A 57,671-nucleotide genomic window follows, 5' to 3' on the forward strand; every position below is an offset into this window, starting at 1 on the left:
CGGACAAGTCGGGTCACGCCTCGGCGGGTCGCCCGCTTGCCCTCGTGCGCGCGGCATCCGTCGCCGACGTGCAGGCGACGCTGCGCATCGCCACCCGCACCCGCACGCCCGTCGTCACGCGCGGGGCGGGCACCGGCCTCGCCGGCGGCGCCAATGCCGGTCCGGGCGAGATCGCGCTGTCGGTGCGCGACATGGACCGCATCCTCGAGGTGCGACCCGACGACCTGCTCGCGGTCGTCGAACCCGGCATCCTCAACGCCCGGCTCAACGCCGCCCTCGCCCCGCAGGGCCTGTGGTGGGCGCCCGACCCGGCGAGCCGCGAGATCTCCACCGTGGGCGGCAACATCGCCACCGGTGCGGGCGGGCTGCTCTGCGCCAAATACGGCGTCGTCCGCGACGCGGTGCTGGCCCTGGACGTCGTCCTCGCCGACGGCCGACTGCTGCGCCTCGGGCATCGCAGCGTCAAGGGCGTCACCGGACTCGACCTCACCGCCCTCATGATCGGCTCCGAGGGGACGCTCGCGGTCATCGTCGGCGCGACCCTGAAGCTCCGTCGACTCGTGCCCGGCACCGCCCGCACCCTCGCGGCGACCTTTCCCGACGTGCGCGCCGCGGCGGTGGGGTCGGCCGCGGTCACCGCCAGCGGCATCCAGCCGGCGATCATGGAGCTGATGGATGCCACGTCGCTGCGGGCCGCGCACCGACTGCTGAGCCTGCCGGATCCCACCCCGGGCGCCGCACAGCTGACGATCCAGACCGACGGACCGGCCGCGCACACCGAGGCCGAGGCGATCGCAGCCGTGCTGTCCGACGCGGGCGGCGCCGTCGTGCTCGCCGCCGACGCCGCCGAGGGCGAACGCCTTCTCGCGGTGCGTCGGGCGATGCACCCCGCGATGGAGTCGCTGGGGATGACCCTCATCGAAGACGTCTCGGTACCGCGCAGCATGCTGCCGGCGATGTTCGACGAGATCGCGCGCATCGAACGCGACTACGGCATGGTCATCCCCACCGTGGCTCACGCCGGCGACGGCAACCTGCATCCGAACTTCGTCTTCGCCGGCCCCGACGTGCCGCCGGAGGTGTGGGCCGCCGCCGACGAGCTGTTCCGTGCGGCGCTGCGCCTGGGCGGCACCCTCACCGGCGAGCACGGGATCGGCGTGCTCAAGCGCCGGTGGCTGGCCGACGAGTTGGGCGAGGACCAGTGGCGGCTGCAGCGCGACATCGCGCGTGTGTTCGACCCGCTCGGCATCCTGAACCCCGGCAAGGTCTTCACCGCCTGAGCGCCGGCGCCGGCGCGCGGGCCGACAAGCCGCCGCGGCGCGCGCCGTGCGCGCCCGCGGCCACCCCGGGGATCAGACGCGGGTCAGAGCCCCTGCCATGCGGGCTTGTGCGCCCACGCGTAGCGGTAGTAGTCGGCGCGGGTGAGGCGGGATGCCGCGGCCTCGTCGACGATGACGGTCGTGTGCGGGTGCAACTGCACGGCGGAGCCCGGCAGCGATGCGCTCACCGGCCCCTCCACGGCACCGGCGATGGCCTCGGCCTTGCCCTCGCCGAACGCGAGGAGCACGAGGTGACGGGCGGCGAGGATCGTGCCGAGACCCTGCGTGATGCAGTGCACGGGCACCTCGTCGACGGAGTCGAAGAACCGCGCGTTGTCGGCGATGGTCTGCTCGGTGAGCGTCTTCACGCGCGTGCGCGAGGCGAACGACGAGCCGGGCTCGTTGAAGCCGATGTGACCGTCGGTGCCGATGCCGAGGATCTGCAGGTCCACCCCGCCCGCCTCGGCGATGCGGCGCTCGTAGTCGGCGCCCGCATGCTCGATGCCGTCGAGCGACCCGTCCGGCACGTGCACGCGCTCGGGATCCAGCCCGAGCGGCTCCACGACCTCGCGGAAGATGACGTTGCGGTAGCTCTCGGGATGGGCGGGGTCGATGCCGACGTACTCATCCAGCGCGAACCCGCGCACCCGCGACAGGTCGACCTCGCCGCGCCGCGCCCGCAGCGCCTCGTACACCGGCAGCGGGGTGGAGCCGGTGGCAAGACCCAGCACGGCATCGGGCGTGCGCCGCACGAGCGAGAGGATCTCCTCCGCGACGAGGGATCCGGCCTCTGCCGGGGTGGGGACGATGACGATCTCAGCCATGAGTGTGTACCTCCTCGGGCGCGGATGCCGCGCCGACCAATGCCGCGCCCAGAGCTGCGGCGGGGGAACCGGCCGGCAGCAGCGTGACCCTTCCATCCAACCGCAGTGAGCGCAGAAAATCCGATGCGACGGCCCGTGAATTCAGTTCTTTCCGCACGGGTGCCGCGATCCGCTCCCCGAGCCCGGTGAGTCCGCCGCCGAGCACGACGACATCGACGTCGGTGGTGAGCACGAGCACCTGCACCGCCGCGGCGACCGCCCGCACCGCCCCGGCCCGCAGGGCGTCGGCTTCGCTGTCGCCGGCATCCGCCGCGTCGAACAGGTCGCGCACCGGCAGCTCACCCGCCCGCCGCCACCGGTCGGCCAGGGCCGCACCACCGGCGAGCGCCTCGATGCAGCCACGCTGACCGCAGCGGCACGGCGGTCCCGCGGGGTCGATGCAGATGTGCCCGACTTCGCCCGCCGCGCCCCGCGCGCCCCGCCAGAGCCGGCCGTCCGCGACGATGCCGGCGGCGACCCCCGTGCCGAGGTTGAGGTAGGCCAGCGATCCGGGCAGCCCACGCAGGGCGTACGCGCCGAGCGCGGCGGCCTTCACGTCGTTCTCCACCGCGACCGGCGCGCGGACGAGCGGGGCGAGGGCGGCCCACAGATCGAGGTCGTCGATGCCGAGGTTGATCGCGTGGGTGACCCGTCCGTCCTCGATCTGCCCGGGGATGCCCACGCCGACCGAGCGCACCGGGCCGACCTGTTGCTGCAGGGCGGCGACGGCGGCGGCGATGCCCGCCACGACCGCCGCGTCTCCCCACCCGGTGCGCGTGCGCACCTGCGCGACGACGCGGTCGTCATCGTCGATCGCGACGCCGAGGGTCTTGGTGCCGCCGACGTCGAGTCCGACGCGCACCATCAGCCTTTGACCGCCCCGGAGACCATGCCACCGGTCATGCGGCTCTGCACGATGAGGAAGAACACCACGACCGGTACCGCCACGAGCGTGGAGCCGGCCATGAGCTCGGCCCAGTTGATGCCGCCGTTCGGGTCGAGGAACGTGCGCAGCCACACCGGCAGCGTCATCGCCTCGGGCCTCGGGTTCAGCACGAGGGCGAAGACGAACTCGTTCCACGCCTGGATGAACCCGAACACCCCGGTGGCGACCAGTCCCGGCGCCAGGAGGGGGAAGGTGATCTTCCAGAACGCCTGCGAGCGGCTGAGTCCGTCGATCATGGCGGCCTCCTCCAGTTCGATCGGCACACCGTTGACGAAGCCGCGCAGGGTCCAGATGGTGAAAGGCAGCACCGTGGCGATGTACACCAGCGACAGCCCGATGACGGTGTTCAGCAGCTGCCAGCCGTCGATGAGGCGGAACACCGAGATGATCATGGCCTCGGCCGGGATCATCTGGATGACGAGGATCGTGATGATGAACGGCGCCCGGCTGCGGAAGCGGAACCGCGTGACGGCGAGGGCGGCGAGGAACGCGAAGACCAGCGCGACCGCGACGGTCAGCAGCGCCACCATGAGCGAGTTGCCCAGCGCCGGGAGGAACGGCGCGCGGGCCGAGCCCGAGACGACGCCGAGGTAGTTCTCGAGCGTGAAGTTGTCGGGCCAGAAATGCAGCTCGCTGCCGCGCACCTGCCCGTTGGGCTGGAACGAGGTGTTCACCATCCAGTAGACGGGGAACACCGACGCGGCGAAGACGACGAGGGCGGCCGCGACGGTCAGCACGGAGCCGACGCGGCGGCCCACGCGCGACGGGCGACGGACGGACACGGCGACGCTCACAGCGATTCCTCCTTGACACTCCGGCGCACGTAGAACGCCGAGAGCCCGACCAGCAGCAGCACGACGAGCACGGAGATCGCCCCGCCCGCGCCGAAGTCGCCGGAACCCAGCGAGACGCGGTAGATGTACACCCCGAGGGTGTTGGTCTGCTCAGCGAGTCCGCCGATCGACTGCAGCGCGTAGATCTGGGTGAACACCCGCAGATCCCAGATGACCTGCAGGATCGTCACGATCGCGAGGATCGGGCGGATGTAGGGCACGACGACGAGGAAGAAGCGCTTCGCCGCCCCCGCGCCGTCGAGCTGCGCCGCCTCGAGCACCTCGTCGGGCACCTGGGTGAGCCCGGCATAGACCGTGAAGGCGACGAAGGGAACGGCACCCCACACGATGATGATCGTGGCGACGAAGAAGAAGCTGAGCGGCTCGAGGAGCCACGAGTGACCGGCGTACTGCTCCAGCCCGAAGACGTTGACCAGCACGTTGTTGATCACGCCGTACTGGGTGTCGAAGATCCAGCCCCACACGATCGTCGCCGACAGCGGCGGCATCGCCCAGGCCAGCAGCAGGCCGATCGAGACGGTGGTGCGCAGCACCGTGCCGAGCCGCTTCATCAGCAGCGCGACGAGGACGCCGAGGACCATCGTGACCACGACGCACACCGCCGCGAACACGAGGGAACGGCCGAGCACCTGCCAGAACTCGGGGTCGGTGAGGACGTCGACGTAGTTGGCGAGCCCGACGAAATCGGGCGCGGCGCCGAAGACCTGCGCCCGGCCGAACTCCTGCACGCTCATGATGAGCAGCTGCAGCAGCGGCCAGCCCGTGATGAGGGTGAGCACGATGAGTGCGGGGACGAGCAGGGCGTACGGGGTGAAGCGGCCGCTCCGCCGCCCGCGGCGGGGCAGGAGCGGATCGGGGGTGTCGTCGTCGACGACCCCCGTCGGGGGGCCGAGGGTGCTCTGGGTGGTCATGGTGCTCCTCAGGGAAGGGCGGGCCGGCGGCGGTGTCCGCCGCCGGCCCCGACATCACCGGGTGCGGCACGGGGCCGCATCCGGATCAGCCGTTGAGGATGTCCTCGATCTTGGTGTCGACCTCGGTCGCGAGCTCGGCGACGTCGCCACCCTGGGCGATCTTGACGAAGAAGTCCTCCAGCACGCGCGAGGCCTCCACCTCGGCCCAGTTGGGCGAGGCCGGGGTCAGCTTGGCGTTACCGGCCGCTTCGGTGAACGCCATCGCCTCCGGGGTGTCGCCGAGCGTCGAGGCGAGCGACTTCTTGGCGGGGATGAGCCCGTTCTCGCCGTAGATGGTCTGGAATTCATCGCTCATGATGATCTCCAGTGCGCTCTTGGCGAGCTCGGGGTGGGCGGACTTCGCCGAGATGCCGATGTTGGAGCCACCCGCGAACACCTGCGCGGCACCGCCGTCGGCGCCCGGGAGGGCGTAGACGAAGGGCGCGGCGGGAGCCGGGTCGGTCTCGCACTCGCTCGCGAGCCCCAGCGCCCAGTTGGGAGCCGAGAACTGGATCGCGGTGCCCTCGCAGTACGGGGTCCACGGCTCCGCGTTGTCGCCGTCCTTGGGCGCGGTCGATGCGGCGGTCATGAGGTCCTGCACCTGCAGGAGACCCGCGACCGACTCGTCGGAGCTCAACTGCGCGTCCCACTGGTCACCGTCGGCGACGGCGAGCTCGCCGCCGTTCTCCCAGATGAACGGAAGCGCGTTGTACCAGTCCTGACCGGCGAAGTAGATGCCCGAGTCGCCGGGGTTGGCGGCGGCGAGCTCCTTGGCCTGCGCGATGTAGTCCTCGAGCGTCTCGGGGGCGGCGGCGACCAGCGCCGGGTCGGCGAAGACGACGCGGGCACCGGAGTACAGCGGCGGAGCGTAGAACGCCCCGTCGTAGCTGCCGGCTTCCACGAAGCCGGGCAGCAGGTCGTCGCCGCCGAGGTCCTCGTAGATGTCCGAGATGTCCAGGAGAGCCCCGACCGAGGTGAAGGCGGGGGCCTGCGTGTTGCCGAACTCGACGAGGTCGGGGCTGTCGGAGCTGGACAGGCTCGTGGTGAGCTTGTCGACCAGTCCGTCCCAGGACTGCTCCTCGATCACCAGCGTCGACCCGGGGTTCTCCTCGGCGAACGTGTCGGTGAGGTAATCACGGGCATCCTGGGGCGTGTCGGTGCCGACCAGCCAGACACGGATCTCTGCGCCTTCGGCATCGTCGCCGCCGGTGCTGCCGCTGCAGCCGGTGAGCACGAGCGCCGCGGCGCCGAGGAGCGCAGCGGCTCCAAGCGTCTTGTTCATGGTGTTCCTTCGTTCTCGTGGTGGGGTGTGGTTTTCGTGGGTGGTGGGGCCGGGCGGCCCGATGCGGTCAGGACACTCCCAAGCGTCCTGACAGGACCATGACGGCGGCGCCGCGCAGGACGATGTCCGCGCCTTGCTCCGTCATCCGCACCCGCAGACCCTCGTGGAACTCGGCGAGGGTGCGGGTGCGGAGGGTCTCGGCGGCCTGCTCCGCAAGCGGGCCGTCGAGCAGTTCGGGTGGGCCGGAGAGCACGATCTCCGACAGGTCGAGCGCGCCGACCACCGGTGCCAGGGCGATGCCCAGACGCTCCCCGGCATCGCGGAGGATGCCGTCGCGGTCGGCGTCGCCGGCGGTGGCCAGGCGCGCGGTCAGGGCGGGGGCGGACAGCCAGGCCTCCAGGCATCCGTCCTTGCCGCATGCGCACGACGGACCGCCGTCGGTGCCGACGGTGACGTGGCCGATCTCACCTGCGGCGAACCGGCCGCCGCGCATCGGCTGTCCCCCCGCGAGGAGGCCCGAGCCGACACCGCGGTCGACCTTCACCAGCAGCACGTCCTCGCCTGCCCCGCCGAAGGTGTACTCGGCGAGCACCGCGGCGTTGGCGTCGTTGGCGACGAGGATCGGCAGCCCCAGCTCGCCGGCGAGGATCGCCCGCAGCGCGAGGCCCGACCAGCCGAAGGTCGGCGCGGTGAGCACCACCCCGTCGTCGTCGACGATGCCGGGGGTGCCGATGCCCACGCCCAGCACGGGCACCTGCGAGTCGGCGACGAGTTCGCGGATGAGCGCGGACAGGGCGGCGACGACCGCGTCGCCGGCGGGAAGGGGGATGTCGCGGCGCACCACGATCTCGCCGTCGAGGGTGAGGATGGCGCCGAGGATGCGGTCGGTGCCCGACAGGTCGATGCCGACGATGCGGTGCCCCTCGCGATCGAGGTCGACGAGCATCGCGGGCTTGCCGGGGCCGGAGGCTTCGCGCACGCCGCGTTCGGCGATGAAGCCGTCGACCATGAGCTCGGCGACGAGGTCGGAGATCGTCACGCGCGTGAGGCCGGTCTCCCGGGCGAGATCGGCGCGGCTCATCGGGCCGCGCTGGAACAGCGTCTGCAGCACGAGGGAGCGGTTGTGGGCACGGGCGTGCTCCGGGAGCACCTTGCCGCCGGTGCGCAAGGTACGCGCGGTGCCGTATCCGCGCAGGGCGGAGTCGGTGGCGGTCATTCGCAGGGCGTCGGTGCCGGACATGTTTGTTAGTAGAACTTACGAATGAAGCCCCCCGCAATGCCGCGACCTCCGTTTGCAAGGACTGTTTACAAAAACGTTACGTGGCGCCCTCCGGGCGGACCGGATCCTCCCCGCGCGACCGTGACCTACCCGTTGCCCCGCGTGGCCACGACGTCCCTTACCATGGGGAGGACGTATCGGAGCACGCAACCGGGGGGTGGAACGTGACGGACGTAGTCACACGGACTGACATCGACGAATCTGACGCCGTCTCGGCGGACGATTCACCGACCCTGGCGCTCGGCGCCGCCGGCGATGACAACGGCAACGGCGAGGTGCAGTGGGCACCGGCCGAGCCCGCACGCAAGAAGCGCCACCTCGGCCTGTGGATCGGCATCCCCGTGGGCGTGGCGGCACTGGGCGCCGTCGCGGCATCGTTCATGCTGATCGCCCCCGGCACGACCGTCGCAGGCGTGCCGGTCGGACTCCTCACCCCCGGTGCTGCCGGCGAAGCGGTCGCCGAGCGGCTGCAGAACACCGAGATCGTCGTCGGCGACGGCGACGCGGTGTCGGCCGCCGATCTGGGCGCGCAGCTGGATGCCCGTGCGATCGCCGAGACCGCCTTCGAGGCGCGCCCCGCGTGGAACGTGACCCAGTGGTTCGGCGATCCCGTGCCCGCGACGGTCACGATCGACCCCGCGCTCACGGCAGCGGCCCTCCAGACGGCGGCGCCGGCGTTGTACACCGCGCCGACCGACGCTGCGCTCACCTTCGACTCCGCCTCGCAGACCTATGTCGTCACGCCCGCCGTCGACGGCGAAGGCGTCGACCCGGCAGCGGTCGAAGCCGGTCTGCAGCAGGCGCTCAACGACGGCGCGACGACCGTGGTGCTCGATGACCCCGCTCTCGCCCCCGTCACGCCGCTGACCACCACCGCGACTGCCCAGGGCAGCGCCGACGTCCTCAACGCCATGCTCGACTCCGCCGGCTTCTACGTCGGCGAGGAGCGCACGGTCCCGATCGACCGTGCCGTACTGGCATCCTGGATCACCCTCAGCACGGGTGAGGACGGTGCTTTCGACTTCGTCGTCGACCCCGCCGTCATCCAGCCCGTCGTCGACACCCTGCCGGGTCTGGTCGATCGCGCCGCGGTGGATGCCACCATCATCACCAACACGGCCGGCGAGAAGCTCTGGGACATCCAGGCCGGTCAGGCCGGGCGGGCGCTCGAGACCACCGACGGCATCGCCGCCGGCTTCGCCGAGCAGCTGGCCGACGGCAACGCGGTGTACACCCTCCCGGTGGTCGAGACCGAGTTCCAGACCACGGCGCTGGCACGCACCATCGACGTCAACCTGAGCGCGCAGCGCGTGACCCTGTACGAGAACGGCGCCGTCGTGGACTCGTGGGCGGTCTCGACCGGCAAGCAGGGCGCGCGCACGACGCCGGGCAACTTCACGATCCAGAGCATGTACCCGGTGCAGACCCTGTACGGCACGTACCGCGGGCCCAACGGTGAAGACCTCGGTCCGTACGTGCAGCCCAACGTGAAGTGGATGATGTACTTCAACGGCGGGCAGGCCTTCCACGGCGTCTACTGGCACAGCAACTGGGGCACCCCCAGCAGCCACGGGTGCGTCGGCATGGCCGAATGGCGAGCTGCGCAGCTGTACGACTGGGCCGCTCCCGGCGTCGAAGTGTCGGTGCACTACTGACCCTCCCTCACCCCCTATCGTGGCGAGCGTGCCACGATTCGACCTGACCCCGACAGAGCTGACGGCGTACCGCCCGGACGTGCGCGAACCCGACGATTTCGACGACTTCTGGTCGCGGACGATCGCCGAGTCGCGCGCCGCGGGAGGCGAGGTGCGGCGGGTGCTCGTCGACACCCCGTTCACGGTGTTCGACGTCTACGACCTCACCTTCCCCGGCTTCGGCGGCGAGCCGGTCACCGCCTGGCTGACGCTGCCGCGCGGTGCGACGGGGCCGCTGCCGGCGGTCGTCGAGTTCAACGGCTACGGGGGCGGCCGGGGCCTCCCCGGTGAACGCAGCGACTGGGCCGCGGCCGGCTACGCGCACCTGTTCATGGACACCCGCGGGCAGGGTTCCACGTGGGGTTCCGGCGGCGACACCCCCGACCCGCACGGGACGGGCCCGAGCGCCAACGGGTTCCTCACGCGCGGCATCGACCACCCCGACACCTACTACTACCGGCGCGTGTTCACCGACGGCGTGCGCGCGGTCGACGCGATCCGGTCGCTGCCCGAGGTCGACGCCACGCGCGTCGCGATCGCCGGCGGCAGCCAGGGCGGCGGCATCACGCTCGCCGTGGCGGGCCTGAGCGACGGCCTCATCGCCGCGATGCCCGACGTGCCGTTCCTCTGCCACTTCGAGCGCGCGGTGGGACTCACCGACAGTGACCCCTACCAGGAGGTCGTGCGCTACCTGTCGGTGCACCGCGGCGCCGACGAGCGCGTGTTCGACACCCTGTCGTACTTCGACGGCGCGAATTTCGCCAAGCGGGCCACCGCCCCGGCGCTGTTCTCCGTGGCCCTCATGGACCCGGTGTGCCCACCGTCGACGGTGTACGCCGCGTTCAACCACTACCGCGCAGACAAGAGCATCGAGGTCTACACGCACAACCAGCACGAGGGCGGGCAGGCCTTCCAGTGGTACGCGCAGGCGGCGTTCCTCGCCGCACGTGCGACCGCTGTGTGAAATCCCGGTGACGGGTTCACCCCGAACTTCGACAGGACGCGAAACCCCGTTACCCTGTGGGAATGGCTGAGCTGCGTGTAGAAGAACTGTCGGCATCCACGATCGTCGCGGTCAACAACATGTCGCTCAAGCCGGGGCAGGAGCGCTTCCTCGCCCCCGAGAGCTACGCGATCGCGGCCACGGTCGTGAACCCGTCGACGTCGTGGCAGCGCGTCGTGCTCGACGGCGATGAGGTCGTCGGGTTCGTCAGCGCCAACTTCGACCCCGAGGCGCCGCAGGATCACTTCCGCTCGGTGCTGTGGCGCATCAACGTGGATGCCGACGACCAGGGCCGCGGTGTCGGCCGCTTCGCCGTCGAGCAGCTGCTGGACGAGGCGCGCACCCGCGGGATGGACCACGTCAACGTCATCTACGAAGCGGGCGCCGACGGTCCCGACACGTTCTTCCGCCGCGTCGGCTTCACCCCCGTGGGCGAGACGGAGTACGGCGAGGTCGTCGCCGAGATCCGCCTCTAGCCCGCCGCGCGGGCGCCCGTCCGTCCGTCCGACGCTGAAACTACAACTGGCGGCCGAGGCAATGGGAAATAACCATCGTCTCGGCCGCCAGCTGTAGTCTCACGGTCCGGGTGGGGACCGGGGACGGGGTCAGGCGAGCGCGTCGATCACCGTGTTGAAGGTGGTGGACGGGCGCATCACGGCCTCCACGCGGGCGGTGGCGGGGCGGTAGTAGCCGCCGATGTCGACGGGCGAACCCTGTACGGCGTTCAGCTCGTCGACGATCGTCTGCTCCTGGGATGCCAGCGCCTCGGCCACCGGGGCGAAGACGGCGGCGAGCTCGGCATCCGCCGTCTGGTTCGCCAGCTCCTGCGCCCAGTACAGGGCGAGGTAGAAGTGGCTGCCGCGGTTGTCGATCGTGCCGAGCTTGCGCCCGGGCGACCGGTCCTGCTCGAGGAACGTGCCCGTTGCGGCATCCAGCGTGTCGGCCAGCACCTGCGCCTTGGCGTTGCCGGTCGTGGTCGCGAGGTGCTCGAGGGATGCCGCGAGGGCGAAGAACTCCCCCAGCGAGTCCCAGCGCAGGTAGTCCTGCTCCAGCAGCTGCTGCACGTGCTTGGGCGCGGAGCCGCCGGCCCCGGTCTCGAACAGCCCGCCGCCGGCGAGCAGCGGCACGATCGAGAGCATCTTGGCGCTCGTGCCGACCTCGAGGATGGGGAAGAGGTCGGTGAGGTAGTCGCGCAGCACGTTGCCGGTCACCGAGATGGTGTCCTCACCCTTGCGGATGCGGTCCAGCGAATACTGGGTCGCCTCGGCGGGCGCGAGGATCTCGATCGTGAGTCCCGACGTGTCGTGGTCGGCGAGGTAGGTCTTCACCTTCTCGATCAGCTGCGCGTCGTGGGCGCGCGCGGCGTCGAGCCAGAAGACGGCGGGCACGCCGGTGGCGCGGGCACGCGTGACGGCGAGCTTCACCCAGTCGCGCACCGCGATGTCCTTCGTCTGCGTCGCACGCCAGATGTCGCCGGGGGCGACGGTGTGCTCGAGCAGCACGTCGCCGGCCGAGTTCACGACCTGCACGACTCCCTCGGACGCGATCTCGAACGTCTTGTCGTGGCTGCCGTACTCCTCGGCCGCCTGGGCCATGAGGCCGACGTTGGGGACGCTGCCGATGGTCGCCGGGTCCAGCGGACCGTGGGCGATGACGTCGTCGATGACGCTCTGGTACACCCCGGCGTAGGAGGAGTCCGGGATGACGGCGATGGTGTCGTCCTCGCCGCCGTCGGCGCCCCAGAGCTTCCCGCCGTTGCGCACGAGCGCCGGCATCGAGGCATCCACGATGACGTCGGACGGCACGTGGAGGTTGGTGATGCCCTTGTCGGAGTTGACGTAGGACAGGCGCGGGCCGTGGGCCATCGCGTCGGTGAAGGCCGCGATGATCTCCTCGCCGCCTTCGACGGTCGCAAGGCCCGACAGGATGCCGCCGAGGCCGTCGTTCGGGGTGAGACCGGCGGCGGCGATGCGGTCGCCATACCGGGCGAACACGTCGGCGAAGTAGGCGCGCACGACGTGGCCGAAGATGATGGGGTCGCTGACCTTCATCATCGTGGCCTTCAGGTGCACGGAGTACAGCACGTCGTCGGCCTCGGCCGCGCGCAGCGTCTCGGCGAGGAAGGCGTCCAGCGCCGCCGCCGAGAGGAACGTGGCATCCACGATCTCGCCGGGGAGGACCTTCAGCCCGTCCTTGAGGGTCGTGACGGTACCGTCGGATGCCACGTGGCGGATCGTCAGCACGTCATCGGCCGGGATCACGACGGAGGCCTCGTTCGACTTGAAATCGTCGTGGCCGAGCGTCGCGACGCGGGTCTTGGAGCCCTCCGCGAACGGCTTGTTGCGGTGCGGGTGCTTGCGGGCGTAGTTCTTCACCGACAGCGGCGCGCGGCGGTCGCTGTTGCCCTCGCGCAGCACCGGGTTCACCGCGGAGCCCTTGATGCGGTCGTACCGGGCGCGGATGTCCTTCTCCTCGAGCGTGGTGGGCTCGTCGGGGTAGTCCGGGATGTCGTAGCCGGCGGCCTGCAGCTCGGCGATGGCGGCCTTGAGCTGCGGGATGGAGGCGGAGATGTTGGGGAGCTTGATGATGTTCGCCTCGGGCAGCGTGGCGAGCCCACCGAGCTCGGCCAGCGCGTCGCCGACCTGCTGCTGGGGCGTCAGGCGCTGCGGGAAGGCGGCCAGCACGCGGCCGGCGAGCGAGATGTCCCGCGTCTCGACGGTCACCCCGGCCTGACCGGCGTAGGCCTGCACGATCGGCAGGAACGACGCCGCGGCCAGCGCCGGCGCCTCGTCGGTGTAGGTGTAGATGATGGTCGGCTCGGTCATCCGTGTCTCTCCATTCGCGAGCTGCATTTGTCTCGATATCAAGATACCCCGGGCACGTGTGGGCGTCAGCCTCGGGCTCACTCCGCCTGCAGGTGCAGCACGAACGCCTGCGCCGGCCAGAGGGTGGGAAGCTGCAGTCCGATGCCCCTGAGCACGGCACCGGGCAGCACGATCGCGCCCGCGGTGAACCACTCCGGCGCGACCCACCCGTAGGCGGCGTCGCCGATCTCGCGACGCACCCGCACGCGGTAGCGGCGGTCGTCGTCGAGCCCGGGGATGCGCAGCCGCTCGGCGCGGGCATCCTCGAGGCTCGCGACGGTCGCGACGATCACGACGGCCTCCTCGCCGGCGACGTAGGCCGTCGCCCGCCACGCCGGGTCGCGCAGCACCGGGTGATGCACCCGCCCGGTGTGCACGATCGGGCGGAGCTCCTTGTACAGCGCGGCGAAGCGGGCGAGCACGGCGACCTCGTCGGCGTCGCACGAGAGCAGGTCCCACTCGAAGCCCGCCGAGCCCATGAGACTCGTCGCGAGCCGGTACGACAGTGTCGTGCGCCGCCCCGAGCTGTGGGCGTCGGTGGGGCCGACGTGCGCGCCGACGAGTTCGGGCGGCAGCAGCAGCCCGGTCCACCGCTGGATGTCCTGCCGCTCGATGGGATCGTTCGAGTCACTCGCCCACACGCGGTCGCACACCTCGAGCATGCCGAGGTCGGTGCGCGCCCCGCCGCTGGAGCAGGATTCGATCTCGAGCAGCGGATGCCGGTGCTTCAGGTCGCGGATGAGTCGGTACACCGCCGTCATCTGCGCGTACCCTCCGGGGCGGCCCTCGTGGACGCTCTCGACGAGGTCGCGGTTGTGGTCCCACTTGATGAAGTCGATGCCGAGCTCGCCGATGAGCGCATCCATCCGGTCCCGCACGTGCGCGAACGCCCCGGGGTGGGCGAGGTCGAGCACGTACTGCTGCCGCCACGACAGCGCCTCGGGGTGGTCGAGGTGGCCCGGTTCGTGCAGGAGCCAATCGGGGTGCGCGCGGGCGAGGTCCGAATCCAGGCTCACCATCTCGGGCTCGAACCACAGCCCGAACTGCATCCCCCGCGCGTGCACCCGCGCGGCGAGCGGCCCGAGGCCGTCGGGCCACACCGCGGCATCGACCACCCAGTCCCCGAGACTGGTCGAGTCGTCGCGGCGACCCTGGAACCAGCCGTCGTCGAGCACGAACCGCTCCACGCCGATCTCGGCGGCCCGGTCGGCCAGCGCGGCAAGGCGCTCGGGACTCTGGTCGAAGTACACCGCCTCCCACGTGTTGAGCACGAGCGGGCGCGGCGCGCGGGGATGCTGCGGGCGCGCGCGCATCCACGTGTGCACGCGCGCGGCGAATCCGTCGAGTCCGTCTGCGCTGTACACGAAGGCGACGCGCGCCGCCGCGAAGTGCTCGCCGCCGCCCAGCACGATCTCCCCCGGCTGCAGCAGCTCGCCCGCGCCGATCAGCGGGGCGGCGTCGGTGAGCCGGTCGGTGCGCATCGTGACATCCGAAGACCACGCCGCGTGCACGCCCCACACCTCGCCCTCGCCCCACCGCGCGGCACCGCGCGAGACGATCGCGGCGACCGGCGCGTCGTGGCCGGGCCGGCCGCGGCGGGACTGGCGCACCGTCGAGCCGGGCGGAAGGTCCAGGGCCACCGGCCGCTTCTCGCGCGTCCACCGACCGTCGAAGGTCAGCAGCGCGTCGGCACCGGCAGGCACGGGCAGCGTCGCCTCCAGCCAGCCGATCTCCACCGGCTCCGCACCCTCCGGCAGCTCCAGCCGCTGATCGACCCACACGACGCCGCCCGCCTCGATCGCGAGCCCGATCCGCAGCCGCAGCCCGGATGCCGCGTCGTCGGCGACGACGGTGATGTCCCACTCGCCGGAGACGACCTCCCCCACCCGCCAGCGCGGGTGGTGCAGCACGCCGCGGCGGCGCAGCTGCATCCCCGGCCGTCCCGTGAACCCGTCGCCCTCCTGCGGCGACAGCGACACCTGCCACGCCGCATCGAAGGTACCGGGCGGGGTCTGGCGGCTCAGCGCGACCGACAGCGCCTCGAGGTCGTCGGTCGAGAGCGGACCGAGCACCCCGCCCCAATGCAGCACACTCGGCAGCCGGTCCCCGTCGAACTCGAGCACCACCGCGACGCCGTGGGCCTCCAGGTGCAGGTGTCGCCTCGTCGTCATGGCATCCTCTCGTGCGGCGGGCGCTCGCCTGTGCCCCGCTCCAGCACCCACGTGGGCAGCGCGATCTGCTGGGTGAACCCGGCCGGGTCGGCCATGCGCTCGATCGCGAGCTCCGCCGCACGACGACCGAGCTCGAGCGGGTCGTAGCTGATGACGCTGACGCCCAGCACGTCGGCGGTGTCGAAGTCGTCGAAGCCGACGAAAGCGGTACGTCCGTCGTCGCGGCGCTCGCGCAGCACGCGGAGGGCGCTGATCGTGACGCGGTTGTTCCCGGCGATCAGCGCCGTCGGTGCATCCTCACGGTCGAGGAGGTCGGCGACGAGCGGATCGGCGGGCACGGTGAGGTCGTCGCCCAGGCGCTCCCAGCGATGCGAGTCGTGGATGTCGTAGCGGGCGAGCGCGTCGCGGTAGCCGCGCAGGCGCTCGGACTGGGTGTACACCGACGCCGGGTTGCAGACGTATCCGATCCGGCGGTGCCCGCGGGCGAGGAGGCGCGAGGTGGCATCGAACACGCCCCGGTGGTTCTCGAGCACGACGGCGTCGGCGACCAGGTTGCGCGCGGGCCGGTCGATGGCGATGACGGGCGTCCCCAGCTGCCTCTCCCCCTCGAGGTAGGACTGGTCCTCGGCGACCGGGATGAGCAGCAGCGCCCCGATCCGCTGCGCGAGCAGCGCATCGGCCACCCGCTCCTCGCCCTCGGGGGTGTCGTCCGTGGTGGCCACGACCAGCCCGTACCCGCTCGCGGCGAGCTGCTTCTCGATGCCGGAGGCGACCTTGTAGTAGAACGGGTTGCCGAGCTCCCCCATGATGAACCCGACGGTGTTGGTGCCGCCGCCGCGGCGGAGCCCGCGCGCGAGCGTGTTCGGGCGGAAGCGCAGCCGCTTGGCCGCCGCGAGCACGCGCTCCACCGTCTCGGGGGCGACCAGCTCACGGTGGGTGAACACCCGCGACACGGTCTTCGAGCTCACACCCGCCAGGCGCGCGACATCGTCGAGCGTGGCCCGCTGCTGCACCGTCATCGGCTCGTCCCTCCGTCGCGACCCGGCCAGGCTAGCAGGTCTTCGGGCGATGACGACGTGGGACATTACAGCGGACATTTGCCGGACAGGACGTTTCGAAACAGCGAGAACAGCCCAGATCAGGCACGGCTTTTTTCGGGAAATGGATGCAGGGACATCGCGAGACAGCGTTGTCATGCGGCCCTTGCGCAGCCCGTGCGGACGGACCTAATCTGACCCGCGAAACCCCGCGATGATGCGAGGCGCGAAGTTCGAGGGCGAACCGAAGAGGAGACATCACATGGCACGGAAGGCTTTGGCAGGCATCGGCCTGCTCGCCGCCGCCGGCATCGTACTCAGTGGCTGCGCAGGCGGCGGCGGGGGCGGCGACGCCGACAACACCATCGACGGGGAGGTTCAGGGCGAGATCAAGGTCATCACCTGGCGCACCGATCTCGTCGAGGACGGCACGTTCGAGCAGTACGCCGCGGCGTTCAACGAGGAGTACCCCGACGTCACCGTCACCTTCGAGGGCATCACCGACTATGCCGGCGAGATGCTCACCCGCATGAGCACCACCAACTACGGCGATGTCATCGGCATCCCCGCCATCCAGCCCGACCAGTACGAGCAGTTCCTCGAGCCGCTGGGCCAGACCGCCGATTTCGAGGACACCTACCGGTTCCTCCCGGCGGCGAGCTTCGACGGCACGCAGTACGGCATCGCCTTCGGCGGCAACGCCAACGGCGTGGTCTACAACAAGCGCGTCTTCGAAGAGGCCGGCGTCACGACCCTCCCCACGAGCGAGGCGGAGTGGCTCGCCGCGCTGCAGCAGGTCGCGGACAACACCGACGCCATCCCGCTGTACACCAACTACAAGGACGGCTGGCCGCTGACCCAGAGCTTCGGCAACCTGGGGGGCATCACGAACGACCCCGACGCGCCCATCACCATGGCCGAGGACCCGGCGCCGTGGACCGAGGGCACGGACATGTACGCGATCGACTCGCTGCTGTACGAATCGGTCGCGGCGGGGCTGACCGAGCCCGACCCGCTGACGACCAACTGGGAGCAGTCGAAGGTGGACCTCGGCACCGGCAAGATCGCCGCGATGACGCTCGGCTCGTGGGCCATTTCCCAGATGCAGGATGCCGCCGAGACCGGCGGCGCCTCCGCCGACGACATCGGTTTCATGGCCTTCCCCGCCTCCGTCGACGGCGCGCAGTACGCCGTGATCGGCGGCGACTACAACCTCGCCGTCAGCAAGCACTCGACAGCCAAGGCGGCCGCCTGGGCATGGATCCAGTGGGTCGTGGAGCACTCCGGGTACACCGAGGCGCAGGGCATGGTCTCCCCCGTCATCGATGCAGAGCTGCCCTCTACGCTGGCTGGTCTGTCGGACGCCGGGGTGGAACTCATGGAGATCAACCCCGCCCCCGCCGGCAAGGAGGGTCTCATCAACGAGATCGCCGACGACTCGCAGATCGATCTGTACGGCCCCCTCTACCGGCAGAAGCTCGTGGACATCGCCCGGGGAGCCGCCGACGGCGACAAGGCGAGCTACTTCGCCGAGCTCAACGAGCGCTGGGCGGCGTCCGCCGCGAACGTCGCGGACTGATCGGAAGGGACGGCGATATGTCACTGGCCACCCCCGGTTCGGCACCGGCCGACGCACCCGCCGTCCTCTCCGCCCCCGTCCGGGCACGTCGGCGGCGCGGCGCCCGCCGCGCCGCCGACCTGCTCGGCGGGCGGCGGCCCACCGGGCGGCGCACCGCCGCCCGGTTCACGCCGTGGCTCTTCCTGGCCGGCGCCGTGGGCCTCCTGCTGATGTTCACCTACTGGCCGGCGCTGAACCTCTTCTGGTACAGCGTGACCGACTGGGACGGCATCGACCTGACCAAGGAGTTCGTCGGGTTCGACAACTACGTGCAGGTGTTCACCGATCCCCGCATCTTCAACGTGTTCTGGGTGAGCCTGTACTACTTCGCCGCCTCGTTCGCGCAGATGGCGATCGCGCTGTACTTCGCCACCATCCTCAGCTTCTCCACGCGCCTGTCGAGCCTGTTCCGCGGCATCCTGTTCTTCCCGTACCTCATCAATGGCGTCGCGGTCGGGTTCGTCTTCCTCTACCTGTTCCAGCCGGGCGGGACGCTGGACACGGTGCTCGCCTGGTTCGGGCTCGCCGACCCGCCGCAGTGGCTGGGCAACCCCGACATCGTCAACTGGTCACTGGCCGGCACGTCGGTGTGGCGCTACACCGGGCTGAACTTCGTGCTGTTCCTCGGCGCGATCCAGTCGATCCCGCACGAGCTCTACGAGGCGGCCGACCTCGACGGCGCCAGCCGCTGGCAGCAGTTCTGGGCCATCATCTTCCCCGGCATCCGGCGCATCATCGGCCTGAGCTTCATCCTCGCCATCGCCGGGAGCCTGTCGGTGTTCGAGATCCCCTTCATCATGACCGGAGGCGCCAACGGGTCGGCGACGTTCGTGATCCAGACGCTGCAGACGGCCTTCAACTTCCGGCAGGTGGGACTCGCCTCGGCGATGGCCGTCGTGCTGCTGGTGATCGTGCTGGTCGTGACCTGGATCCAGCGAAGACTGTTCCCCGACGAGAAGGTGGACCTGACATGACCGTCACCGCCCTGCCGCGGCGCGTCGCGCGCGGTCGCACCCTCGGCGAGCGCCTGCGCTCCACGAGCGCCACGACCGCCAAGTACGCCAGCCTCGTCATCGCCGCCGTCGTGACGCTGCTCCCCCTGTCGGTGCTGTTGTTCGCGAGCCTCAAGACCGCTCCCGAGTACGCGCAGTCCGGGCCCTTCGACCTGCCACAGAACTGGCTGAACTTCAACAACTTCGTCACGGCGTTCACGAGCGGCAAGATGCTCGAGGGCTTCGTCAACACCGGCATCGTGCTGGCGGTGTCGCTGGTGGGCACCGTCTTCCTCGGGACGATGGCGGCGTATGCGCTGGACCGCTTCGTCTTCCGCGGCAAGAAGCTCGTGATGGGGCTGTTCCTCGTCGCCACCCTCATCCCGGGGGTCACGAGCCAGGTCGCCACCTTCCAGCTCATCAACGGCCTCGGGCTCTACGACACCAAGGCGGCGCTGATCCTGCTGTTCATGGGCACCGACATCATCGCCATCTACCTGTTCATCCAGTTCATGCAGTCCATCCCCATCTCGCTCGACGAGGCCGCCATGATCGACGGAGCGAACCGCTGGACGATCTACTGGCGGGTCGTGCTGCCGCTGCTCAAACCCGCCATCGCGACGGTGGTCATCATCAAGGGAATCGCCATCTACAACGAGTTCTACGCCCCCTTCCTCTACCTCCCCTCGGAGGGATTCATCTCCACATCGCTGTTCCGCTTCAAGGGCCCCTTCGGTGCGCAGTGGGAGGTCATCGCCGCCGGCACGATCGTCGTGATCATCCCGACGCTCGTGGCGTTCCTGCTGCTGCAGCGTTGGATCTACAAGGGCCTCACCTCGGGAGCGGTCAAGTGACCGCGGGCCTGGCACGCCGCGACCTGCACGACGGCTGGTCGGTCACCGCCGCCGGCGGCCCCGCACCCGAGGGACTGTCGGGCGTCGCGATCCCCGCCGCCGTCCCCGGCTGCGTGCACACCGACCTGCGGGCCGCGGGTCTCATCCCCGACCCGTACCGCGGGACCAACGAGGGCCTGCTCGCCTGGATCGGCCTGGTCGACTGGACCTACCGCACCACGTTCACCTGGACGCCCGACGGCCACGACCGCCACGACCTGGTGTTCGACGGTGTCGACACCGTCGCGCAGATCTTGCTCAACGGACGGCTGCTGGGGGACGTCGCCAACCAGCACCGGTCGTACCGCTTCCCCGTCGACGCGGCGCTGCGCGAGGGCGACAACGACCTCGTGGTGCGCTTGCGCGCCCCCGTGCCGTACGCCAACGCGCAGAGCCTCGTGCTCGGCGCGCGGCCACGACCCTACCCGCTCCCCTACGAGGCGATCCGCAAGTCGGCCTGCAACTTCGGCTGGGACTGGGGCATCGCGACCTTCACGAGTGGACTGTGGCGCCCGGTGCGACTGGAGTCGTGGTCGGGCGCGCGCCTGGCCGAGGTGCGGGTGACCGCGACCCCGGCAGGCGACGGCGGCACGGTCGCCGTCGACGTGCGCGTCGAACGGGCTCCGGATGCCGACGAGCGCCTCTCCGCGGTCGTCTCGGTGAACGGCCCCGACATCGGTGCCGACGCCGTGCCCAGCAGCGACGCCGAGGTGATCGGCGACGTCGCGCGGGTGCTGCTGCCGCTCGATGAGGTGCAGCGCTGGTGGCCGGCCGGACACGGCGACCAGCCCCGCTACGTCGTGGACGTGCGGCTCGTCGGCGACGTCACCCGCGATGCGACGCACCGCGTGGTGGGCTTCCGCACCGTGCGCTGGGACACGACCCCGGATGCCGCGGGAACCCCGTTCACCCTCGTCGTCAACGACCGACCGGTGTTCGTGAAGGGCGTCAACTGGATCCCCGACGACGCCCTCCCGGTGCGGGTCGACCGCGCCCGCTACGAACGTCGCCTCCGTCAGGCGGTCGAGGGCAACCTCAACCTCATCCGGGTGTGGGGCGGCGGCATCTACGAGTCCGACGACTTCTTCGACCTCTGCGACGAGCTGGGGCTGCTCACCTGGCAGGACTTCCTGTTCGCGTGCGCCGCGTACCCCGAGGAGGAGCCGCTGCGCTCCGAGATCGAGGCGGAGGCGCGGGAGAACATCGTGCGACTGGCATCCCACCCCTGTCTCGTGCTGCTCACCGGAAACAACGAGAACCTGTGGGGCTTCGAGGACTGGGGCTGGCGGCGCCGGCTCGACGGGGCGACCTGGGGCGCGCACTACTACTACGAGATGTTCCCCGCCCTCATCGACGAGCTCGCCCCACACGTGCCGTACGCCCCGGGGAGCCCGTTCAGCCCGGGCGGCGGGTGGGACGGCACGGCGCAGACCGGCCCGCACCCCAACGACGAGGCCCACGGCACGATGCACCTGTGGGAGCAGTGGAACCGCCGCGACTGGCCGACCTACCGGGACCACCGACCGCGGTTCGTCGCGGAGTTCGGCTGGCAGGGTCCGCCCACCTGGACGACGCTGACCGATGCGCTGGACGACGACCCGCTCACCCCGGAGTCGCCGGGCATGATCGTGCACCAGAAGGCGATGGAGGGCAACGTCAAGCTCACCGACGGACTGCTCGCGCACTTCCGGGTGCCCGGCGACATGGAGACGTGGCACTGGGCGATGCAGCTGAACCAGGCCCTCGCGGTGCGCACGGCACTCGAGCACTTCCGCTCGTGGGCGCCGCACACGATGGGCGCCGTCGTCTGGCAGCTCAACGACTGCTGGCCTGTGACCTCCTGGGCGGCGATCGACGGGGAGGGGCGGGCCAAGCCCCTCTTCCACGCCCTGCGGGCCGCCTTCGCCCCCCGGGTCGTGACGATCCAACCGCGGGACGGCGCCCTGGCCGCGGTGCTCGGAAACGACACCGACCGGGAATGGGCGGGGACGCTGCGCCTGCGACGGCTGCACGTCGACGGCACGACGCAGGATGAGGTCGAGCAGCCCTTCCGCGTCGGCGCGCGGGGCACGGCCACCGTGGCGGTGCCCGCGTCCCTCGCCGCGCCCGCCGACGCCGCCGCCGAGCTGCTCATGGCGGAGACCGGCGCCGAGCGCGGGTTCTGGTTCTTCGCCGAGCCGCGCGACAGTGCGCTGCCCGCTCCCGCGCTGCGGCTGACGGCGGCTGCCGTCGACGACGGCACGCTCGTGACGGTCACCGCCGACGCGCTCGCCCGCGACGTCACGCTGCTCGTGGACAAGGTGGACCCGGGCGCCGACGCCGCAGACGGGCTCGTGACCCTCCTCCCCGGCGAATCGGTCGAGATCCTCGTCACCGGCGCGGGCACGCTGGATGCCACGGCGCTGGCCGACCCGCGGGTGCTGCGCAGCGCCAACCAGCTGGTGGTCCGGTGAGCGCCGGCGACATGTTCGGCGGATTCGTCTGCGGCATGACGTGGGGGTGGACGGGCGTCCGCGGCACCTGGACCACCGACGCCGCCGAGCGGTCGATACGCGCGATGGCCGACCACGGTGTCACCTGGACGGCGCTGTCGTACGCCGCCGTGCAGGCCACCGCCTTCGCCACCGACATCCCGTTCCAGGACGAGCCCACGGTCACCGATGACGAGATCGTCGCCGCCATCCGCCGCGCGCACGGGCTCGGGCTGCGGGTGTGCCTGAAGCCGGTGGTCAATGTCGCCGACGGCACGTGGCGCGCGCACATCGGCTTCTTCGACTGGGATGTGCCCGGCGAACCCAGCTGGACCCAGTGGTTCGCCTCGTACACGCGCTTCATCGTGCACGCCGCGCGCATCGCGGAGGCCGAGGGCTGCGCGATGCTGTCCATCGGCTGCGAGATGGTGCGCGCGGACGGTCAGGAGCAGCACTGGCGGCGACTCATCCAGGAGGTGCGGGCGGAGTACTCCGGGCCGATCACCTACAACTGCGACAAGTACCAGGAGGACCGCATCACCTGGTGGGATGCCGTGGACGTCGTCTCCTCCAGCGGGTACTACGCGATCGACCAGTGGCATGCCCAGCTCGACCGCATCGCCCCCGTGGTCGCCGCATCCGGCAAGCCCTTCCTCTTCCTCGAGGCGGGATGCCCGAGCCGTAGCGGCTCGGCCCAGCGCCCCAACGACTGGTCGCTGCCGGGCGGACCCGACGGGCAGGAGCAGCTGCGCTACTACCGCACCATGTTCGCCGCGATCGCGCAGCGACCCTGGGTGTCGGGGGTCGTACTGTGGGACTGGCCCGCGCAGCTGTACGACGTCTCCGACGCCGCCGCGAACGACGACTACTGCCCCTATGGCAAGCCGGCGGGCGACTACCTGCGCGAGACCTACCGCGCCCTGCAACGGAAGGACCCGGCGTGATGGCCGACCAGGCGGTACTCGCGATCGACGCGGGACAGACCGGGATCAAGACCCGGCTCAGCGGCACCGACACCGCACAGGAGATCCTCTTCCCCGGCATCCGCACCCATGCCCCGCTGCTGCCGCAGCTGGCGCAGGTGGCGCGCGCCGTGATCGAACAGACCCCTGTTCCCGTCACCGCCGTGGCGGCCGGGGTGTCGGGCCTCACATCGGCCGAGGCGGATGCCGGCGCGCTGCGGGCCCTGCTGGCGGGCACGCCGGTGGTGCGCACGATGCTCGCGCACGACTCCACGACCGCCTTCCTCGGCGCGCTCGGCGATGCCAGGGGCGCGGTGGTCGCCGCGGGCACCGGCGTCGTGACCCTCGCGGTCGGCGCGAGCAGGATGGCGCGGGTGGACGGCTGGGGCTACCTCATCGGCGATGCCGGGAGCGGCTACTGGATCGGCCGCGAGGCGCTGGACGCGGTGATGCGCGACTACGACGGCCGCGGGCCCGCCACGGCGTTGCGCGCCGAAGCGGAGAAGCGCTGGCCCGACCTGTCCGAGGCCTACATCCACCTGCAGTCCGACGACGACCGGGTCGCGGTGATCGCCTCCCTCGCGCAGGCCGTGGCCGGCCTCGCGGAGTCCGGCGACGCCGTGGCGGCGGACATCACCCGTCGTGCTGCCGGGGAACTCGCCCACAGCGTCATCACCGCGCTGCACCGCGTCGACCGCGAGCCCGACGACACCCTGCTGGTGTGCACGCTGGGCGGCGTCTTCCGCTCCGGCGCCCTGCGCGCCGCGTTCGACGAGCACATCGCGCGGGCCGACCTCGACATCGCGCTGGTGGCACCGGCCGGCCAAGGGTTGGACGGCGCGGCGGCGCTCGCGGCGCTGTCGCCGCGGCATCCGCTGGCGGCATCGGTGTCGGTCAGCGGATGACGGCGCGGGTCACCGGCGACGCCCTGCTGTTCGGCGGTGACTACAACCCCGAGCAGTGGCCGGAGCCGGGGGTGTGGGAGGACGACATCGCGCTCATGCGCGAAGCCGGCGTGAACACCGTGACCCTCGGCGTGTTCGCGTGGGCGTTCCTCGAAGTCGACGACGGCGTGTGGGAGTGGGACTGGTTCGACCGCGTCATCGGCATGCTGCACGCCGCCGGCATCGGCATCGACCTGGCGACTCCCACCGCCGCTCCCCCAGGATGGCTGCACCGGGCGCACCCCGAGATCATCCCGACCGATCGAGCCGGCCACCGGTTCCATCCCGGCGGTCGGCTCGGCTGGTGCGCAAGCCAACCGGTGTGGCACGACTACTCCACACGCATCGCCCGTCGCCTGGGCGAACGGTATGGGCAGCACCCCGCGGTGCGTCTGTGGCACGTGGGCAACGAGCTGGGCGGGGGCAACCGGCTGTGCTTCTGCGCGGCCTCCTCGGCGGCGTTCCGGGAGTGGGCACGCCGCCGGTATGACACAATCGACGACCTCAACCGCGCGTGGGGAACGGCGGTGTGGGGGCTGCGCTACCGGTCGTTCGACGATGTGACGGCGCCGCTGGCAAGCGAATCGGGGCAGAACCCGTCGCTGCTGCTCGCGTTCGACCGGTTCGCCTCCGACGCGCTGCTGGACCAGTACCGTCGCGAGCGCGACGCGCTGCGGACGGCGGGGGTCACGACACCCATCACCACCAACCTCATGCCCACCGTCGGGGGCAGCGTCGCCGACTACGCCGACTGGACCGCGCACCTCGACGTGGTCGCCATCGACCACTACACGCAGGCCGCCGACCCGCATCGCGAGCGCGAGCTGGCGTTCGTCGCCTCCCGCGCGCGGGGCTGGGACCGCACGCGGCCGTGGCTGCTCATGGAGCACGCCGCCGGAGCGGTGAACTGGCAGCGGCGCAACACCCCGAAGGCGCCGGGCGAGATGACCCGGCACTCCCTGCAGCACATCGCGCACGGCGCCGACGGCGCGCTGTTCTTCCAGTGGCGCGCCTCGGCATCGGGGGTGGAGCAGTTCCACTCCGGCATGGTGCCGCATGCGGGCGCGGACACCCGGCAGTTCCGCGAGGTGGTGGCCCTGGGAGCGCTCCTCGGGCGGCTCGGCGAGGTGGCCGGCAGTCTCGTCGCCCCCAGCCAGACCGCGATCGTCGCCGACATCCCCGCGCAGTGGGCGTGGGAGGAGGGACAGAAGCCCCTGCACGACCACCCGCTCGAACGCGCCGGCCGGCAGTGGCACGAGGCGCTGTCCGCACGAGGCCTCGTCCCCGACGTCGTGCCGGCGCGCGCCGACCTCTCGCCCTACCGGCTCATCGTCGTGCCGGGCCTGTACGCCGTGTCCGGCGCGGATGCCGCGGCGATCGGCCGCGCGGCGGCGGCCGGCGCGACGGTCGTCATCGGGGTGCTGTCGGGCATCGTCGATCCCGAGAATCGGGTGCGCACCGGCGGCTACCCCGGCGCGTTCCGCGACCTGCTGGGCGTGGTCGGCGAGGAGCTGCACCCGCTGCCCGAGGGCAGGCGGGTGGAGCTGTCGTCGGGGGCGGTCGCGACCGACTGGGCCGAGCGCCTGCGGGTGGCGGCCGGATCGGATGCCGCGGTCGTCGCGACGTACGCGACAGGACCGCTCGCGGGATCACCGGCGATCACCCGGCGCCCGGTCGGCGCGGGCAGCGCCTGGTACGTCTCGGCCGACCTCGCCGATGGTCTCGACACACTCGCGGACGACATCGTCGCGGGCGCGGGGGTGGCGGCATCCGTCCCCGTCGTTCCCGGCGTCGAGGCGGTGCGGCGCGTGTCGGGCGACCGGTCGTGGCTGTTCCTGGTGAACCACACCGACACCGACCGGGTCGTACCCGGCGTCGAGGGCACCGAGCTGACCACCGGCGCCGCCGTGACAGGCGACGTCCCGGTGCCGGCAGGCGACGTGCGGGTCGTCCGGGAGTCCGGCCGCCGCTGACGGCGGCGGCGGCGGTGGGTGGGCCGGCCGCAGCCGCCCCACCCACCCGCTCAGACCAGCGACTCGCGCCAGGCGGCGTGCAGCTGGGCGAACTTGCCCGTGCCGGCGATGAGCTCGGCGGGGGTGTCGTCCTCGATGATGCGCCCGTGCTCCATGACCAGCACGCGGTCGGCGATCGCCACCGTCGAGAGGCGGTGGGCGATGATGATCGCGGTGCGGTCGGCCAGCAGCGTCTGCAGCGCGTCCTGGATCATCCGCTCGCTGGGCATGTCCAGCGACGCGGTCGCCTCGTCGAGGATGAGCACGGCGGGGTCGGCCAGGAACGCCCGCGCGAACGAGATCAGCTGACGCTGACCGGCCGACACGCGCCCGCCGCGCTTGTTGACGTCGGTGGCGTACCCGTCCGGCAGCGCCCGGATGAAGGCGTCCGCCCCCACCGCCCGGGCCGCCGCCTCGATCTCCTCCAGCGTCGCCTCGGGCTTGCCGAGCGCGATGTTGTCGGCGACGGTCCCGCTGAACAGGTACGCCTCCTGCGTGACCATCACGATCGCGCGACGCAGGTCCTTCGGGTGCAGGTCCCGCAGGTCCACGTCGTCGAGGGTGATGGTGCCGCGCGTGGGGTCGTAGAAGCGCGACACGAGCTTGGCGAGCGTCGATTTGCCGGCACCCGTCGTCCCCACGAGCGCGACCGTCTGGCCCGCCGGGATGTCGAGGGTGAAATCGGGCAGGATCGTGCGCCCCGAGGCGTAGCCGAACTCGACGTCCTGGAAACGGATGTGCCCCTTCGCCTGCCACAGGTCCACAGGCTTGGCGGGGTCCGGCACGGTCGGCTCCTCCTCCAGCACGCCCGAGACCTTCTCCAGCGCAGCCGCGGCGGACTGGTAGGAGTTCAGGAAGAACGCCACCTCGCCCAGCGGGGCGAAGAAGTTGCGCACGTAGAGGACGACCGCGAGGGTGCCGAGGCCGATCGTGCCCTCGATGAGGCGGATGCCACCCCACGCCAGGACGGCGGCCACCGTCACCGCGGACACGGCCATGAGTCCCGGCTCGAACGTGCCGAACAGGCGGATCGAGCGCATGTTGACGTCGCGGTAGTCACGCGCGAGCGTGCCGAACTCCTCGTCGTTGCGGGCCTCCTTGCGGAACGCCTTCACCGCGCGGATGCCGGTCATCGTCTCGACGAACTTCACGATCACCTTGGCGCTGACCACGCGCGACTCGCGGTACACCAGCTGCGAGCGCACGTAGAACCAACGCATGAGCAGGTACAGCGGGATGCCCATGAACATGAGGATCACGCCGGACTGCCAGTCCAGCAGCAGCAGCGCGATGAGGGTGAAGCTCCCGTACAGCACGCCCGAGACGAGCTCGTTGAGCCCGCCGTCGAGGAGCTCCCGGATCGTGTCGAGGTCGCTGGTCTGACGCGAGATGATGCGCCCCGACGTGTACGACTCGTGGAACTCCAGGCTCAGGCGCTGCGTGTGCACGAAGATGCGCTTGCGCAGGTCGAGCATGACCGCCTGCGTGAGGCGCGCGGTGATGACGACGTACCAGCCGATGAGCACCGCGCCGCCGATCGCGGAGACGATGTAGACGAGCACGACGACGATCGCCGGCATCCAATCGCCCTCGTCGATCACCCGGGGCAGCGCCTGGTTGATGCCGAACGCGATCAGCGCGGGGCCGAGCACGCGCAGCGCGGTGGAGACGACCAGCACGCCGGCGGCGAGCGCCAGCTGGGCCTTCAGCGGTGCGACCAGCGAGCCGAGGAGGCGCAGCGACCGGCTGCGGACCGCCCGGCTCTCCTCCTTGGTGTAGTCGGAGCGGTCTTCCCCGCTGGTGCCGACGACGGTGCTCACAGGTTCACCTCCCTCTCCCGCGAACGGGTTCGTTCGTCCTCGAGACTCGAGATGACATGGCGGTAGTGCTCACTGGTGCGCATGAGCTCGGAGTGGGTGCCCACCGCGGTCACGCGGCCGGCTTCGAGCAGCGCGACGCGGTCGGCGAGGGTCACCGTCGACGGACGGTGCGCGACGATGAGCGCCGTGGTGTCGGCGAGCACTTCGCGCAGGGCATCCTCGACGAGGGCCTCGGTGTCCACGTCCAGCGCCGACAGCGGGTCGTCGAGGACCAGCACCGCGGGGCGGGCGGCGACGGCACGGGCCAGCGCGAGTCGCTGGCGCTGACCACCCGACAGACTCATGCCCTCCTCGCCGATGACGGTGTCGACGCCGTCGGGCAGGTCGTAGGCGAAGCCCGCCTGCGCAACCGCGAGGGCCTCGTGCAGCACCCGCTCGGCCTCGTCGCTGCCTGCCGACAGGTCTTCGCGACCCAGCAGCACGTTGTCGCGCACCGACTGCGAGAACAGCGTGGCATCCTCGAAGGCCATGCCCACATGGGTGCGCAGCTCCGTCAGGGTGAGGTCGCGCACGTCGATGCCGTCGAGGGTGACGCGGCCGCCGGTGACGTCGTACAGGCGCGCCGGAAGCGTGGTGAGCGTCGTCTTGCCGGAGCCGGTGAGTCCCACCAGAGCCATCGTCTCGCCGGGGTGGAGCTCAAGATCGATGCCGTCCAGCAGATCCCGCTCGGCGGGACCGGCGTCCTGATAGCGGAAGCGCGCGCCCTCGAAGCGCAGGAGGCCCCGCGGCTCGGTCAGCGTGACCGGCTCGGCGGGGTCGACGATCGTGTTCTCCTCGTCGAAGACCTCGAAGATGCGGTCGGTGGCGGTGCGGGCATCCAGGAGGAACGAGAAGAGGAACCCGATCGACTCCATGGGCCAGCGCAGCACGGTGGCCATGGCGAAGAACGCCAACAGCCCCGGCACCGTGAGCTCGCCCGCCTGCACCAGCACGATGCCCGCGGCCAGACACAGCGCGAAGGCGATGTCGGGCAGGAGTGTCAGCCAGAACCAGATGACGCCGATGGCGCGGGCCTTGCTCAGCTCGGTCTCGCGCAGCGACTCCGCCTGGCGCGTGAACTTCTGCAGCGCATGCTTGCCGCGGCCGAACGCCTTCAGCACGCGGATGCCGTGCACGCTCTCCTCGACCGAGGTGGCGAGGTCGCCCGCCTGGTCCTGGCTCTGCCGGGCGAGGACGCCGTAGGTCTTCTCGAACCGGTACCCGGCGTACCACAGCGGCGCCGAGCACACGAGGAAGATGGTGCCGAGCAGCCAGTGCCAGTTGAACAGCAGCGCGAGCCCCACGATGATCGTGATCGTGTTGACGACCAGCAGCACGAGACCGAAGGCCAGCCAGCGGCGCACCATGCTGATGTCCTGCATCATGCGGCTGAGCAATTGCCCCGACTGCCAGCGGTCGTGGAAGGCGACCGGCAGGCGCTGCAGGCGCGCATAGAAGCCGTGACGCAGGTCGTACTCGATGAGGGTGGCCGGGCCCAGCACGAACCAGCGGCGCAGCCACACCATCGCCGCTTCCGCGAGGCCGAGCACGAGGATCGCGACGGAACCCCAGATGAGCAGCGTGATGTCGCCCGAGGCGATCGGCCCGTCGATGAGGGCTTCGAGCACGAGCGGGATGGCCAGGGCCAGCAGGCTCGCCACCAGGGCGCTGGCCGCCCCCAGGATGAGGCGGGGCAGCACGGGTTTGGCGAACGGCAGCAGGCGCAGGAGCGCCCGCGGGGTGGAGAGTCTCGCAGCGGAGGAAGTCATGATCCTTCAGGGGGGTGGGAGTCGGTGCGGGCCGGAAGACGGCCGGAAGAAGAGAGGCGGCGCGCGGCGGGGTGCCGGGCGAGGGTCGAGCCGACGGCGCGCGGTCGCCGACGCTCGGGCCGGGACGGGTGCCGCCGGGCCTGTGACACGAGGGGCGCGGATGCGCCCGGGAGAGGGTGTGCGCGGTGCCCCGCGACTACCCCTCCACTCGCGCGGACAGGCGTGCGACGGCAGGGAGGAACGCGATCGGCTTCGCGGTGATGGCGGCCTGGAACATGGCTTCCTCCTGGAGGTCGGCGGGCGGGGAGCTCTCGACGAGCGAGAGCCCACCAGCCTATCCCTGAGAATTCGCTGGATGCAACACGTCGGGTTGCAGGTCAGACCGATTCGCGTGCAAGCAGGGCGCGCTTGACGTCGAGCCCCCAGGCGAACCCGCCCAGGCTGCCGTCGCTGCGCAGCACCCGGTGGCACGGGACGAACAGCGCGGGCGCGTTGCGGGCGCAGATCGACGCGGCCACCCGCACGGCGCGGGGGTGGCCCATCTCCGTGGCGAACTCGGTGTAGGTCAGCGGCCGGCCGGGGGCGATGGCGCGCAACGCCCGCCAGCCGGTCTGCTGCAGCGCGGTGCCGCGCTGCGCGACCTCGACCGCGTCGATCGCGGCGAGATCTCCCGCGTAGTAGGCGGCGACGGCGGTCGCGGCATCCGTCTGCCCCTCGCGCACGGTGTCGGGGCGCAGCGCGGGGTGGATGCGGGCGAGCATCGTCCCGGCGTCGGCGGTCCACCCCGACGCGAGCACGCGGCCGGCACCATCCGTGATGAGGGTGAAGGCGCCGTCGGGGGTGTCGATCGTCTGGATGGTGGCGGACGGGGTGGGTGCGGTCATGGCCTGGCTCCTCGGTGGGGCTGTCGGAATTCCGGCGGAGCGTCGGATTCGGGGGTCGGGGGTGCCGCCGCGGCGGCCGCAGCCTGAATTCCGACAGCGGTCGCGGGGGCAGCGGGTGCGGCGGCGGGCGACGGGGGCTGCGAGGGCGGCGGGGGCGGCTGCAGGGCGGCGCGCCAGAGGTGGGCGGTGAGGTAGCTGCGCCACGGAGCAGTGCGGGCGGCCCAGGCGGTGAGGCCGGCGGCATCGGCGGGGATGCCGAGCCGGGCGGCGCCCGCGCGCGCGGCCACGTCGCCCGGGAGCACGACGTCGGGGTCGCCGGTGACGCGCATGCGCACGTAGTCGGCCGTCCATGGCCCGATGCCGGGCAGCGCCAGCAGCCGCGCGCGCTGATCGGCGGCGTCGTCCCCCGGCGACAGCGACAGCTCCCCCGTCGCCATGAGGGCCGCCGCTCCCGTGATGGCTCGGATCCGGGCGGCGGGGCCGCGCAGCACGTCGGCCCCGTGTTCGGCGATGGCGGCCATCGTGGGGAACAGCCGATCGGTGCCCTCGTGCTCGGCGACCCGCTCCCCCAGCGCCTCGGTCAGCCGCACGAGCGCGGTGCGGGCGGCGGCCACCGAGATCTGCTGGCCGACCATCGCGCGCACGAGCATCTCGTGCGGGTCGGCGGCGCCGGGGACCCGCATGCCGGGGGTGCCCGCGACGGCGGCGGCGAGTTCCGGATGCCGGGAGAGCGCTTCGTCGATCGCCACCGGATCGGCGTCGAGGTCGAACAGCCGGCGGGCGCGGGCCACGAGCACGGGCAGGTCGCCGAGCCGCGTCAACCGCGCCTCGAGCCGCACGCGGCCGCGGTCGGCGCGCAGCCGGAACCACGCCGGCCCACCGGGGAGCGCGAGCGTGCGGGCGAACGAGGTCGCCGTCGCCGTCTCGACCCCGGCGACGGCGCGGACGGCCATCCAGGCGAAGAGACCGTCGGCGTCGAACGGCGCCCGCATCGGCAGCACGAGATCGATCGCGCCGGGTTCGGCGCCCGGTCCGGTGCCGGCGGCGCCGCGGCGAGCGCGCAGCGCGCTCGGCGACATGCCGAACACCTCCCGCACGGTGTCGTTGAACTGGCGGACGCTGGCGAACCCTGCCGAGAAGGCGACGTCGGATGCCGGCAGGTCCGTGCCCACGAGCAGCATGCGCGCCGTGTGGGCGCGGTGCGCGCGGGCCAGGGCCAGCGGGCCCGCGCCGAGCTCGGTGGCGAGCAGCCGGGAGAGGTGGCGACTGGAATAGCCGAGCCGGGCGGCGAGGCCGGGCACCCCCTCGCGTTCGATCACGCCGTCGGCGATGAGGCGCATGGCGCGTCCGGCGGTGTCGCCGCGCAGGTCCCACGCGGGCGATCCGGGCGCGGCCTCGGGCAGGCACCGCTTGCAGGCGCGGTATCCGGCCTCGTGCGCGGCCGCGCTCGTGGCGTAGAACTCCACGTTGCCGGGCTTGGGCGTGCGCGCCGGGCAGCTCGGCCGGCAGTAGATGCCGGTCGTGCGCACCGCCGTGACGAACTGCCCGTCGAAGCGGGCGTCGCGGGCGTGGATCGCCCGATAGCGCTCGTCGAAGCCGGTCAGCGTGTCATCCATACCCCCAGCCTGCCACCGTCCGAGCGTGTCGGCTCGCGGGAATCGGACATGGCCGTGCCGCCCCCGGCATCACGACTGCGCGATCGCGAAGGCACCGGGCGGCAGTACGATCGTGCGCTCGCCACGGATCTCGCGCTCGAACAGCACCGCCCCGTCCGCGCCGTACACCCGCACGACGGACGTCACCCCGGGTTCGCCCATGCGGGTCGGCTGCGGTCGATCGCCGGCGGAATGCGCCAGCTCGGTGCGACCGTCGCCGGTCAGCACGAGGGTGGAGACGAACGGCCGCACGAGGAGGGCGTCCAGCTCGAGCGACCCCGCCTCCACGTCCACGCGCACCTCCGACCGGTTGGCCGGGAGCACGCGCGGCAGCAGCTGCGGCAGCAGCACCCCCGGCACGAGCGAGATGCCCTGCGCGGGCGCGTCCTCCGACAGCGTCCCCATGGGCCGGTTGCCCGCGGCCCAGCGCGAGGTGCTGGGCGAGCCCGGCGCCGACCACACCACCGGTTCCACCCAGCGGTCGGTCGCGGCCCCGCCCACCGGGAAGACGGCGCGCTCGCCGGCATCCAACGTCAGACCGCCGCCGGACCACAGCGATTCCCCGGTCCACGCCACCGGCGTCGTCCGCTCGCCGTCGGTCTGGGTCGCCGCCTCGGCTTCGACGAGGGCGAGTCCGTCGCGTTCGGCTACCGTGGCCACGCTCGACGCGCGCGCGGCGAGCGCGGGTTGCGCGTCGAGGGCGAGCATCGTGAGCAGTCCATGGATCGTGCTCTCCGCGCCGCTGTTACGGTTGATCGTCCCGTCGGCGGCGATGCCGTCGAAGGTCACACCGGTCGCCGGGTCGTACATCGCACCGCCTGCCCGGTTGGCCCCGAAGAACCACGCCGCCTGCAGGGCCGCGAGATCCCCGAAGCCGTCCGACCCCGTGGCGGCCTGCACCGCGAGGAGCGACTGCACGCGCGCGTCCGCACCGTACGCGATCTGCACGCGGTCCGCCGGCGTCGGGAACCAGCCGTTGTCCGGGCCGCCCGCGGTGAGCAGCGTCGGAGTGAACACGGCGGCATCGCGCACCGCCGGCTCGAGCAGCGCGGGGTCATCGAGCGCGTCGGATGCCATCGCGAGCGCCGCCGGCATCTGCGCACCCCACCCGTGCCACATGCTGCGCGACTGCGCCCACGGGAGCACGGCGCCGTACGGCCACCGGCGCTCGTCGCCCGCGCTCATCGCCGCGACGCCCTCGGCGAGCTCGCGCAGCGCCTGCGCGCTGCGGTCGTCGTCGGGTCGCGCGGCCACACGGGCCGCCAAGCCCAGCACGGCCTCCGCCGAGGCATCCGCGCCGTCGACGATCAGCCAGGCCGGCACCCGCATGCCGTCGGCCTCGGTCCACTCCCCGTAGCGGGTGAGCACCTGCCGGTCGACCGCGTCGACGGCCAGGAGCAGGCGCTCCTCGAGGAAGGCGGCGAAGGCGGGGTCGTCGTCGCGGAAGGCGGCATACCCCTCACCGAGCGCCCAGATCGTGCGGGCGAGCCAGTAGCTCGGTCCCGAGTCGGACGGGTCGGGCAGCTCTGCGGGGATGCCGGAGGGGTTCAGGGTGCCGTCAGGCTGCATCCACAGCACGACGTTGCCGGCGTCGGGGCCGTCGACGGTCTGCAGGTACGCCAGGGAGCGCAGCATCTCGTAGGCGCTCTCCCGGCTCGACGCCGTCGCGGTCTGCCGCCAGTGCCGCAGGTACACCACCGCCGCGCGGGCGATGTCGTCGGCGTTGTAGGCGCCCTGCTCCCAGTACCCCGTCGCGGGGTCGAGCCGCCCGCCGCCCACCCGCTCGAAGGTGCCGCCGGCGCGGGCATCGGCGTAAGCCCAGGGCAGGACGAGCGTCGGCTCCTCCTCGAGCCGGTAGGTGTCGTGCCCCGCGACGCCCGCGGGAGGAGTGGCCTCATCGAGCAGGAAGTCGAGGTGCGCGAGGTTCGTGAGAGCGGATGCCGGCGGGGCGGCGATCGGCACGGTAGACGTGGCGGGCGCGGCAGGTGCACCGGCGGCGGCGACAGGCACCGACAGCGTCGTCGCGGTGAGCGCGACGACGAGGAGCGCCGCGCTGCGCATACGGATGTTGGATCTCGTGACCATGGTTTTTCCCTTCGGTGCACAGGACGCGGATACTCACTCGGGAGCGCGAATACTCACTCGGGAGCGCGAATACTCACTCGGGGGCGAGGCGCTCGAGGAGGGCTACTCCGATCTTCGAATCGGCCATGCCGTAGAACACGAACAGCCGGCCGTCGACCTCCTCGATCGCGGTCGGGAAGACGACGTTGGGCACGACCCCGCTGCGTTCGTCCTCGGTCTCGGGGGCCAGCAGCGGCTCGGCGCTGCGCGCGATCACCCGCGACGGATCGTCGGCGTCCAGCAGCAGCCCGCCCGCGGCGTAGTTGACGTTGTGCTGGGGCGTGAAGGCACTCTCGATCACCCCGGTGACGCCGTGGTGGAGCACGAGCCACCCCTCGGGCACCCGCAGCGGCGGCGGACCGCCACCGATCTTGAGCTGCTCGAACGGGAACTGCGGCCCGGCGAGGAAGCGGTGCTGCTCCCACCTGGTGAGCGCCGACAGATCGTCGTGCACCGCGGCCAGGGGGACGTAGCTGATCCAGATCGACTGCCGCTCGTCCTCGATGCCGGCCGGCACCTGCACCCCCTGCCCGGGTCTCGTCTCCCCCAGGTCCCACATCGGCCGGTGGAGCACCGCCAGTGCGAGGGTGCCGTCGGGGGCGGTCACCGGCTCGGGGAAGAAGACGGTGTCCTTGTTGTGGAACAGGTTGAGATCGGCATCCAGCGCATCGTCGTAGCGGAAGTGCACCGGCCCGAGCCGCCGCCACTCCCGCAGGTCGTCCGACACCGCGACGGCGGTGCGCGGCCCCAGCGGACCGAAGGCCACGTAGGTCATCACGTGCAGGCCGAGCGCGTCGATCCAGGTGGTCCGGGGGTCTTCGACGCCGGCGTTGCCCACCCCGCGTTCCCACCCCCGGTCGGGTTCGAGCACGATCCCCTCGCGCTCGACGGCCACCGGCACGCCGTCGCGCACGACCACGCGCGCGAGCCCCACGCGCGAGACGTTGCCGGATGCCACGAGCCGCGGCAGCAGGTACAGCTCGCCGTCCGGCCCGCGCCCCGAACCCGGGTTGAGCACGCCCTCCGCCTCGTGGGGGTCGTCGGGGTCGGGGGTCATCACGATCCCCATCCGGCGCAGCGCATAGGGGAACACCGGCGGTGATCCGGGCTCGCTCATCCCTTCACCCCCGATCCGATGTCGCTGGAGATGAAGTAGCGCTGGAACAGGATGAACAGGCCCACCGCGGGCGCGGCGAGCACGACCGCGCCGGCCATCATCGCGCCGAAGGGGTTGGAGGTGGAGGCGGCGATGTTGGAGATGAAGTTCGCGAGCGAGACCGCCAGTGGCTGCATCGATGCCTCCTTGGTGATGAGGAACGGCCAGAGGAACTCGTTCCACGGGCCGATGAACGTCAGCAGCACCGCCGTGACGAGCGCGGGGCGCACGAGCGGGAGCGCGATGTTCCACAGCAGCCGGATCTCCCCCGCCCCGTCGATGCGCGCCGCGTTGAACAGGTCCGGCGGCAGCTGCAGGAAGTACTGCCGGAAGATGATGACCGCCGTGGAGTTGATGAAGAACGGCAGGATCATCCCCAGGTAACTGTCGGACAGGCCGTAGTCCCGCGCGATCATGACGTACAGCGGGATCATGAGCAGCTGGAACGGGACGACCTGCACGAGCAGCAGCAGCGCGAAGGTGGCTCCCCGCCCCCGCCATTTCAGCACGGCCAGCGCGTAACCGGCCAGCACGCCGAACACCGCCGTGCCCAGCAGCACCCCGAACGTGAAGATGCCCGAGTTGGCGAGCCCCTGCAGCAGGTTGATGCGGTCGTTGATGGCGACGTAGTTCTCGACGGTGAGGTTCGCGGGATCGGGGAAGGCGCCCGCGGGCGTCGGGTCGACGTCGGTCTGCAGGGAGCCGACGACCATGTAGTAGAAGGGGAAGAGCGAGGCCAGCGCGCCGAGGCTCAGCGCGATGTACAGCGCGACCTTGCTCCCCAGCATCCGCTTCACGACTCCTCACCCCCCACGAGCTTGCGCTGGAGCGCGGCCAGGCCCAGCACGAGGATGATGAGCATCACCCCGATGGCCGCGGCGACGTCGGGGTTGCCCTGCTCGATGCCCCGCTGATAGATCAGCAGCACCGGTGTGGCCGAGGCGCCGTTCGGGCCGCCGCCGCCGGTGAGCAGGTAGGGCTCGGTGAACAGATTCGCCCCGGTGATCGTCGACAGCAGCACCACCAGCAGGGTGGCCGGCCGCACGCTGGGCACGGTGACCGAGAAGAACTGCCGCAGGCGCCCACCGCCGTCGACCGAGACCGATTCGTAGAGCTCCTTCGGCACGTTCTGCAGGGCGGCGAGGTAGAGCAGGATGTAGAAGCCCAGGCCCTTCCAGGTGACGAACAGCGCGATCGTCGGCATCGCCAGCGCGCTGTTGATCAGCCAGGACGGGCTCGGGGCGAGGGGGCCCAGCAGGTTGTTGACCAGGCCCCCTTCCGAGAAGAGGAACAGCCACACCGCCACGACGGCGACGGATGCCGACACGTACGGCACGTAGAAGCTGACGCGGAAGAAGGTGCGCGCGTGCACGACCCGGTCCAGCGCCGTCGCCAGCACGATCGACAGCACGACCGTCAGCGGCACGTTGATGACCAGGAAGACGCCCACGTTGCGGAAGGACTGCCAGACGTCGGGGTCGGCGAGCACCGCGGCGTAGTTGTCGAAGCCCACGAACGGGCGATCGACCTCGGCTCCGGGCGCGGCGAAGAAGTAGTCCTGGAACGACATCCACACCGCGAAGACGATCGGCCAGGCGAACACCAGCACCACGAACACGAGGTACGGCGTCGCGAACAGCAGCCCGAGGGGCTGCGGCCCGAGCAGGCGCCGCCGCCGCGTCGGCGGCCGGTCGTCGGTCGCCGCCGACGGCCGGCCCGCCCCGCCGGCACCGGCCGCGTCACCGGCGGGGCCCGCGGCGGCGGTGAGATCGACGGTCATGTCAGTTCCCGGCCGCGAGCTCGTCGATGCGTGCCGCGGTGTCGCTGAGGAAATCGGCCACCTCGGTCTCGCCGAAGATGACCGACTCGGAGTAGCCGTCGCGGAACGTCTGCCAGATCTCGACGGAGTTGGGGACGTTGGGCACCTCCACGGTGCGCGCTGCCTGGTCGCCGAACCGGGCGTAGGCGGGGTTGGCTTCGAAGTAGTCCGCGTAGGTGCCGGTGAGGTCCTCCCGCAGCGGCATCTGGCCGGTCTCCTCCAGCCAGATCCCGTCCTGCTCCTCGCTCGTGGCGAACTTCAGCACGTCCCAGGCGGTCGCCTGGTTCTCGCACGCGGTGAACATGCCGACGTTCTTGGCGTCGCTGAACGTCCAGGTCTCCTCCGCGGCCGTCCCCGACTCGGTGGGGACGGGCACCGAGCCCCAGTTCACGTCGTCTCCGTACACGGCGATGGCCCAGGGCCCGACGATCGACATCGCCGCGTAGCCGTCGGCGAACGCGTCGCCCTGGTACTGCTCGCGGCCGGCGAGCTCCTCGTCGTAGAGCGTGCGCCACAGCTCGGCCACCGCGGTGCCGTCCTCGCTGTCGTAGGTCGCCGCGCCATCCTCGACGAGCTGGGTGCCGCCGGTCTCTGCGGCGTACAGGGGGTAGAAGTCGAACCACGACTGGAAGAACTCGCTCGTCGGCGCGGGGTTGATCGCATACGACGCCACCCCCGCGGTCTTGAGCGCGCGCGCCGTGTCGAGGAACTCGTCGTAGGTCGCCAGGCTCGGGTTCTCCGGGTCCAGGCCCGCCTGGGCGAACATGTCCTTGTTGTAGAAGATCATGACGGGGTTGGACTTCCACGGCAGCTGGTAGAAGTCGCCGTCCTCCGAGCGGTACTGCTCGGCGATGTCGCCGCTGCGCTCGGTGATGTAGTCGTCGCCGTCCTCGAACTCCGAGAGGTTGACCAGGCCGCCCTGCTTCTGGAACTGCGGCACGGCCGCCGGTGAGGTGTTGAAGACGAGGCAGGGGGCGTTTCCCGCCGTGATGGCCGCGCCGATCACCTCTTCGCTGGATGCTCCCGCCGGGATCTCCTGCGCCTTGACCTGCTCGTCGGGGTGCTCGGCGTTCCAGGCCTCCACCATCTGCTCCCCCCACGCGATCTCCGCCTCGTTGTTGGAGTACCAGATGGTGATGTCGCCGCGGGCTTCGGCGGCGCCGTCGTCACCGCCCCCGCCCGAGCAGGCCGTCAACGCGAGGATGCCGGCGGCTGCCGTTGCGGTGATGAGGATGCGTCGTTGCATGTCATGCTCCTTGATCGTGTGCGGCTACGCCGCGGGTGGGCGGGGCGCGGGTCCGGTGGACTCGCGGACGATGAGAGCGGGTTCGGGGAGGTCGACATGTTCCGCCGCGGACCCGTCGACGGCTTCGAGGAGGGTGCGCGCGGCGACGGCCCCCCAGCTGCGGGCGTCAGTGCCCACGGTGGTCAGCGCCGGGTCGAGGAGGCGGCCGAGCTCGATGTCGTCGAAACCGGTGATGGACAGGTCTGCGGGCACCCGCAGCCCGCGGCGTCGCGCGACGCCGAGCCCGGCGAGGGCCATGTGATCGTTGGAGTACACGATCGCCGTCGGCGGTGCTGCGGCATCGAGCAGTGCGCCGGTCGCCGCTGCGCCCTCCGCAGCGCTGAAGTCGGTGGCGATCACGGTGCCCTCGATCCCGGCCGCCGCGACCTCGCTGCGGAAGGCGTCGGCACGGCGCCGAGCGTGCAGCATCCCGTCCGGACCCGCGACATGCGCGATGCGGCGGTGGCCGAGTGCGACCAGGTGCGCCACCGCGTGACCGATGCCGGCGCCGTCGTCGACGCAGACGGCGGGGAAGGGGCTCGGTGCGGTGGGCCGCCCCAGGGTGACCGCCGTGAGCCCGAGGTCGGCGACGAGCGCGATGCGGTCGTCCTGCGTGCGGAGGTCCGTGAGGATGACGCCGTCCACGCGCTGATCCACCGCGAGGCTGCGGTAGATCTCGGTCTCCTGCCGGCGGGACGTCGCAACGGCCAGCACCAGTACCTGACCGGAGGCGGAGAACGCGTCCTCGATCCCGGCGATGAAAGAGGGGAAGAAGGGGTCGGCGTCGATGACGTCGGTGCTGCGGGCGATGACGAGCCCGCCGGCGAAGGATCGCCCGGTGCTCAGAGACCTGGCACGCACGTTCGGCGTCCAGCCGAGCTCGTCGGCGGCCGCGAGGATGCGGGAGCGGCTGTCGGGCGAGACCCCCGGCCGGTCGTTCAGCGCGAAGGAGACGAGCCCCTTGCTGACGCCGGCGCGGCGCGCGACATCGGCGATCGTGGGGCGGGCGGTCTTGGGCATCGTCACTCCGTCGTGGAACCTAAACCGGTTTAGTCATCGATGGAACTCCCGTGACCGGCATCCGCTCAAGGCCTTGCGCCGCGATCGTCGCGGGTGTAGCGGCGGCCCGCACACCGGCAGACGGTTGGCGGGGCGGGGCGGCCGGGATAGTTTGCAGGGCATGAGCCAGCACGAGTACGACGTCGTGGTCATCGGAGCGGGCGCTGTGGGCGAGAACGTCGCCGACCGCGCCGTGCAGGGCGGGCTGCGCACCGTCATCGTCGAGGCGGAGCTGGTCGGCGGCGAATGCTCGTACTGGGCCTGCATGCCGTCGAAGGCGTTGCTGCGCAGCGCCGCCACGGTGCGCGCGGCGCGCGCAGTGGACGGCGCGCGCCAGGCGGTCACGGGCGACATCGACGTCGCCGCTGTGCTGCGCCGTCGCGACGGGATCACCCACGACTGGTCGGACGACTCTCAGGTGGCGTGGCTCGAGGGCGCGGGCATCGACCTGCTCCGCGGCCACGCCACCCTCACCGGCCCGCGCCGCGTGCGGGTGACCAGCCCCGACGGCACCGACATCGACCTCACCGCGCGACATGCCGTCGTCGTCGCAACGGGGTCGGCGGCGCTGTTGCCCGACACCCCGGGCCTGGCGGACATCGAGCCGTGGACGAGCCGCGACGCCACGAGCGCGGAGTCGGTGCCGGCCTCGCTCGCGATCGTCGGCGGCGGGGTCGTGGCCGCCGAGATGGCGACGGCGTACGCGGGCTTCGGCACGGCGGTGACCCTTCTCGTGCGGTCGCGTCTGCTGGGTGCGGCCGAGCCGTTCGCGGCCGACCTCGTCGCCGCCGCGCTCACCGCGGCGGGCGTGGACCTGCGCACCGGCGTCGAGGTGGTCGCGGCGCGCACCGGCGCCGGCGGCGGCAGCGGCATCGCGGGCGCGACGCTGGAGCTCTCCGACGGCGCGCTCGTCCACGCCGAGAAGGTGCTCGTGGCCACCGGCCGCACCCCGCGCACGACCGATCTCGGCCTCGACGCCGTCGGGCTCACTCCCGGCGGCTGGCTCGACGTCGACGACACCATGCTCGTGCGCGGCACCGACTGGCTCTACGCCGTCGGCGACGTCAACGGGCGCGTGCTGCTGACCCACCAGGGCAAGTACCAGGCGCGCGCGGCCGGCGATGTCATCGCCGCCCGCGCAGCCGGGGCCACCGTCGACGACGCGCCCTGGGGTGCGCACGTCGCTACCGCCGACCACGCGCACGTGCCGCAGGTCACCTTCACCGACCCCGAGATCGCCTCGGTCGGCCTCACCGCCGAAGCGGCCACCGCCGCCGGGCACCGCATCCGCGTGCTCGACTACGACCTGGCATGGGTCGCCGGGGCCTCGGTGCACTCCGACGACTACCGCGGGCAGGCCCGCGCGATCGTGGACCTCGATCGCGGTGTGCTGATCGGCGCCACCTTCGCCGGCCCCGATGTGGCGGAGCTCCTGCACGCGGCGACCATCGCGATCGTCGGCGAGGTGCCGCTCACACGCCTGTGGCACGCGGTGCCGGCGTACCCCACCGTCAGCGAAGTCTGGCTGCGCTGGCTGGAGGAATACGGCCGGCCGACCGCGTGACCGATTCCGCGAATACTCACTCGGCGCCGCGAATACTCACTCGGCAGCGCGAATGCTCACTCGGCAGCGACGGGCGGTCAGTGGAAGAAGTGACGCTCGCCGGTGAAGTACATCGTCGCGCCCGCGGCGCGCACCGCGTCGATGACCTCTTCGTCGCGCACCGAGCCGCCGGGCTGGATGATCGTGCGCACCCCGGCATCCAGCAGCACCTGCACGCCGTCGGCGAAGGGGAAGAACGCGTCGGATGCCGCGACCGATCCGGCCGCGCGGTCGCCCGCGCGCTCCACCGCCAGCCGGCACGAGTCGACGCGGTTGACCTGGCCCATGCCGATGCCGACCGTGGCCGAGGCCTTGGCCAGCACGATCGCGTTGGACTTCACCGCGCGGCAGGTCTTCCACGCGAACGACAGGTTCATGAGGTCCTCGTCGGCGGGGCGCTCCCCCGTGACGAGCTGCCAGCCGTCGACGAGGGACTCCACCTCGGCGGGGAACCGGTCGGCGTCCTGCAGCAGCAGTCCGCCCGACACGAGCCGCACATCCATGGGTTCCTGGCGCCAGTCCACCGGCAGGCGCAGCACCCGCAGGTTCTTCTTCAGCCGGAACACCTCCAGCGCCTCCGGCTCGAAGTCGGGGGCGACGATGACCTCGGTGAAGATGTCGCGCAGGTTCTCGGCCATCTTCAGCGTCACGGTGCGGTTGGCGGCGATGACGCCCCCGAAGGCCGACACCGGGTCGCACTCGTGGGCGCGCAGGTGGGCCGAGGCGATCGGGTCGAGCGCCTGCGGTGCGGCGATGGCGATGCCGCACGGGTTGGCGTGCTTGATGATGGCGACGGCGGGCTTGACCAGGTCGAATGCCGCGCGCAGCGCCGCATCGGCGTCGACGTAGTTGTTGTACGACATCTCCTTGCCCTGCAGCTGCGTCGCCTGCGCGATGCCGTGGCCGCCGGCGCGGGAGTACAGGGCGGCGCGCTGGTGGGAGTTCTCCCCGTAGCGGAGGGTCTCCAGCCGTTCGGCGCGGATGGTGAGGTGCTCGGGCAGGTCGCCCTCTTCGGCGAGGGTCTCCTCGGCGAACCAGGTCGACACGGCGCGGTCGTATGCGGCGGTGTGGGCGAAGGCGCGCGCGGCGAGCTCGCGGCGCTGCACGAGCGAGGTGCCGCCCGCGGCGATGGCCTCGAGCACGGCGGGGTAGGACTCGGGTGAGACGACGATGGCGACGTTGGCGAAGTTCTTCGCGCTCGCGCGCACCATCGCGGGGCCGCCGATGTCGATCTGCTCGACCACGTCGTCGCCCTGCGCACCGGAGGCGACGGTCTCGACGAACGGGTAGAGGTTGACCACGACGAGCTCGAAGGGCGCGATGCCGAGCTCGGTGAGCTGGCGCTCGTGGTCCTCCAGGCGCAGGTCGGCGAGAAGGCCGGCGTGCACGCTCGGGTGCAGCGTCTTGACGCGGCCCCCGAGCGACTCGGGGAAGCCGGTGACCGCGGCGACGTCGGTGACGGCGTACCCGGCGTCGCGGATGGTCGCCGCCGTCGAACCGGTCGACACGATCTCCACCCCCGCGTCGGCGAGGGCCGCGGCCAGCACCAGCAGGTCGGTCTTGTCGCTCACCGAGACGAGGGCGCGGCGCACCGGGATGGTGTCGCGGTGGCGATAGAGGGACGGGTCGTGGCTCGGGCCGGCCATGGAGAACTCCTCCGGGTAGGTCAGGTGGTGGATGCCGCGGCGAGATCCAGCTCGCCGGTGGCGATGCGGCGGACGACGTCGATCAGCAGGTGCCGCTCGACAGGCTTGATGCGCTCGTGCAGGGAATGCTCGTCGTCGCCGGGGAGCACGCTGACGCGCTCCTGGGCGAGGATCGGGCCGGAGTCGACGCCGTCGTCGACGACGATGACGCTCGCGCCGGTCCGGGTGGCGCCGGCGGCCAGCGCGTCGCGCACACCGTGGGCGCCCGGGAACTCCGGAAGGTAGGCGGGGTGGGTGTTGATGAGCCGCGGCGACCAGGCGGCGACGACCGCGGGCGGCAGCAGGCGCATGAGGCCGCTCAGCACGACGAGGTCCGGCTTCCAGACGTCCAGCTGCTCCAGCAGCTCGTCGCCCCACGCCGCACGCTCGTCGGCGCCGCGCCACGGGATGACGAAGCTCGGGATGCCGAACTCCTCGGCGTGCGCGAGACCCGAGGCTTCCCGGTCGGCGCCGACGACGACGACCCGGGCGGGGAAGGCGGGGTCGCTCGCGGCCTCGAGGAGGGCCCGGAGGTTCGACCCGGCACCCGAGATGAGGACGGCGACCGTGAGCACGCGGTCAGTCTACCGGCGCGCGGGGATCGTCCTCCCCGGGCTCCGGCGGGGCCTGCCCGCCCGTGGGCTCGGGTGCGGCCGGCAGGTCAGCGGGCTCGGCCACCACGACGATGGGTTCGGTGGGCGACCCGGTGCCGTCGCCCACCACGACCACCGGCTCGGTCGCCGGTCGGGCGAGGTCGGCATCCCACAGCATCGGCGGCGCGATGACGGGCGCACCGGGCGCGGGCGCAGGGCCGACACGCACTCCGTCGTCGTGCCCGTGGTCGTCGTGGTGGTCGTCATGGTGGTCGTCATGGCCACGGGGCGACAGCAGCACGATCGCGGCGCCGAGGGCGACTTCCAGCCCCACCGCGAGCGCCATCGGGCCGGGCGCGGGACCGACGACGGCGAGGGCCCCGGGGCCGATCGAGCCGGACGCGGCGAGCGCGAGCACCGCAGCGGCACCCGCCGAGGCGACCGTGATGCCCGCGGCGACCACCGCGCGCACCGACATGCGGTCGCGTCCGCCGGTGGCTTCGGCGTGACGCACGAGGTGGGAGCGGGCGATCCAGCCGGCCAGCACGCCGGCGGCCACCGGAACGAGCGCCAGCAGCAGCAGCCACGACGACGTCGACTCGGGGACCGCTCCGAACACCGGAACACCGGGGAGCACGCCCACCTGGGTGCCGACGGGCGAGACGACCGTGTCCACGCCGAGGGAGAATCCGGGCCCGGCGACGAACGAGATCGCCCAGATCACGAAGGTCGGCAGGTATGCCAGCTGCCCGAGGGTCAGCACCGCGGCGCCGAGCACGTCGACCTGCCCCGCCTGGAACAGGGCGACGATCCGCGCGAAGCCCGCGAACACTGCGAAGGCGACGACGAGCCCGCCGACGCCGACGAGCGCGGCGAGCACCACCGCGGTGCCGCGCGCGATGAGGCCGGGGGTTTCGACCCATGACCCGCCGCGGCGGGCGAAGGCGTTGCGCACCGCATCGACCATGCCGTCGTCGCCGGTGCGCCAGGCCACCGCGAGCGCGCCGCCGAGGGCCGGGAGGGCGAACACGAGCACGGGGTACAGCACCGCCTGCCACAGCTGCACCGCGGCGATGTCGTTGCCGGTGGTCAGGGCGACCCCGGTCGCTGCGGCCGCGATCACGATCGTGCCGGAGAGCACGCCGCTGAGCCAGGCGCCCGCCGTGGCGGCGCGCGCGCCCGAGCGGGCGGCGAAGACGGCCGTGAACACGGCCAGCGCGAGAGGGGCGAGCGACACCGTGAACGATGCCGCGGCGGCATCGATGCCGGCGGGCACCGTGAACTCCTCCGGCAGGGTCACCGCGAGGGGGACGAGGTGGCCGAGCTGCCAGACCCGGCCCGCGGCGGGCCAGAGTCCGGCCCACGACGCCTCGGCGCCGAAGCCGAAGATCCACAGCAGCGTGAGCGGCGCGAGCGCGGTGACGAGGCCGACGGCGACGGCGAGGAGGGCGTCGAAAGCGGCGAGGACGGCGACGAGGAGGCGGTTCATGCGCTGTCGACCCTACCTACGCGCGAAGCGGGCACCGACCCGGCGCACCGGGGGACCCCGGCCGGACCACTAAGTTTGGTTGCTGGAGGAACCCATGACTGCGCCCGCACCCGCTCCCGCCCGCACCGATTCCGAACCCCGCAACGGGTTGGATCGCTTCTTCGAGATCACCAGACGAGGCTCGACCATCGGCGCCGAGGTGCGCGGTGGTCTCGTCACGTTCGTGACGATGGCCTACATCGTCATCCTGAACCCGATCATCCTGTCGACCCCCGACGTGACGGGCGAGGTCCTCAACCCCGCCGCGGTCGCCGCGAGCACCGCCCTGACGGCCGGGTTCATGACGATCCTCTTCGGCATCGTCACCCGCCTGCCGTTCGCATTCGCCGCGGGCCTGGGCATCAACGCGTTCCTCGCGTTCTCGGTCGTCGGACAGGTGACCTGGGGCGAGGCGATGGCCCTCACGATCATCAACGGCCTCATCATCGTGCTGCTGGCGGCCACGGGCCTGCGCAAGATGATCTTCGACGCCGTGCCCGTGCAGCTCAAGCTCGCGATCACGGTCGGCATCGGCCTGTTCATCGCGTTCATCGGCTTCGTGAACGCCGGATTCGTGAACACCGGTGGCGGCACGCCCCTCGAGCTCGGCACGGCAGGGTCGATCGCGACGGTCGACACACTGCTGTTCGTCGTCACCCTGCTCCTGGGCGGCATCCTCATCGCCCTCAAGGTGAAGGGGGCGATCCTCATCGCCCTCGTCGCCGGCACGGTCCTCGCCGCGATCGTCAACATCTTCACGCCCGTCGCCGACTTCGGACTCGCAGGCGGCCTGTTCGCCCTCCCCGACCTGAGCCTGGTCGGCGCCGTCGACTTCGGCTTCGACCTCGGCAAGGTCGGGTTCGTCGCGCTGCTGATGTTCGTGTTCACGCTGGTGTTCACGAACTTCTTCGACGCCATGGGCACCATGACGGGCCTGGCGAAGGAGGCCGACCTCGCCGATGCGAAGGGCGACTTCCCGCGCATCAAGTCGGCGCTCATCGTCGAGGGCGTCGGCGCCGTCGTCGGCGGCGCGACGTCGTCGTCGTCGGCCACCGTGTTCGTCGAGTCCGGCTCCGGCATCGGCGAGGGCGCCCGCACGGGCCTGGCGAACGTCGTGACCGGCGTGCTGTTCCTGCTGGCGATGTTCGTGACCCCCGTCACCGGCCTCGTCCCCGGCTTCATCGCCGCCGCGGCGCTGGTGCTGGTCGGTGCCATGATGCTCGCTCAGATCAAGAACATCGACTTCGCGGACTTCAACGTCCTGCTGCCGGTGTTCCTCACGGTCACCGTCATGCCGCTGACCTACTCGATCGCCAACGGCATCGGCGCGGGGTTCGTGAGCTGGGTGCTCATCAACGCCCTGTCGGGCAAGGCCCGTCAGGTGCACTGGCTGCTGTGGGTCGTCGCAGCCGGCTTCGTGGTGTTCTTCGCCCGCGGCCCCATCGAGGCGCTGCTGGCCTGATCGTCCTGCGCGAGGGCTGGGCAGGCGCGCGGAGCGCCGCTCAGCCCTCGACGGGCTCCAGCACGAACACGGCGATGCGCCGGTCGGTCTTCTGCTGGTAGGCGTCGTAGTCGGGCCACACCTCGGTCGCGCGCTGCCACCACAGGTCGTACTCGTCGCCGTCGAGTTCACGGGCGAGGTACTCGCGCCGCTCGGCGCCGTCCTGCAGCATCACGTGCGGGTTCTTGCGCACGTTCGCGTACCACGCCGGCGGTTCGGGGGCTCCGCCCTTGGAGGCGACGACCGCGTACCGACCGTCGTGTTCCACCCGCATGAGCGCGGTCTTGCGCAGGCCCCCGGTCTTCGCGCCGACGGAGGTGAGCACGATGATCGGCACGCCGCGCAGCGTGTTCGCCTCCGTCCCGCCGGAAACCTCGTACTTCTCGGCCTGCGTGCGTGCCCACTCGGACGTGCTCGGCAGATAATCACCCGTGATCGCCATGCCCTCAGGCTAACCGCGATGGGGAGTTCTGCCCATCGCGGAGTATCAGCCGGTTCATAGGATGAGATCCGGAAGCCCCCACCCGAAGGAGTACGCGATGGCCCTGCACCTGCCGGATCGGATCGCCCCGATTCCCGGGGACCCTGGCACCGTGTCACGCCGCGCGAACCGGTTCACGATGACGGCCGACACCATCCTGGAGGCGGTCGAGGGTCTGCGCACCGCCATCGCCGACACCGGTCGCCATGAGAGCAAGGCGCTGGACAAACTCGCCGAGAACGCCGATCAGGTGGCCTCGCGTCTGGCGACCCTCGAGAACCGGTACCGCGAAGCCGGCAGCGCCCTCAGCGGTTTCGCGACCGAGCTGGAGAGCGCGCAGCGTGAGGCGGACCGCCTCGTCCAGGCCCACGCCGAGGCCGAGGCCGCCCAGGCCCGCTACGAGCGCGAGATCGAGCACCACCGCGACGAGCGGCAGCGCACCACCGACCCCCTGGTCGCGGTGGACCTCAACCGCCATCTGCTCGTGCTGTCGCAGCGCCAGGGAGCTCAGACGGCAGCGGCCGCCGACGCACAGGCCCGCTTCACGCAGGTCGTGACGCGGCTGCGCAGCGCCGGTACCGCCGCGGCGGAGCGCATGCGCGACGCGATCAAGGGCGACGGGCTCAACGACGGCGTGTGGGACGACTTCGCGGGCTGGGTGGCCGACAACGCCGGCATCCTCAAGGCGATCCACTCCGTGCTGCGCACGGTGACGGCGGTGCTGTCGGTGCTGAGCTTCTTCATCCCCGTGCTGGTGCCCTTCGCCTTGGCGGCGGCCGCTCTGACGGCGGGGCTGAGCCTCGTCCTGGCCGCCACGGGGCAGATCTCGTGGATCGACTTCGCCGTCGACCTGATCACGGTGGCCACCTTCGGCGTCGCCGCCGTCGCGACGCGGGCACTGGGCGGCGTCATGAACGCGCTCAAGGGCACGCGCGTGGCGCGGCTGGCCGCACAGGGGCACCGCTCGCCGCTGCGCTCGGTCACCGGCAGCTTCAACGGCGTGCTGCGCGGGCGCAACGGCCTGAGCATCGGTCCCGTGAAGCTGCCGTCGGTGAAGTGGGCGTGGGAGGTCAACGGAGCCAAGGGCGTGTCCAACGCGCACTTCCTGCGCGTGGCGTCGCGTTCCCAAGCCGGCGCCGGCGGGCCGCTGGACAAGATCCTCCTGCAGATGGGTCACGCCGAGATGCAGCGCATCAAGCTGGCTTTCGGTGTGCGCACCGCCGTGTCGATGCCCAACACCGCCCTCGAGACCTTCGGCCCGCCGATCTCCGGCGCGCTGGAGCGGGCGCTTCCCGACAATCCCGTCAGCGCCGTGGTCGACTCCCTCGCCGACGGCTGGCAGGACGTCAAGGAGCGCACGTCCTGGAAAGTAGGGTCTTAGCGTGACCGATCGCGCGACGACCTCCTCCCCCGCCACCGGCCGCCCCCGCAAGGCCGCCGGACGCACCGCCGCCGCACGCCGCCGCAAGCGCCGCGCGCCGAAGTCCCGGCGGGAGGTGCTCACCGGCCGCGTGTTCTTCTGGAGCGGCATGGGGATCGTGGCCTTCGGCATGCTGCCGCTGCTCGCCGTCTCGGTCATCGGGCTCGCGCAGGGCACCGTGCCGGTCGACCGCGGCATCCTCGGCGCCGGCCCCGGCTACCCCCTGTTCCAGCCGCCGTTCTGGCTGCTGTGGCTGCCGGCGCTGGGCATGCTCGCCCTGACTGTGATCACCTGGCCCTTTCCCGCCCGCTTCCCCTCGTATTTCTGGGGCGCCCGCTCCGACATGAGCATCATCAGCGCCGTCGGCCTGATGACGGCGCTGACCGCCTCGGTCGCCTTCGGCGGAGAGCAGATGTGGCTCGTGCTCGGCGCCGGTGGCCTCTTCCTGCTGGCGATGGTCGTGTTCGGGGTGCGAGGGGCGATCGAGTTCATCCGCGACGCCATCGACCTGCGTGCCGGCCGCCTGCCCGGCGAGCGCCGCCGGTGAGCGCCCCCGTGGGCGCGACGACCGTCCTGCCCCGGCCCCGCATCATCCTCCCGCCGGCATGGGAGCTGTTCCCCGTCACGGACGACAACGCGGCCACGGCCCGCACCGCGTTCTCGGGCGCGTGGGAGAGCGGGCCGCGCTACAGCATCGGCCCGTTCGTGCACGAGCTGGAGCGGGCGCTGGCGGCAGTGCTCGACGACGCCCGCGGCGCCGGCGGCTTCGCTGCGGCCCTGCCGATGGGGATCCCCTGGCAGGTGCCGGTGTCGACCGCCGTCGTCCTCAGCCATGTCCCCGCCGACGACCCGCAGCTGCCGCCGGGCGGCGAGCAGGTGCAGACCGATGCCGGCCCCGCGCGCCGCAGCATCCACGACATCGCACCGCCGACCGGCGGTGACGCGGAGTCCGTCGTGCTGCTGCGGACGATCGACTACGTCTGGCGTGTCCCCGGCCACGACGCCCACCTCGTCGCCTTCGCGTCGATCTCGGGCCTGGCCGTGCCCGAGTACGCCCCCGTGACCGAGGCGCTGACGCTCCTGGTGACCACGATGCTCGACGCGCTGACCTGGCCCGACTCCGAAGGAGAGCGATGACCCTGCAGGTTGACTTCGACCAGGACCTCTGGCTGTACGTGCCGGGGGCGTGGCCGTGGGAGGGCTTCGCGAGCATCGAGCAGTGGCGCGACGCCCTGGCCGGAGCCCTCGCCGAGGCGTACCGCTACGACGAGCCCATGCGCGAGTGGATCGCCGCGACGGCCGAGGGGCTCGCGCGCGGCGTCGACGAGGACGAGCACCGCTTCGCCTACTTCTCGCGGCCGCACGAGGCGCTCGGGATCGCGAGCATCTACGAGCTGGCCCGCGCGGACGAGGTCAGCGCTGAGCAGATGTTGGGCGTGCACGACCCCGCGGCGGTGCGGGAGGTGCAGATCGTGCCTTTCGAAGACGGGCGGCTCGGGCCCGGCCTGTCGGCCACGCGCCACGTCGCCGACGAGACCGGGGCGATCACCGTCGTGACGCACTGGCTATGGCGACTGCCCGACCGCGACGTGCTGATGATCGCCGGCGACCCCGATCTCGCCAGGTTCGAGACGCTGCATGAGGACTACGACACCTTGGCGCGGGCCATCGGCACCGTGCCGGACGAGTGAGAGAGGGACGACATGTCTGGACGGCTGAAGATCGACCTCGACGAGGTCGGACAGGTCTCGACCAACCTGGCGACGATCGTGCGCCGGCTGGAGTCGGCTCAGGCCGATGCCGAGCGCCTGGCCGCCGCCATCCCGGTGCGCGAACTCGCCGACGCCGCCGACGACTTCGCCGGCAAGTGGGACGACACCCGGCGTGAGCTCATCGAGGAGGTCAACGCGCTCAAGGAGCAGGCCCGAGCCGTCGCCGAGGCGTTCACCGAGATCGACTCGCAGCTCGTGGACGCGCTGACGCGTCCGCCGCAGCAGGCACCGGGCCGACGCGGCGGGCCGCAGGCGGTCTGACCCGGGCGGGTACGACGAAGGGGGTGGATGCCGCGGCATCCACCCCCTCGTCTTGCGCCGTGGATTACAGCGCGGCGATGATCTCGCGCATGAGCGTCGCGGTCTCGGACGGAGTCTTCCCGACCTTGACGCCGGCGGCCTCGAGGGCCTCCTTCTTGGCCTGGGCGGTGCCCGCCGAGCCGGAGACGATGGCGCCGGCGTGGCCCATGGTCTTGCCCTCGGGGGCGGTGAAGCCCGCGACGTAGCCGACGACCGGCTTGGTGACGTTGGCCTTGATGAACTCGGCCGCGCGCTCTTCCGCGTCGCCGCCGATCTCGCCGATCATCACGATCGCCTTGGTCTCGGGGTCGGCCTCGAACGCCGCGAGGGCGTCGATGTGGGTCGTCCCGATGATCGGGTCGCCGCCGATGCCGATGGCGGTCGAGAAGCCGATCTCGCGCAGCTCGAACATCATCTGGTAGGTCAGGGTGCCCGACTTCGAGACGAGGCCGATGGGGCCCTTGCCGGTGATGTTGGCGGGCGTGATGCCCACCAGCGACTCGCCGGGGGTGATGATGCCGGGGCAGTTCGGTCCGATGATGCGGGTCGTGTTGCCCTTGCTCTGCGCGTACGCCCACGCTTCGGCGGTGTCACCGACGGGAACACCCTCGGTGATGACGACCAGGAGCGGGATCTCGGCGTCGATGGCCTCGACCATCGCGTCCTTCGTGAAGGCGGGCGGCACGAACGCGATCGACACGTCGGCACCGGTCTGCTTCATCGCCTCGGCGACGGAGGCGAACACGGGAAGCTCCACGGGCGAGCCGTCGGCGGCGGTGTGCATCACGGTGGTGCCGGCCTTGCGGGCGTTCACGCCGCCGACGACCTGGGTGCCGGCCTTCAGCATGAGGGCGGTGTGCTTGGTGCCCTCGCCGCCGGTGATGCCCTGGACGATGACCTTGGAATCCTTGTTGAGGAAGATCGACATATCAGTTTCCTTTTCGGATCTCAGGCGTTGGCGAGCTCGGCGGCCTTGTCGGCGCCGGAGTCCATCGTGTCGGCCAGGGTGACCAGCGGGTGGGCGGCGTCGCGGAGGATCGCGCGACCCTCTTCGACCTTGTTGCCGTCCAGGCGCACCACGAGCGGCTTGGAGGCGCTGGCGCCGAGTTCGGCGAGTGCGCCGACGATGCCCTTGGCCACGGCGTCGCACGCCGTGATGCCGCCGAAGACGTTGACGAACACGCTCTTGACCTGCGCGTCGCCGAGGATGACGTCCAGGCCCGCGGCCATGACCTCGGCCGACGCGCCGCCGCCGATGTCGAGGAAGTTGGCGGGCTTGACGCCACCGTGGTTCTCACCGGCGTACGCGACGACGTCCAGCGTCGACATCACCAGGCCCGCACCGTTGCCGATGACGCCCACCTCGCCGTCGAGCTTGACGTAGTTGAGGTCGTTCTGCTTGGCCTTGGCCTCGAGCGGGTCTGCGGCGGACTTGTCCTCCAGCAGCGCGTGCCCGGGGTGACGGAAGTCGGCGTTCTCGTCGAGCGAGACCTTGCCGTCGAGCGCGACGACCTCGCCCTCCTCGGTGAGCACGAGCGGGTTGACCTCGACGAGGGTCGCGTCCTCACCCTTGTACACGGCGTAGAGCTTCACGAAGACGTCGGCCACGCGCGGGGCCAGCTCCTCGTCGAAGCCGGCGGCGCGAGCGATCTCGAGCGCCTTGGCCTGGTCGATGCCGGTGAGGGGGTCCACCGCCACGCGGGCGAGGGCCTCGGGGCGCTCGACGGCGAGCTCTTCGATCTCCATGCCGCCCTCGACGCTCGCGAGGCTCAGGTAGGAGCGGTTCGCGCGGTCCAGCAGCACCGAGAAGTAGTACTCCTTGGCGATGCGGGCGCCCGCGGCGACCATGACGCGCTTGACGACGTGGCCCTTGATGTCGAGACCGAGGATGGCCTGGGCTGCGGCGTAGGCGTCGTCGGGGGTCTTGGCGACCTTCACGCCGCCCGCCTTGCCGCGACCGCCGGTCTTGACCTGAGCCTTGACGACGACGAGCCCGCCGATCTTCTCGGCCGCTGCCTTCGCCTCCTCAGGGGTGTCGGCGATGATGCCGGCGAGCACCGGCACCTCGTACTTCTCGAATAGGTCTCGTGCCTGGTACTCGTACAGATCCACGTGCAATCCTTCGCTGGGCGACGGTGGGTTTGGGTGTCGAAAAGAATCTCGATATCGAGAGATCGACCAGTCCCACAGCCTACTACCCGCGCCCGGGAGCGTCGGTTCGGCGCGGAACGGCGGGCAGGTCGCGCACGGCCGGTCCCTCGAGCCGGGTGCCGTCGGGGGCGAACCGCGACGCGTGCAGCGGGCAGTCCCACGTGCACTCGGCGTCGTTCCACGACAGCACGCCGCCGAGGTGGGAGCACACCGCGCTCACCGCGCGGGTCCGGCCACCCACCGTGGAGATCGCCACCGGCGCCCCGCCGCGCTGGGCGACGACGCCCTGCCCCTCGGCGGGCTGTACCACCGGCACCGCCTGCCGCTCGGCGGCGAGCCAACCGCGGGCAGCGGCACCGGCGACCCGCGCGTTCTCGACGGCACCGCGGGCGAGGTCGCCCGGCATCGTGAGGCGGGTGCCGATCATCGTCATCCACCGCGGCAGCTCCTCGCGGGCCTGCCCGCGGATCTCCGCGGCGAGCCGCAGTGCCGCCCAGGGCGCATTGGTCAGCCCCCACTTGGCGTAACCGGTGGCAAAGCGCACCCGGCCGAGACCGCGTGGCAGCGCGCCGACGAAGGGCACGAGGTTGTGGGAGGTGTAGTCCTGCGCCGACCAGCGGTGGGTGGGCTCGGCGCCCGGGAAGTGCTGCTGCGTCCACGCGATGAGGTCGTCCACCTGATGCCGCTCGGAGTCGACGCGCCCCACCGGGTGCCCGTTGCCGCCGACGATCAGCCGCGACCCGTCGGCATCCACCGGGCGCAGCGAACGGCTGGGGCCGTCCACCGACAGGTAGAGCCCCTGCGGCACGGCGCCGGGGGTCTGGAAGGAGACGCAGTACGACCGGCTGCCACTGACCTTGGCGAAGGTCAGCCCTCGGTCGACGATCGGGGTGCCGGTGGCCAGCACGATCTGCTCGGCGGTGAGCGCGCCTGCCCGGGTGCGCAGCGTCGGCCGGGGCAGCACCGACAGTCCGGTCGCGCGCACGCCCGTGTGCAGCGTCCCGCCGGCGGCGACGAACGCCGCGGCGAGCGCCGCGGTGAGCGCGGCGGGGTCCAGCGCGCTCTGGTCCTCCAGGGCGACGGCACGGGAGGGCGGGAAGGGCAGTTCCCCGGTGTCGGCGGCCGTGGCGATGCGCACCGGCAGCCCCGCCTCGCGTGCGGCGGCGTGCTCTTGGTCCACCGTGTCCGCCCCGTCGGCGGTGTGGGCGTACGAGAAGGCGGTGTGGGTGGTGCGGGGGATGCCGGCGGCATCCGCGAATGCCAGCAGCCACTCCTGCCCGTCGCGGTTGGCCTCGACGTAGGCGCGCACGAGGGCGGCGGGGTGATGGGCCCGGAGGGTGGACAGCACGCTGCCCTGCAGCAGCGACACCTTGCCGGTGTTGTTGCCGCTCGCCCCCGACGCGACCTCGCCGGCATCCACGACGCACACGTCGAAGCCGTCGACGGCCAGGAGCACCGCGGTGCACAGGCCGGTGAGCCCGGCGCCGACGATGACGACGTCGTGGTGGGCTCCCGGGGTGAACGGCGTGGCGGCGGCAGGGCGGGGGTGCGGCATCCAGAGCGACGTCATCGCTCCACTCAAACGGGCAGGGGCTGCCCGTCTCAACCGGGTTGACAGGGCCGCCGAGTAGGCTCCGTTGACATGAGCGACACCGCCGCACCGACCGCCGCACGCACCGCCGTGGTCGCCGCAGCGCTGGATCTGTTCGCCGCGCAGGGGTTCGAGGCGACGTCGGTGGAGCAGATCGCGCAGGCCGCGGGAGTGTCGCGGTCGACCTTCTTCCGGCAGTTCGGCGGCAAGGACGACGTCGTCTTCGCCGACCACGAGCTGCTGCTCGAGCGCCTGCGGGAGTTCCTGGCGCGGGAGCACGCCGACCCGTGGCAGGCGGTGTGCGACGCGTCGATCCTGGCGTACCGCCACTTCTCGGCCGACCCCGACCTCGCCCGCCGCCGCTACGCCGTGGTGCGGGAGGTGCCCGCGCTGCGCGACCGCGAGATCGTGACGGTCTTCCGTTACGAGCGCCTGTTCGACGACTACCTGCGGGGTGCCCTGCCGGACCTCGACCCCATCGACGCCGTCGGTTTCGCCGCACTCGCGACCGCCGTGCACAACCACGTGCTGCGCCAGCTGCTGCGGGGCACCAAGCGGGTGCCGGTGACGGTGCTGCGCGCGGCGCTCGACGACGTGCGGGAGCGCTTCGGCGTGGCCGAGTCCTCGCCCCCCGCCGACGACGACGTCGTGGTCGCCGTCTTCCCCAAGCGCATGCCGGCCGCCGAGATGGCCCGCAGAGTGCACGCCGCCATCGACCGCTGACCGGCCATCGCCGTCACAGCGTGACGAGCACCTGCGCCAGCAGGATCTTCACCACCATCGCCGCGGGGTACACCAACGTGTACGCCAGCGCCACGCGCATGTCGTAGTCGGTGCGCATGTTCGCGAACGCCAGCAGCGCGGGGTTGGTGAGGGTGCCCGCCACCACCCCCGACAGGCGGGTGCCGCCGGTGCGCATCACGTGCCGCGCGACGAGGTACGTGCCGGCGACGACGATCGAGGTGATGACGAAGCCGAGCAGCAGCAGTCGCAGGATCTCGCCCGACGCGATCGCGGAGATGATGAGGGAGCCCGCCTTCGTGCCGGCGTAGGCGAGGAAGATCAGCAGGCCCAGCTCCGACAGCACGTTCGCCGCCGTCGAGGGCAGCGTCGTCACGATGGGCCCGATCCGGCGGATGCGCCCGAGGATCAGACCGACGATGAGCGTGCCGGCCGCGGCGCCGAGCGCGAACGTCCCGCCGCCGGGCAGCGGCACCTGGATCAGGCCGATGCCGATGCCGGCGGCGATGCCGAGGGCGAGGGCGACCGGGTTGATGTCGCTGATGCCGCGCTCGGAATCGCCGATCATCTCGGCGAGCGCCGGCATGGCCGCGCGCGGGCCCACGACCTGCAGCCGGTCACCCTGCTGCAGCACGAGCGCGCCGGTCGCGACGATGTCGACGTCGCCGCGGCGCACCCGCGGGATCGTCGCGCCGAACCGCTCGCGCAGGCCCAGGCTCGCCAGCGGACGGCCCGCCAGCTTCGGGTTGGACAGGATCATGCGGTGGTACTCGAGGTGCGTGCGGTCCTGCACGATGTCCAGCGACGACGCATGCCCGAGCTCGTCGGCCACCGCGTCGACGGCATCCTGGGGCCCGATGACGTTGACCACTCCCCCGGGCGGCAGCTCGGTCTCCGGTCCCACCGTCGCCATGTCGCCGCCGCCCTTGGGGCGCAGGCGCGAGAAGGTGATGCGGCCGCCGTAGCGCCTGCTGAGCTCGCCCGCGGTGGGGCGGGCGGTCGTGTCGATGCGCACGGCCTTGTCGACCAGCGGCACCGGCTCGTCGGTGTCGTCGGCGCGGTGGCGCAGCGCCAGCCCGATCGCGAGCATCGGGGCGATGACACCGAACACGTACGCGCTGGCGTAGCCGACGGTCGCCTCGGGACTGCCGCCGGTGGCGGCGAGGGCGGGCGTGTTGGTGACGGCTCCGGCGAACGTGCCGGCGATGGTCAGCACCGACACGCCCATGACGCGTCCCAGGACGAACGCCGCCGCCGCGGCGAGCACCAGCACCCCCGTTACCACGAGCAGCAGCGGGTAGGCGGTGCGCAGGGCGTGGCCGAAGCTCGGGCCGGCGATCAGCCCGACGCAGAAGGCGAACAGCACCAGTCCGATGTCGCCGATGAGGGCGGGCAGCTCGATCGCGACGCCGGCCGACACGCCCCAGGCGGTCAGGCCCATCGCGCCGAAGAGCACGCCGATCGCGCCGAGCGAGACCCCCGCGATGCGGATGCGGCCGAGGGCCGACCCGAGCCCGACGAGCAGGAACACCGTGAGCACCGGTTGCGCGGCGAGGAACTCGAAAACCGGGCGCATGTCCCGAGTATGCCGCGCGCGGCCTGCCGGAGCGAGGACCCTCCCGCATGTCCGCCGACGCGGGCAGGATGGGCGCATGTACGACATTCCCGCGCCCATGCTCGCCAAGGCCGTGCCGGAGATCCCCGACCGTCCCGGGTACAGCTTCGAGCCGAAGTGGGACGGCTTCCGCGCGCTGGTGGCGTGGGACGGCGCCGACGTGGAGATCGGCTCCCGCGGCGCCAAGCCGCTGACCCGGTACTTCCCCGAGCTCGTCGAGGCCTTCGCACGACTGCTTCCCGAGCCGTGTCTCGTCGACGGCGAGATCGTGGTGGCGGTCGGCGAACCGGGGGCGCAGCGCCTCGACTGGCCGGCGCTGTCGCAGCGCATCCACCCCGCGGCATCCCGCGTCGCGCTGCTGGCGGCCCAGACCCCGGCGATGTTCATCGCATTCGACCTGCTCGCCCGCGGCGACCGCGACCTGCAGGGCGAGCCGTTCGCCGCGCGTCGTGCCGAACTGGTCGATCTGCTCGGTGCCGTCCCGTCGCCGGTGCACGTGACCCGGACGACCGAGGATGCCGCCCGGGCGCGGCGCTGGCTCGCCGAGTTCGAGGGGGCGGGGCTGGACGGCGTGGTGGCCAAGCCACTCGACCAGCCCTACGCGCCCGGCAAGCGCACGATGCTCAAGATCAAGCACGCCCGCACCGCCGACGTCGTGGCGCTCGGGTACCGCGTCCACAAGAGCGGCGAGGGCGTCGGGTCGCTGCTGGTGGGGCTCTACTCCGACGACGGCCGGCTGCACAACGTCGGCGGCGTCGCGGCGTTCAGCAACGCGCGGCGACTCGAGCTCATCGACGAGCTCGCGCCGCTGGTGGAGACGGATGCCACCGGCGATGCCGTGACCGGTGAGACCGAGCGGTCCCGGTTCTCGGGGGCCAAAGACGTGTCGTTCGTGCGGCTGCGCCCGGAGCGCGTGCTCGAGGTGC

The 57,671-nt window shown here is 71.7% G+C and carries 47 protein-coding genes (2 of these 47 cut by a window edge); 20 read left to right on the forward strand and 27 right to left on the reverse strand.

Translation table 11 applies throughout. From position 1 onward, the window contains the following. Positions 1-1,280, forward strand: partial view of an FAD-binding oxidoreductase gene (locus ACFVR6_RS09745; RefSeq protein WP_386961970.1) — the 3' portion only. It extends 130 nt beyond the left edge of the window; only the last 1,280 of its 1,410 coding nucleotides appear in the window; its start codon lies off the left edge, out of view; it ends in the stop codon at positions 1,278-1,280. Between the two features lie 83 nt (positions 1,281-1,363). On the opposite strand, the gene nagB is transcribed toward ACFVR6_RS09745, so the two are convergent. The 6 genes from nagB to ACFVR6_RS09775 all read right to left on the reverse strand — a co-directional run bounded on the left by nagB (position 1,364) and on the right by ACFVR6_RS09775 (position 7,454). Beyond that, positions 1,364-2,143 carry a glucosamine-6-phosphate deaminase gene (gene nagB, locus ACFVR6_RS09750; RefSeq protein WP_386961973.1) on the reverse strand — a complete coding sequence of 260 codons (780 nt, stop codon included), beginning with the start codon at positions 2,141-2,143 and terminating at the stop codon, positions 1,364-1,366. Further along, positions 2,136-3,044, reverse strand: coding sequence for an ROK family protein (locus ACFVR6_RS09755; protein ID WP_386962851.1), 909 nt, complete (start codon positions 3,042-3,044; stop codon positions 2,136-2,138). The genes nagB and ACFVR6_RS09755 overlap by 8 nt, the downstream gene beginning before the upstream one ends. A 2-nt stretch (positions 3,045-3,046) precedes the next feature. Continuing rightward, complete coding sequence (locus ACFVR6_RS09760) at positions 3,047-3,922, reverse strand: carbohydrate ABC transporter permease (RefSeq protein ID WP_386961976.1); 876 nt, start codon at positions 3,920-3,922, stop codon at positions 3,047-3,049. Then, positions 3,919-4,893, reverse strand: a complete 975-nt coding sequence (locus ACFVR6_RS09765; RefSeq protein ID WP_386961979.1) for a carbohydrate ABC transporter permease — start codon at positions 4,891-4,893, stop codon at positions 3,919-3,921. The genes ACFVR6_RS09760 and ACFVR6_RS09765 overlap by 4 nt, the downstream gene beginning before the upstream one ends. A gap of 85 nt (positions 4,894-4,978) precedes the next feature. Beyond that, complete coding sequence (locus ACFVR6_RS09770) at positions 4,979-6,214, reverse strand: extracellular solute-binding protein (protein WP_386961983.1); 1,236 nt, start codon at positions 6,212-6,214, stop codon at positions 4,979-4,981. A 67-nt stretch (positions 6,215-6,281) separates the two neighbouring features. Continuing rightward, on the reverse strand, positions 6,282-7,454 hold the full coding sequence (locus ACFVR6_RS09775; RefSeq protein WP_386961986.1) for an ROK family transcriptional regulator: 1,173 nt from the start codon (positions 7,452-7,454) through the stop codon (positions 6,282-6,284). A 203-nt stretch (positions 7,455-7,657) separates the two neighbouring features. Here ACFVR6_RS09775 and ACFVR6_RS09780 point away from each other — a divergent pair, with 203 nt between their 5' ends. The 3 genes from ACFVR6_RS09780 (at position 7,658) to ACFVR6_RS09790 (ending at position 10,666) form a co-directional block, all read left to right on the forward strand. Then, complete coding sequence (locus tag ACFVR6_RS09780; protein ID WP_386961988.1) at positions 7,658-9,148, forward strand: L,D-transpeptidase family protein; 1,491 nt, start codon at positions 7,658-7,660, stop codon at positions 9,146-9,148. Positions 9,149-9,176: 28 nt separating this feature from the next. Beyond that, a complete protein-coding gene (locus tag ACFVR6_RS09785; protein WP_386961991.1) occupies positions 9,177-10,151 on the forward strand; it encodes an acetylxylan esterase in 975 nt (324 codons plus the stop codon). 62 nt (positions 10,152-10,213) lie between these two features. Then, positions 10,214-10,666 (forward strand): GNAT family N-acetyltransferase, encoded by a 453-nt coding sequence (locus tag ACFVR6_RS09790; RefSeq protein WP_386961994.1) that lies wholly within the window; start codon positions 10,214-10,216, stop codon positions 10,664-10,666. A gap of 129 nt (positions 10,667-10,795) precedes the next feature. Here the strand turns inward: ACFVR6_RS09790 and ACFVR6_RS09795 are convergent, their stop codons facing one another. The 3 genes from ACFVR6_RS09795 to ACFVR6_RS09805 form a co-directional block, all read right to left on the reverse strand. Then, positions 10,796-13,015 carry an NADP-dependent isocitrate dehydrogenase gene (locus ACFVR6_RS09795; protein ID WP_386961997.1) on the reverse strand — a complete coding sequence of 740 codons (2,220 nt, stop codon included), beginning with the start codon at positions 13,013-13,015 and terminating at the stop codon, positions 10,796-10,798. Between the two features lie 77 nt (positions 13,016-13,092). After that, positions 13,093-15,225: an alpha-galactosidase gene (locus ACFVR6_RS09800; RefSeq protein ID WP_386961999.1), complete on the reverse strand. Its 2,133-nt coding sequence runs from the start codon at positions 15,223-15,225 to the stop codon at positions 13,093-13,095. After that, a complete protein-coding gene (locus tag ACFVR6_RS09805; RefSeq protein ID WP_386962002.1) occupies positions 15,222-16,244 on the reverse strand; it encodes a LacI family DNA-binding transcriptional regulator in 1,023 nt (340 codons plus the stop codon). Before ACFVR6_RS09805 ends, ACFVR6_RS09800 begins: the two co-directional genes overlap by 4 nt. A 280-nt stretch (positions 16,245-16,524) precedes the next feature. Between ACFVR6_RS09805 and ACFVR6_RS09810 the strand changes: the two genes are divergently transcribed. The 7 genes from ACFVR6_RS09810 to ACFVR6_RS09840 are packed head-to-tail and all read left to right on the forward strand — an operon-like array spanning position 16,525 to position 26,115. After that, on the forward strand, positions 16,525-17,841 hold the full coding sequence (locus tag ACFVR6_RS09810; RefSeq protein WP_386962005.1) for an ABC transporter substrate-binding protein: 1,317 nt from the start codon (positions 16,525-16,527) through the stop codon (positions 17,839-17,841). Between the two features lie 17 nt (positions 17,842-17,858). Then, complete coding sequence (locus ACFVR6_RS09815; RefSeq protein ID WP_386962008.1) at positions 17,859-18,854, forward strand: carbohydrate ABC transporter permease; 996 nt, start codon at positions 17,859-17,861, stop codon at positions 18,852-18,854. Further along, a complete protein-coding gene (locus ACFVR6_RS09820) occupies positions 18,851-19,726 on the forward strand; it encodes a carbohydrate ABC transporter permease (RefSeq protein ID WP_386962011.1) in 876 nt (291 codons plus the stop codon). The genes ACFVR6_RS09815 and ACFVR6_RS09820 overlap by 4 nt, the downstream gene beginning before the upstream one ends. Then, positions 19,723-22,218 (forward strand): glycoside hydrolase family 2 protein, encoded by a 2,496-nt coding sequence (locus tag ACFVR6_RS09825; protein ID WP_386962014.1) that lies wholly within the window; start codon positions 19,723-19,725, stop codon positions 22,216-22,218. Before ACFVR6_RS09820 ends, ACFVR6_RS09825 begins: the two co-directional genes overlap by 4 nt. Then, positions 22,215-23,180 (forward strand): glycoside hydrolase family 113, encoded by a 966-nt coding sequence (locus ACFVR6_RS09830; protein ID WP_386962016.1) that lies wholly within the window; start codon positions 22,215-22,217, stop codon positions 23,178-23,180. The genes ACFVR6_RS09825 and ACFVR6_RS09830 overlap by 4 nt, the downstream gene beginning before the upstream one ends. After that, positions 23,180-24,103 (forward strand): N-acetylglucosamine kinase, encoded by a 924-nt coding sequence (locus ACFVR6_RS09835; RefSeq protein ID WP_386962019.1) that lies wholly within the window; start codon positions 23,180-23,182, stop codon positions 24,101-24,103. Before ACFVR6_RS09830 ends, ACFVR6_RS09835 begins: the two co-directional genes overlap by 1 nt. Continuing rightward, entirely contained in the window at positions 24,100-26,115 is a 2,016-nt protein-coding gene (locus tag ACFVR6_RS09840; protein WP_386962021.1) for a beta-galactosidase, read from the forward strand. The genes ACFVR6_RS09835 and ACFVR6_RS09840 overlap by 4 nt, the downstream gene beginning before the upstream one ends. Before the next feature lie 50 nt (positions 26,116-26,165). On the opposite strand, the gene ACFVR6_RS09845 is transcribed toward ACFVR6_RS09840, so the two are convergent. The 10 genes from ACFVR6_RS09845 to ACFVR6_RS09890 form a co-directional block, all read right to left on the reverse strand. Continuing rightward, the gene (locus ACFVR6_RS09845; RefSeq protein WP_386962024.1) at positions 26,166-27,974 is read right to left on the reverse strand and encodes an ABC transporter ATP-binding protein; all 1,809 of its coding nucleotides are present in this window, start codon (positions 27,972-27,974) and stop codon (positions 26,166-26,168) included. Then, a complete protein-coding gene (locus ACFVR6_RS09850; protein ID WP_386962027.1) occupies positions 27,971-29,782 on the reverse strand; it encodes an ABC transporter ATP-binding protein in 1,812 nt (603 codons plus the stop codon). Before ACFVR6_RS09850 ends, ACFVR6_RS09845 begins: the two co-directional genes overlap by 4 nt. A 377-nt stretch (positions 29,783-30,159) precedes the next feature. Next, on the reverse strand, positions 30,160-30,666 hold the full coding sequence (locus ACFVR6_RS09855; protein WP_386962030.1) for a methylated-DNA--[protein]-cysteine S-methyltransferase: 507 nt from the start codon (positions 30,664-30,666) through the stop codon (positions 30,160-30,162). Continuing rightward, positions 30,663-32,282, reverse strand: a complete 1,620-nt coding sequence (locus tag ACFVR6_RS09860) for an AlkA N-terminal domain-containing protein (RefSeq protein WP_386962033.1) — start codon at positions 32,280-32,282, stop codon at positions 30,663-30,665. The genes ACFVR6_RS09855 and ACFVR6_RS09860 overlap by 4 nt, the downstream gene beginning before the upstream one ends. A gap of 69 nt (positions 32,283-32,351) precedes the next feature. Further along, on the reverse strand, positions 32,352-34,406 hold the full coding sequence (locus tag ACFVR6_RS09865) for a hypothetical protein (protein ID WP_386962036.1): 2,055 nt from the start codon (positions 34,404-34,406) through the stop codon (positions 32,352-32,354). A 73-nt stretch (positions 34,407-34,479) separates the two neighbouring features. Beyond that, positions 34,480-35,562 carry a glycoside hydrolase family 130 protein gene (locus ACFVR6_RS09870; protein ID WP_386962039.1) on the reverse strand — a complete coding sequence of 361 codons (1,083 nt, stop codon included), beginning with the start codon at positions 35,560-35,562 and terminating at the stop codon, positions 34,480-34,482. Next, entirely contained in the window at positions 35,559-36,389 is an 831-nt protein-coding gene (locus ACFVR6_RS09875) for a carbohydrate ABC transporter permease (protein ID WP_386962854.1), read from the reverse strand. The genes ACFVR6_RS09870 and ACFVR6_RS09875 overlap by 4 nt, the downstream gene beginning before the upstream one ends. Positions 36,390-36,394: 5 nt before the next feature. Beyond that, entirely contained in the window at positions 36,395-37,381 is a 987-nt protein-coding gene (locus tag ACFVR6_RS09880) for a carbohydrate ABC transporter permease (protein WP_386962042.1), read from the reverse strand. 1 nt (position 37,382) lies between these two features. Then, entirely contained in the window at positions 37,383-38,666 is a 1,284-nt protein-coding gene (locus tag ACFVR6_RS09885) for an extracellular solute-binding protein (RefSeq protein ID WP_386962045.1), read from the reverse strand. Between the two features lie 24 nt (positions 38,667-38,690). Further along, the gene (locus ACFVR6_RS09890; RefSeq protein ID WP_386962048.1) at positions 38,691-39,725 is read right to left on the reverse strand and encodes a LacI family DNA-binding transcriptional regulator; all 1,035 of its coding nucleotides are present in this window, start codon (positions 39,723-39,725) and stop codon (positions 38,691-38,693) included. A 160-nt stretch (positions 39,726-39,885) separates the two neighbouring features. Between ACFVR6_RS09890 and ACFVR6_RS09895 the strand changes: the two genes are divergently transcribed. Next, positions 39,886-41,328 carry a dihydrolipoyl dehydrogenase family protein gene (locus ACFVR6_RS09895; protein ID WP_386962050.1) on the forward strand — a complete coding sequence of 481 codons (1,443 nt, stop codon included), beginning with the start codon at positions 39,886-39,888 and terminating at the stop codon, positions 41,326-41,328. Between the two features lie 77 nt (positions 41,329-41,405). Here ACFVR6_RS09895 and purH read toward each other — a convergent pair whose 3' ends face one another. Genes purH through ACFVR6_RS09910 form a run of 3 tightly spaced genes read right to left on the reverse strand, consistent with a single transcriptional unit; the run spans position 41,406 to position 45,134 of the window. Next, complete coding sequence (gene purH / locus ACFVR6_RS09900) at positions 41,406-43,013, reverse strand: bifunctional phosphoribosylaminoimidazolecarboxamide formyltransferase/IMP cyclohydrolase (protein ID WP_386962053.1); 1,608 nt, start codon at positions 43,011-43,013, stop codon at positions 41,406-41,408. Between the two features lie 20 nt (positions 43,014-43,033). Further along, positions 43,034-43,627: a phosphoribosylglycinamide formyltransferase gene (gene purN, locus ACFVR6_RS09905; RefSeq protein ID WP_386962056.1), complete on the reverse strand. Its 594-nt coding sequence runs from the start codon at positions 43,625-43,627 to the stop codon at positions 43,034-43,036. A gap of 4 nt (positions 43,628-43,631) precedes the next feature. After that, the gene (locus ACFVR6_RS09910) at positions 43,632-45,134 is read right to left on the reverse strand and encodes a cell division protein PerM (protein WP_386962059.1); all 1,503 of its coding nucleotides are present in this window, start codon (positions 45,132-45,134) and stop codon (positions 43,632-43,634) included. A gap of 94 nt (positions 45,135-45,228) precedes the next feature. Here ACFVR6_RS09910 and ACFVR6_RS09915 point away from each other — a divergent pair, with 94 nt between their 5' ends. Then, on the forward strand, positions 45,229-46,635 hold the full coding sequence (locus ACFVR6_RS09915) for an NCS2 family permease (RefSeq protein ID WP_386962062.1): 1,407 nt from the start codon (positions 45,229-45,231) through the stop codon (positions 46,633-46,635). 40 nt (positions 46,636-46,675) lie between these two features. Here the strand turns inward: ACFVR6_RS09915 and ACFVR6_RS09920 are convergent, their stop codons facing one another. Next, positions 46,676-47,116 (reverse strand): nitroreductase family deazaflavin-dependent oxidoreductase, encoded by a 441-nt coding sequence (locus ACFVR6_RS09920; protein ID WP_386962065.1) that lies wholly within the window; start codon positions 47,114-47,116, stop codon positions 46,676-46,678. A 151-nt stretch (positions 47,117-47,267) separates the two neighbouring features. Between ACFVR6_RS09920 and ACFVR6_RS09925 the strand changes: the two genes are divergently transcribed. The 5 genes from ACFVR6_RS09925 to ACFVR6_RS09945 are packed head-to-tail and all read left to right on the forward strand — an operon-like array spanning position 47,268 to position 50,608. Then, complete coding sequence (locus tag ACFVR6_RS09925) at positions 47,268-48,536, forward strand: hypothetical protein (protein ID WP_386962068.1); 1,269 nt, start codon at positions 47,268-47,270, stop codon at positions 48,534-48,536. 1 nt (position 48,537) lies between these two features. Then, the gene (locus ACFVR6_RS09930) at positions 48,538-49,122 is read left to right on the forward strand and encodes a hypothetical protein (protein WP_386962071.1); all 585 of its coding nucleotides are present in this window, start codon (positions 48,538-48,540) and stop codon (positions 49,120-49,122) included. Then, positions 49,119-49,712 (forward strand): hypothetical protein, encoded by a 594-nt coding sequence (locus ACFVR6_RS09935; RefSeq protein ID WP_386962074.1) that lies wholly within the window; start codon positions 49,119-49,121, stop codon positions 49,710-49,712. Before ACFVR6_RS09930 ends, ACFVR6_RS09935 begins: the two co-directional genes overlap by 4 nt. After that, positions 49,709-50,266: a hypothetical protein gene (locus ACFVR6_RS09940; RefSeq protein WP_386962077.1), complete on the forward strand. Its 558-nt coding sequence runs from the start codon at positions 49,709-49,711 to the stop codon at positions 50,264-50,266. Before ACFVR6_RS09935 ends, ACFVR6_RS09940 begins: the two co-directional genes overlap by 4 nt. Positions 50,267-50,278: 12 nt before the next feature. Beyond that, a complete protein-coding gene (locus ACFVR6_RS09945) occupies positions 50,279-50,608 on the forward strand; it encodes a hypothetical protein (protein ID WP_386962079.1) in 330 nt (109 codons plus the stop codon). A gap of 64 nt (positions 50,609-50,672) precedes the next feature. Here the strand turns inward: ACFVR6_RS09945 and sucD are convergent, their stop codons facing one another. The 3 genes from sucD to ACFVR6_RS09960 form a co-directional block, all read right to left on the reverse strand. Next, positions 50,673-51,575: a succinate--CoA ligase subunit alpha gene (sucD, locus tag ACFVR6_RS09950; protein ID WP_386962082.1), complete on the reverse strand. Its 903-nt coding sequence runs from the start codon at positions 51,573-51,575 to the stop codon at positions 50,673-50,675. A gap of 20 nt (positions 51,576-51,595) precedes the next feature. Next, positions 51,596-52,759 (reverse strand): ADP-forming succinate--CoA ligase subunit beta, encoded by a 1,164-nt coding sequence (gene sucC, locus ACFVR6_RS09955; RefSeq protein WP_386962085.1) that lies wholly within the window; start codon positions 52,757-52,759, stop codon positions 51,596-51,598. Positions 52,760-52,841: 82 nt separating this feature from the next. Beyond that, the gene (locus ACFVR6_RS09960; RefSeq protein ID WP_386962088.1) at positions 52,842-54,368 is read right to left on the reverse strand and encodes an FAD-dependent oxidoreductase; all 1,527 of its coding nucleotides are present in this window, start codon (positions 54,366-54,368) and stop codon (positions 52,842-52,844) included. Positions 54,369-54,440: 72 nt separating this feature from the next. Between ACFVR6_RS09960 and ACFVR6_RS09965 the strand changes: the two genes are divergently transcribed. After that, the gene (locus ACFVR6_RS09965; protein WP_386962091.1) at positions 54,441-55,112 is read left to right on the forward strand and encodes a TetR/AcrR family transcriptional regulator; all 672 of its coding nucleotides are present in this window, start codon (positions 54,441-54,443) and stop codon (positions 55,110-55,112) included. A gap of 13 nt (positions 55,113-55,125) precedes the next feature. Here ACFVR6_RS09965 and ACFVR6_RS09970 read toward each other — a convergent pair whose 3' ends face one another. Beyond that, positions 55,126-56,706, reverse strand: coding sequence for an aspartate:alanine exchanger family transporter (locus ACFVR6_RS09970; protein ID WP_386962094.1), 1,581 nt, complete (start codon positions 56,704-56,706; stop codon positions 55,126-55,128). Between the two features lie 76 nt (positions 56,707-56,782). Here ACFVR6_RS09970 and ACFVR6_RS09975 point away from each other — a divergent pair, with 76 nt between their 5' ends. Further along, on the forward strand, positions 56,783-57,671 hold the 5' portion of the coding sequence (locus tag ACFVR6_RS09975; RefSeq protein ID WP_386962097.1) for an ATP-dependent DNA ligase. It continues 158 nt past the right edge of the window; only the first 889 of its 1,047 coding nucleotides appear in the window; its start codon is at positions 56,783-56,785; the stop codon falls past the right edge of the window.

Origin of the sequence: Microbacterium sp. NPDC058021 (assembly GCF_042885955.1) — a bacterium.
Classification (GTDB): domain Bacteria; phylum Actinomycetota; class Actinomycetes; order Actinomycetales; family Microbacteriaceae; genus Microbacterium.

Excerpts from the sequence above, each read along its gene's own strand:
- ACFVR6_RS09865 (WP_386962036.1), bottom strand. The coding sequence starts at position 34,406 with ATGGTCACGAGATCCAACATCCGTATGCGCAGCGCGGCGCTCCTCGTC.
- ACFVR6_RS09890 (WP_386962048.1), bottom strand. The coding sequence starts at position 39,725 with ATGCCCAAGACCGCCCGCCCCACGATCGCCGATGTCGCGCGCCGCGCC.
- ACFVR6_RS09965 (WP_386962091.1), top strand. The coding sequence starts at position 54,441 with ATGAGCGACACCGCCGCACCGACCGCCGCACGCACCGCCGTGGTCGCC.
- ACFVR6_RS09940 (WP_386962077.1), top strand. The coding sequence starts at position 49,709 with ATGACCCTGCAGGTTGACTTCGACCAGGACCTCTGGCTGTACGTGCCG.
- ACFVR6_RS09880 (WP_386962042.1), bottom strand. The coding sequence starts at position 37,381 with ATGACCGTCGATCTCACCGCCGCCGCGGGCCCCGCCGGTGACGCGGCC.
- ACFVR6_RS09840 (WP_386962021.1), top strand. The coding sequence starts at position 24,100 with ATGACGGCGCGGGTCACCGGCGACGCCCTGCTGTTCGGCGGTGACTAC.
- purH (WP_386962053.1), bottom strand. The coding sequence starts at position 43,013 with ATGGCCGGCCCGAGCCACGACCCGTCCCTCTATCGCCACCGCGACACC.
- ACFVR6_RS09815 (WP_386962008.1), top strand. The coding sequence starts at position 17,859 with ATGTCACTGGCCACCCCCGGTTCGGCACCGGCCGACGCACCCGCCGTC.
- ACFVR6_RS09820 (WP_386962011.1), top strand. The coding sequence starts at position 18,851 with ATGACCGTCACCGCCCTGCCGCGGCGCGTCGCGCGCGGTCGCACCCTC.
- ACFVR6_RS09960 (WP_386962088.1), bottom strand. The coding sequence starts at position 54,368 with ATGACGTCGCTCTGGATGCCGCACCCCCGCCCTGCCGCCGCCACGCCG.
- ACFVR6_RS09835 (WP_386962019.1), top strand. The coding sequence starts at position 23,180 with ATGGCCGACCAGGCGGTACTCGCGATCGACGCGGGACAGACCGGGATC.
- ACFVR6_RS09885 (WP_386962045.1), bottom strand. The coding sequence starts at position 38,666 with ATGCAACGACGCATCCTCATCACCGCAACGGCAGCCGCCGGCATCCTC.
- ACFVR6_RS09805 (WP_386962002.1), bottom strand. The coding sequence starts at position 16,244 with ATGACGGTGCAGCAGCGGGCCACGCTCGACGATGTCGCGCGCCTGGCG.
- ACFVR6_RS09895 (WP_386962050.1), top strand. The coding sequence starts at position 39,886 with ATGAGCCAGCACGAGTACGACGTCGTGGTCATCGGAGCGGGCGCTGTG.
- ACFVR6_RS09810 (WP_386962005.1), top strand. The coding sequence starts at position 16,525 with ATGGCACGGAAGGCTTTGGCAGGCATCGGCCTGCTCGCCGCCGCCGGC.
- nagB (WP_386961973.1), bottom strand. The coding sequence starts at position 2,143 with ATGGCTGAGATCGTCATCGTCCCCACCCCGGCAGAGGCCGGATCCCTC.
- ACFVR6_RS09875 (WP_386962854.1), bottom strand. The coding sequence starts at position 36,389 with ATGCTGGGGAGCAAGGTCGCGCTGTACATCGCGCTGAGCCTCGGCGCG.
- ACFVR6_RS09915 (WP_386962062.1), top strand. The coding sequence starts at position 45,229 with ATGACTGCGCCCGCACCCGCTCCCGCCCGCACCGATTCCGAACCCCGC.
- ACFVR6_RS09910 (WP_386962059.1), bottom strand. The coding sequence starts at position 45,134 with ATGAACCGCCTCCTCGTCGCCGTCCTCGCCGCTTTCGACGCCCTCCTC.
- ACFVR6_RS09870 (WP_386962039.1), bottom strand. The coding sequence starts at position 35,562 with ATGAGCGAGCCCGGATCACCGCCGGTGTTCCCCTATGCGCTGCGCCGG.
- ACFVR6_RS09920 (WP_386962065.1), bottom strand. The coding sequence starts at position 47,116 with ATGGCGATCACGGGTGATTATCTGCCGAGCACGTCCGAGTGGGCACGC.
- sucD (WP_386962082.1), bottom strand. The coding sequence starts at position 51,575 with ATGTCGATCTTCCTCAACAAGGATTCCAAGGTCATCGTCCAGGGCATC.
- ACFVR6_RS09765 (WP_386961979.1), bottom strand. The coding sequence starts at position 4,893 with ATGACCACCCAGAGCACCCTCGGCCCCCCGACGGGGGTCGTCGACGAC.
- ACFVR6_RS09855 (WP_386962030.1), bottom strand. The coding sequence starts at position 30,666 with ATGACCGCACCCACCCCGTCCGCCACCATCCAGACGATCGACACCCCC.
- ACFVR6_RS09860 (WP_386962033.1), bottom strand. The coding sequence starts at position 32,282 with ATGGATGACACGCTGACCGGCTTCGACGAGCGCTATCGGGCGATCCAC.
- ACFVR6_RS09770 (WP_386961983.1), bottom strand. The coding sequence starts at position 6,214 with ATGAACAAGACGCTTGGAGCCGCTGCGCTCCTCGGCGCCGCGGCGCTC.
- ACFVR6_RS09970 (WP_386962094.1), bottom strand. The coding sequence starts at position 56,706 with ATGCGCCCGGTTTTCGAGTTCCTCGCCGCGCAACCGGTGCTCACGGTG.
- ACFVR6_RS09800 (WP_386961999.1), bottom strand. The coding sequence starts at position 15,225 with ATGACGACGAGGCGACACCTGCACCTGGAGGCCCACGGCGTCGCGGTG.
- ACFVR6_RS09790 (WP_386961994.1), top strand. The coding sequence starts at position 10,214 with ATGGCTGAGCTGCGTGTAGAAGAACTGTCGGCATCCACGATCGTCGCG.
- ACFVR6_RS09775 (WP_386961986.1), bottom strand. The coding sequence starts at position 7,454 with ATGTCCGGCACCGACGCCCTGCGAATGACCGCCACCGACTCCGCCCTG.
- ACFVR6_RS09795 (WP_386961997.1), bottom strand. The coding sequence starts at position 13,015 with ATGACCGAGCCGACCATCATCTACACCTACACCGACGAGGCGCCGGCG.
- ACFVR6_RS09850 (WP_386962027.1), bottom strand. The coding sequence starts at position 29,782 with ATGACTTCCTCCGCTGCGAGACTCTCCACCCCGCGGGCGCTCCTGCGC.
- ACFVR6_RS09945 (WP_386962079.1), top strand. The coding sequence starts at position 50,279 with ATGTCTGGACGGCTGAAGATCGACCTCGACGAGGTCGGACAGGTCTCG.